Below are 55990 nucleotides of genomic sequence, written 5' to 3'. Positions count from 1 at the left end.
CCGCCTGGGTGAAGCGGAAGATATTGTCCACGAAGAAGAGCACGTCCTGGCCTTGGTCGCGGAAATGCTCGGCAACCGTCAGACCCGACAGCGCCACACGGGCACGCGCTCCGGGCGGCTCGTTCATCTGGCCGTAGATCAGCGCGCATTTGGAACCCGTAGTCGAACCGCTGTTCTCCTTGGGGTCCTTGTTCACGCCGGACTCGATCATCTCGTAATAGAGATCGTTGCCCTCGCGCGTACGCTCGCCCACGCCGGCGAACACGGAATAACCGCCATGCGCCTTCGCGATGTTGTTGATGAGCTCCTGAATGAGCACCGTCTTGCCCACGCCGGCGCCGCCGAACAGGCCGATCTTACCGCCGCGCGAATAGGGCGCGAGGAGGTCCACCACCTTGATGCCGGTGATCAGCATCTCGGCTTCCGTGGACTGCTCCACGAATTCAGGGGCTTCCTGGTGAATTTCGCGCAGGGCTTCGCCTTCGATGGGGCCGGCTTCGTCCACCGGCTCGCCGATCACATTCATGATGCGCCCAAGCGTCGCTTCGCCGACCGGCACCTGGATCGAGTGGCCCGTATCGGTCACTTCCTGACCGCGGGTCAGCCCTTCGGTGGAGTCCATGGCGATGGTGCGTACCGTGTTTTCACCCAGATGCTGCGCCACTTCGAGCACCAGCCGGGTACCGTTATTATCGGTCTCCAGCGCGTTCATGATGGCCGGCAGGTGATCGTCGAATTCGACGTCCACGACGGCGCCAATCACCTGACTGATCTTGCCGACAACATTGCTCATACTGTCTATCCCTGCTTCGCATGCCGGAAAGCGCTCAACCGCTTCCCCGTTATCGTCATCCGGCGCGGCCGGAACCGCATCCATTGTTTCCGCAACCGCTTCCGCCTGCTCCGTCGCAGTCGCGCCCGCAATCGGAGCGTCTTCCTGCCTGGCAGGCGCCGGTAGCGCCTTCGGCCCGGACGCGCTCCCCGGAAGGATACGCGCCAGAAGCCTTCTTACATTCGCAAGCAGCCGGCTGCGCCAGCCTTGCCTGTTACCTAACTCGGACATCGTGCCCCTTCGGAAACATCCGGCCTTTCGGCCCTCACATCCTCACGGGGCATTTTCGCCCTTCTCGTTTCCGGCACCGCCCGTCAGAGCGCTTCCGCACCGGAAATAATTTCGATCAGTTCCTTCGTGATCTGCGCCTGGCGCGTGCGGTTGTAGGTGATCGTCAGCTTGTCGATCATCTCGCCCGCATTGCGCGTCGCATTGTCCATCGCGGTCATGCGCGCGCCTTCCTCGCTGGCCCCGTTCTCGAGCAGCGCCCGGAAGATCTGGACCGACAGATTGCGCGGCAGCAAATCCTTCAGGATTTCGGTTTCGTCCGGCTCATATTCGTAGATCGCCCCGCCGAGACGGGCCACGATTTCCTCTTCGGCTTCCGCGCCGCCCACCGAAGCGGGGATCAGCGACTGCGTCGTCGGGATCTGCGTCACGACATTCTGGAAGCGGGAATAGAACAGCGTACAGACGTCGAACTCGCCATTCTCGAACATGTCGATCACGCGCTGACCGACCTGGTCGGCATGTTCGAAACCGAACTTGCGCACGCCGGAAAACTCGATCGTGTCGATGATGTAGTCGCCGTAAAGCCGCTTGAGCGCATCCCGGCCCTTCTTGCCGACGCACAGGATCTTCACGGTCTTGCCTTCGCCGACGAGTTTGACGATGCGCTCGCGCGCCAGGCGCACGATGGAGGCGTTGAAACCGCCGCACAGACCGCGTTCGGCGGTTGCGACGACAAGCAGATGAACCTGGTCCTTGCCATTGCCGATCAGAAGCTCGGGCGCATCGTCCCGATCCTTCATGCCGGCGGCGAGGTTGGCCATGACGCGGTCCATGCGCTCGGCATAGGGACGCGCCGCCTCGGCCGCTTCCTGCGCACGGCGCAGCTTCGCGGCGGCGACCATCTGCATCGCCTTGGTGATCTTCTGCGTCGACTGGACGCTGGAGATCCGGTTTCTAAGTTCCTTCAGGCTTGCCATGCGGCGCTATCCCGTGACTGCTTCTTCCATTCCGCCGATCAGGCAAACGCGCTGGCGAAAGCCTCGACCGCGCTCTGAAGCTTCGCTTCCGTGTCGGAAGAAAGCTGCTTTTCGGTCCGGATGGTCTCGAGAATGTCGGCATGCTTGGAGCGGAAGCTGCGCAGCAGCTCTTCCTCGAAGCGGCCGACTTCGGCGAGGGCGAGCTTGTCGAGATAGCCGTTCACGCCGGCATAGATCACGACGACCTGTTCTTCCACCTTGAGCGGCGAGAACTGGCCCTGCTTCAGAAGTTCCGTCAGGCGCGAACCGCGGTTCAGCAGGCGCTGCGTGGAAGCGTCGAGGTCGGAACCGAACTGCGCGAAGGCAGCCATTTCGCGGTACTGGGCGAGCTCGCCCTTGATCTTGCCCGCGACCTGCTTCATCGCCTTGATCTGGGCGGAAGAGCCCACGCGGCTCACCGACAGACCCACATTCACCGCCGGACGCACGCCCTGATGGAACAGGTCCGTTTCCAGGAAGATCTGACCGTCCGTGATCGAGATCACATTGGTCGGAATGTAGGCGGACACGTCGTTCGCCTGGGTTTCGATGATCGGCAGGGCCGTCATGGACCCCGAACCATGCTCTTCGTTGAGCTTGGCGGCGCGCTCCAGCAGACGGGAGTGCAGGAAGAACACGTCGCCCGGATAGGCTTCGCGTCCGGGCGGACGGCGAAGCAGGAGCGACATCTGACGATAGGCGACGGCCTGCTTGGACAGATCGTCATAGATCGTCAGGGCATGCATGCCGTTGTCGCGGAAGAACTCGGCCATGGCGCAACCGGCAAACGGTGCCAGGAACTGCAGCGGGGCCGGCTCGGAGGCCGTCGCGGCGACCACGATCGAATATTCGAGCGCGCCGTTTTCTTCCAGCGTCTTCACGATCTGGGCGACCGTGGAGCGCTTCTGGCCGATGGCGACATAAACGCAATAGAGCTTCTGATTCTCGTCGTCGCCCTGGTTCAGCGGCTTCTGGTTGAGAATCGCGTCGATGGCGATGGCGGTCTTGCCGGTCTGGCGGTCGCCAATGATCAGCTCACGCTGACCACGGCCGATCGGGATCAGCGCATCGATCGCCTTGAGGCCCGTCTGCATCGGCTCATGCACCGATTTGCGGGGGATGATGCCCGGCGCCTTCACGTCCACGCGGCGGCGCTCGGCGCCCTCGATCGGGCCCTTGCCGTCGATCGGATTGCCAAGCGGGTCCACGACGCGGCCCAGCAGGCCCTTGCCGACGGGAACGTCCACGATGGCGCCCGTGCGCTTGACCGTGTCGCCTTCCTTGATCTTCCGGTCGGAACCGAAAATCACGACGCCGACATTGTCGTCTTCGAGGTTGAGCGCCATGCCCCGGATACCGCCCGGGAACTCTACCATTTCACCGGCTTCGACATTGTCGAGGCCGTAAACGCGGGCGATACCGTCACCGACGGAAAGAACCTGGCCGACCTCGGAAACCTGCGCCTCGGCGCCGAAACCCTTGATCTGCTGTTTGAGGATCGCGGAGATCTCCGCAGCCTGAATGTCCATCAGGAAGCCTCTTTCATGGCAATCTTGAGAGAATTGAGTTTGGTCCGCAGCGAGGAATCGATCATCCGGCTGCCGACCTTGACGATGAGACCGCCAAGCAGCGACTCATCGACGGTGGTTTCGATATTCACATCGCGCCCGGTAGCCGATTTGAGCGCGGTTTTGAGCCCATCGACCTGGGCATCGGAAAGCGCGTGGGCGGATGCCACGCTGGCAGTGATCTCGCCGCGCTTGACCGCGAGCAGCTGGCGAAACGCCGACATCATGCCCGGCAGCGCGAAAAGCCTGCGATTCTTGACGACAAGACCGATGAACTGCGCGGTCAAACCGGCGATTCCGGCCTTTTCCAGCACGGCGGCGATGGCCTTGCCCTGCACGTCGGCGCCGAAAACGGGGCTGCGCACAAGCCGGCGCAGATCTTCGCTCTCGTCCAGCATCCGGCCGATAGAGGCCAGATCATCGGCCACCGCGTCGAGCGACCCCTCGCTTTCCGCCAGTTCGAAAAGGGCAGTCGCATAGCGACCAGCCACACCAGTTACGGGTTGTTCAGATGACACGTCCGGCGCTCGCCTGTCTTTGTCATGGAAGCTGGCACGCGAAATTTTCAGATGCGAACCAAGCTATTGAAATAACTCGAAAAATTCGGCCAAGTAAGACCGCTGGCAACCCGGTGCCCCCGAGGCCGCGCGTTAGGTAACACAAGCTCCGCGCAGGTGCAACAAGAGCCGGACCGAATAGGGCCCATACGGGACGATTGGAAGCAAGTTCAGCCATGCATGAGCAGGCCTTCCGCAGGGGAAAGCTGCTCATCGATACATGTCGGACGGACCCCGGCAGGCCCCGGCGAGGGGCGGCCCTTCACGCCGATCTTTTCAGGGCCTTCGCATGGCGCTTGGCAATGGCCATCACGTCGCGCGCCTTGGAGGGATCCTGGGCGCAGAGCTTGTCGCAAATCTGGAGAATCTGCTCGGGCGACAGCGTGATCTGGGAGCGTTGCACCGGGGGCGGAGACGGCAAGCGCCTGCGCTCCTCTTTCGCCCGCGCGCCCAGCGAAAGAAGCTCCTCGCTGAGCGGTGCCTTGAAGTCGAAATCCCGCTCCTTCGTGAAAAACCAGGAGGGATAGCGCGACTGGTTGGTCGTCTCCCTGCGCCCGGTCACGTGCAACTGGACGCCCAGCTCGTTTGCAAAGCTGTTGACCGCCCATTTCACCAGCGGCCAGTCGTCGTGATAGTCGTCGCCCGCCACGACGCCGCCGGTCTTTACCTTCCGGAACCAGTCGACAAAGGACTTGCCTCCTTCTTCGCCAGTATGGGCGTAACCGTCGAAATAGACGAAGTCGAAATAATTGTCGTCGAACAGCGCCAGCGCATCGTCGAACGACATGCGAAGCAGCTTGTAATTCTCCGAAATGCCGACATGCTTCAGCGCGTGGACATATTCGGCCGTATCGTGATGGTCGGCATACAGATCAACGCCGAAGAAAGCCTTGAACTTGCCGCTTTCGACCATGCGCCGGGAAAACACGCCTCCGGCAACGCCCAGCTCTATGCCGATATTGTCGTGGCCCTTCAGCGAACGGATAACGTCATGACGGTGGAAGTCCTCTTCCACCCGCACCGGAATGTCGGGCGCCCTTTGGGCCGCCAGGCGGTTGATCTCCTGAAGATTCATGATGGAACGCCCCCGCTTGCCCGAATCCAGTCATACGGAGGGCCATTTCGCAGCCACGCAATTTCCACCCTGCGCGTGACCTTGAACGGCAGCCCCCGCTCACCGCATTGTTGGGGGAACATGATTTCCAACTTCTTAACGGGCCGATATGCGCGCCTGCCCACCACCCGCTCTCACAGGAAACTGTAGGGGTCTATATCGACGCTGATGCGCGCGGCATTGGGCACTTTGAAATCGGCGAGCCAGGCATTCATGAAGGCCTGCACATTAACGCCACGGCCCGCCTTCACCAGGAAGCGCAGCCTCGTCCGTCCCCGGAGCAACGCGATCGGCGCGGGCGCGGGCCCTAAAACGGAAACATGATCGGCGGCGGGTACACGCCTTGCCATCTCGCGGGCCACACGCTGGGCAAGCCCGCCATCGTGAGAGGACACGACCACCCCGACCAGGCGCCCATAGGGCGGCAGTTCCATGCGCTCGCGCATTTCCGCCTCGCGCTCGAGAAACGCATCCCGGTCACCGGAAACCAGCGCTCGCATCACGCCATGTTCGGGCATATAGGATTGGAGGAAGACGCGGCCTGCCCGCTCCGCCCGGCCTGCGCGCCCCGCCACCTGCTGGAGGAGCTGGAAGGTCCGTTCGCCCGCGCGCAGATCGCCGTTTTCGAGCCCCAGATCGGCATCGACCACGCCCACCAGCGTCAGCCAGGGGAAATGATGCCCCTTCGCCATGACCTGCGTGCCGATGACGATGTCGATCTCGCGTTCCTCGATGGCGGAAAATACATCCACATGGCTTTGCGGCCCGCGCAGATTGTCGCTCGAAACGAGCGCCACGCGCGCATCCGGAAAACGCTCGGACACCTCCTCCGCGATACGCTCCACACCCGGTCCGCAGGCGACGAGCGAGTCTTCCGCGCCGCAGGACGGACAGGCCTTCGGCACCGGTGCCGTATAACCGCAATGATGACAGCGAAGCTCGCGCCGGAACCGATGTTCGACGAGCCAGGCCGAACAATCCGGGCACTGGATGCGATGACCGCAGCTCCGGCAGAGCGTCAACGGCGCGTAGCCCCGGCGATTGAGAAACAGCATGGATTGCTCGCCCGCCTCGAGCGTCCGGACCATTTCCTGCACCAGCACGGGCGAGAGCCAGCGTCCCCGCTCCGGCGGATGGGTGCGCATGTCGATGGCGGCGATCCGCGGCAATTGCGCATCGCCATGCCGGCCGGTCAGCACCAGCCTTTCATACCGGCCCTGTTCCGCGTTCACGGCGCTTTCGAGCGAGGGCGTGGCGGAACTGAGGATGACCGGAAAGCTGCCGAGAGAGGCGCGTACGACGCCCATGTCGCGGGCATGATAGGTTACGCCTTCTTCCTGCTTGAAGGCGCTTTCATGCTCTTCATCGATCACGATGAGGCCGAGATCGGGAAAAGGCAGGAAAAGCGCCGAGCGCGCACCGATGACCGCCTTCACGCGTCCCTCCGCCACGCCGCGCCAGACCCGCCGGCGCTCGCGGGTGGACAGCTCCGAATGCCATTCCGCCGGGCGGCAGCCGAAACGCCGCTCGAACCGGTCGAGAAATTGCGCGGTGAGGGCGATTTCCGGCACCAGGACGAGCGCCTGATGGCCCTGCCGCATCGCCTCCGCCACGGCCTCGAAATAGACTTCCGTCTTGCCCGAACCCGTCACCCCGTCAAGCAGCAATGGCGCGAACCGTCCTTCCCGGACGCGCTCGACAAGGCAGCCCGCCGCTTCGGCCTGTTCCGGCGACAGCTCGAGCCCTTGCGCATCCGGGTCCGGATCCTCGAACGGCGCATCCGCCGGCAGTTCCACCGGCACCAGCGTCTCCGCCTCCACGAGCCCGCGCACCACCCCGTCGGAAACGCCGGCTTCTTCCGCCAGTTCCCTGACGGTCCGCAGGAACCCGTCCGAGGCCGTCGCAACCACCCGCTCGCGCGCCGAGGTCATTCGGGCGGGCCTCGTATTGGTCAATTGATAGGCGATGCGGGTACGCGCCGGTTCCAGCGCGCCCGGCGCCCTTATCGCGAGCCTCAGAACCGAGCCGCGCGGATTGAGCGTGTAACCCGCCACCCAGTCGATGAAACGGCGCAGCACCGCGGGCATGGGCGGCACATCCTCGATGACTTCCGAGACGGGTTTCAGCCGCCTGGCGTCGATCTCGCCGGTCGCCTCGCCCCAGATCACGCCCAGCACCTCGCGGGGCCCGAGCGGCACGACCACGAAACTGCCCTCCTCCGCCGCCATGCCGGGCGGCAGGTCGTAATCATAGGGGCCGGGCAGCGCCAGCGGGATCAGCACGCTGACGGTGCGGCCCCCCTCATGCGGAGGGGCGGACATGCCTCAATTCAGTAGGGCCGAATGCGAGTCGCGGCAAGGGAGAGCAACACAAAACAAAAAAGGCGCCTCCGTTAACCTCTTTAGCAGGCACACGCTCTTGCGCATGGGGAACCGACGCGGCACAACAGAAATCCTTTCGCAGACCTTCCGCCAACGGGACCAGACGATGAAATTCTTTGTGGATACGGCCGATATCGACGCCATTCGGGAACTTTCCGAAACCGGGCTTCTGGACGGCGTGACGACCAACCCCTCGCTGATCGCGAAATCGGGGCGCGATTTCATCGAGGTGGTGACGGAAATCTGCGACATGGTGGAAGGCCCCGTCAGCGCGGAAGTCACCGCGCTCGACGCGCCCGCCATGATCGAGGAAGGCCGCAAGCTCGCCGCGATCGCGGAAAATATCGCGGTAAAGGTGCCGCTGACCTGGGACGGCCTCAAAGCCTGCAAGGCGCTGACCGATGAAGGCCATATGGTCAATGTGACGCTCTGCTTCTCCGCCAACCAGGCGCTTCTGGCGGCCAAGGCCGGAGCCACTTTCATTTCGCCCTTTATCGGCCGCCTCGACGACGTGCATCTCGACGGCATGGAGCTCATCCAGGACATCCGCACCATCTATGACAACTATCCCGAATTCGGGACGGAGATTCTGGCGGCTTCGATTCGCAATCCGAACCATGTGAAGGACGCCGCCCTGGCCGGCGCCGATGTGGCAACCGTTCCTCCCGCGGTGCTCAAAAGCCTTGTGGCGCACCCCCTTACGGATAAGGGCCTGGAACAATTTCTGGCCGATTGGGCAAAGACGGGACAAAAAATTCTTTGATCGGGTAACCTGTCGGTAGGGTTGTGGGGAGATGCTGTCGTCATGAGCCAATACAGCGACCAGCCAGAAGCGGAATTGATCGGCGCCTCGACGTTGAACGTGGACGAGGTGAAGACCTATCTGCGCCAGCATCCGGAACTTCTCGCCAACGATCCCGACCTGATCGAGACCCTTGTGCCGCCGTCCCAGTCGACGGGGCGCAACGTCCTCGACATGCAGCATTTCATGATCGCACGGCTTCAGCACCAGATCCGCACGCTGCGCGAGATCCAGGCGGAGCTGATCGAAGCCTCGTCGCTGAACAGCCTTGCCCGCGACCAGGTTCATCAGGTCGCGCTGACGCTGCTCGACACGAAAAGTTTCGAGCATCTGATCGAGTTCGTCACCGACGAGAACGGTCTGGCCCGCATGCTCGGCGTGCGCGCGGCCGCGCTCTGCATCGAAACCACGAACGGCGTCGCCGGAATAGGCATTCGCGGCGTGCGCGTGCTGGAAGCCGATGGCGTGGATCGCATTCTGGGCGAGGGCTGCACCCACCGCTTGGCAGGCCATGTTACCGGCAGCCGCAGTCTTTACGGCCACCTCGCCGAGGAAGTGCAGTCCGAAGCGCTGGTGCGCCTCGACTTCTCGCCCGCGACGCCGCCCGGCCTGCTGGCGCTTGGCGGTTTCGGTCAGGACCAGTTTCACCCCGACCAGGGCACGGATCTGCTTGAATTCCTTGCCCGTATCGTGGAGCGCTGCGTGCGCCAATGGCTCGACCTGCCGCCGCAACGCTGACCGGCGGCTCAGCGCCCGCCCTCTCCCCTGACGATGCCGCCAGAGCTATCCCCGCGTCGGAAGACGCCCGCCGCGCCTTGCGTGATTGGTATGCGCATCTTGCCTCGGAGCGGCGCGCAAGCAGCGCCACGTTGGCAAACTACCATCGGGACGTGACCCGTTTCTTCGAATTCCTTTGCGAACATCTGGGCGGTACGCCCGGCCTCACAGAGCTTGAAAACCTGCAAACGCGCGACCTGCGCGCCTTCCTCACGAAACGCCGCAATGACGGCCTGAAACCGCGCAGCCTGGCCCGCACACTTTCGAGCCTGAAATCGCTTTTCCGCTTTCTGGCGCGCGCCGGCATCCTGACCAACACCCCCGTCATGGCGATGCGGGGGCCGAAACTCCCCCATTCGCTTCCCAAACCCCTGAGCGAAAACGATGCCCGCGCGCTTATCGACGAAGCCCAGGATGCCGGACGCCTGCCATGGCAGGGCGCGCGCGACACGGCGGTGCTGATCCTTCTTTATGGTTGCGGCCTGCGCATTGCCGAGGCGCTGTCGCTGAAACGCGGCGACGTGCCTTTCGGCAGCACACTGCGCGTCATCGGCAAGGGCAACAAGGAACGCATCGTGCCGATCCTGCCCGTCGCGCGCGACGCGGTGGACACCTATCTGGCGCTTTGTCCGCATGCGCTGAGCGCGGAAGACCCGCTCTTCGTGGGCACACGCGGCGGCGCGCTCGGCCAGCGGCAGATACGTGCCTCGATCGAAAATTTGCGATTGCGGCTCGGCCTGCCCGACAGCGTAACGCCGCATGCGCTGCGCCACTCCTTCGCCACGCATCTGCTGTCGGCAGGCGGCGACCTGCGCGCCATCCAGGAACTGCTCGGCCATGCGAGCCTGTCCACGACGCAGATCTATACGGAAGTGGAAAGCCAGCGCCTGCTCGACATCTACGACAAGGCGCATCCCAAGGCGAAGGGCTGACACCCCTCACATGTGAATCGGCGACCCCGTCACGGCGAGCGCGGCTTCCTTGACCGCTTCCGACATGGTGGGATGCGCGAAACAGGTGCGCGCGATATCTTCCGACGAGCCGCCGAACTCCATCGCGATCACGGCTTCCGCGATCATCTCGCCCGCATTGGCGCCGATGATGTGAACGCCCAGCACGCGGTCGGTTTTCTTGTCGGCGATGATCTTCACGAAACCGTCCGTCACCTTGTTCGCCTTGGCGCGGCCATTCGCCGTGAAGGGGAATTTGCCGACATTGTACTCGACGCCATCCGATTTCAGCTGCTCTTCGGTTTTGCCCACGCTCGCCACTTCCGGCGCGGTATAGACCACGCTCGGAATGGTGCCGTAGTTCACATGGCCGCTCTTGCCCGAAAGCATCTCCGCGAGCGCGGATCCTTCATCCATCGCCTTGTGCGCCAGCATCGGACCGGCAATCGCATCGCCGATCGCATAGATGCCGTCGACATTGGTCTTGAACCGGCCGTCGACCTTCACCCGTCCGCGCTCGTCGGTCTCGACGCCCGCATCCTCGAGCCCGAGCCCGTCGGTGTAGGGCACGCGGCCGATACAGACGAGTACGGCATCCGCATCGAGCGTCTCGCCGTCGCCGCCCCCCTTTTCGTCGGATTTCGCCGGCTCCACGCTCACCTTGTAGCCGGAGCGCTGCTTGGCCACACCCGTCACCTTGGTGCCGAGCTTGAAGGTAAAGCCCTGCTTCTTGAGCGTCCGCTGGAAGGTCTTGCAGACTTCGCCATCCATGCCCGGCAGGATCGCATCCATGAACTCGACGACCGTCACCTCCGCGCCGAGGCGCGACCAGACGGAACCGAGTTCGAGGCCGATCACGCCGCCGCCGATGACGACGAGCTTGCCCGGCACCTTGGCAAGGGAAAGCGCGCCGGTGGAAGACACCACGCCCTTTTCGTCGATCTCGACGCCCGGCAGCTTCGCCACGTCCGAGCCCGTCGCAATGACGATGTTCTTCGCCTCGACCGTCTGCTTGCCGTCCTTGTCGGCAACTTCGACCTTGCCCGGCGCAACGATCTTGCCCGCGCCTTTCAGCCAGTCGATCTTGTTCTTCTTGAAGAGGAATTCGATGCCCTTGGTGTTGCCGTCGATCGCCTCGTCCTTGAAGGCGAGCATCTTTTTCAGGTCGAGCTTGGGCGTCCCGACATTGATGCCCATATCGGCGAACTTGTGGCCGGCTTCCTCGAAAAGCTCGGAAGCATGCAGCAGCGCCTTGGAAGGAATGCAGCCGATATTGAGGCATGTGCCGCCCAGCGCGTCGCGCTTTTCGACCACCCCGACCTTCATCCCCAGCTGCGCGGCCTTGATCGCGCATTCATAGCCGCCGGGGCCCGCACCGATCACGACGAGATCATACGCATCAGCCATGGTCATTCCTTCTCAAGCTTCTTGCACACATCTTCCGGCGCTTCTCTGACGAAGATACCGCTGAGATCTCCGCCGCCATCCGACGCCGCAAAGCAGATGACGGTATGTCCACCGATGCCCGATTTCACATAGGCGACCATCTGCGGATTTACCCAGACGGGTTCGCCGGAAGAGACCTCGGTGAACTGGATCATGCGGGCCGCCCTTAAAGGTCGAGCAGCAGGCGCTGCGGGTCTTCGAGACTTTCCTTCACGCGCACCAGGAAGGTCACGGCTTCCTTGCCGTCCACGATCCGGTGGTCATAGGACAGTGCCAGATACATCATCGGGCGGATCCTGATTTCGCCGTCGACCACCATCGGGCGTTCCTGGATCTTGTGCATGCCGAGAATGCCCGACTGCGGCGCATTCAGGATCGGCGTGGACATGAGCGAGCCATAGACGCCGCCATTGGAGATGGTGAAGGTGCCGCCCTGAAGTTCGTCGAGCTTCAGATCGCCGTCGCGCGCGCGGCGCCCGAAATCGTTGATCGTCTTTTCGATGCCCGCGATGGAAAGCTCCTGCGCTTCGCGGACGACGGGGACGACGAGACCCTTCTCGGTGCCGACCGCCACGCCGATATTGTAATAATTCTTGTAGATCAGCTCGTCGCCGTCGATCTCGGCATTCACGGCGGGAATTTCCTGCAACGCATGAATGCAGGCCTTCACGAAGAAGCCCATGAAGCCGAGCCGCACGCCGTGCTTCTTCTCGAAAAGTTCCTTGTGCTGGCTCCGGAGCGACATGACAGCGCCCATATCCACCTCGTTGAAGGTGGTGAGCATCGCCGCGGTGTTCTGCGCTTCCTTGAGACGTGAAGCGATGGTTTTCCTGAGCCGCGTCATCCGTACGCGCTCCTCGCGCGCGCTCTGATCGGCAGGCGCGGACACGGAAGAGGCATCGGCGGGCTTTGCCGCCGGCTTGGCTTCCGGCTTCGTTTCCTGCCCGGCCGAGGCACCGCCTTCGGCCGCGCGCATCGCGTCTTCCTTGGTGATGCGCCCGCCCGGTCCGGTGCCTTCGATCGTCGATACGTCGAGATTGTTTTCATCGACGATGCGGCGAACCGCGGGCGACAACGCCTCTTCGCCCGCATCGGCCTTGGCGGGCGCGGCTTCTTCCTTCTTGGGCTCTTCTTTCTTGGGTTCTTCCTTTTTCGGCTCTTCCTTGGCCGCGGCCTTTTTCGGCTCTTCCTTCTTCTCGTCCTTCTTGGGCTGAGCCTTCGCCTCCGATCCGGCTTCGCCCAGCATGCCGAGAAGCGCGCCGACCTCCACCGTCTCGCCATCGGCAACGGCGATCTCGGACAACACGCCGGCCGACGGCGCGGGCACTTCCACGCTTACCTTGTCGGTCTCCAGCTCGACCAGCGGCTCATCCACTTCCACGCTGTCGCCGGGCTTTTTGTACCATTGGGCGACGGTGGCTTCGGTAACGGATTCGCCCAGCGTGGGCACGCGAATTTCGGTCGACATCTGACTGCCTTTCTCGGACGGCCGTTCCCGCTTCAACCAGAGAAGCGGCGGGCGGCATCAATCGATCTTGAGCGCTTCTGACAGAAGCTGGTTGAGTTCCTGATTATGTCTGGACATGAGCCCGCTCGCCGTGGAGGCGGATGCCGGACGTCCGGCATATTCCGCGCGGCGATAGCGCGCCCCCACATGGTCGAGCACCCATTCGATGTTCGGCTCCATGAAGGCCCAGGCGCCCATATTCTTGGGCTCTTCCTGACACCACACGATTTCCGCCTGCGGGAAGCGAGACAGTTCCGTAATCAGCGACTTGGCCGGGAACGGATAGAGCTGTTCCACACGCAACAGGTAGATATCGTTGATCTCGCGCCGCTCGCGCTCCTCGTAAAGGTCGTAATAGACCTTGCCGGTGCACATGACGACGCGCTTGATTTCCTTGTCGGCCGCGAGCTTGATCTTCTGGTCCGGCAGCATCTCCGCATCGTCCCAGAGAACGCGATGGAAGGACGAGCCGGGACCGAATTCATCGAGACGCGAAATGCAGCGCTTGTGGCGCAGAAGCGACTTCGGCGTCATGACGATGAGCGGCTTGCGGAAATTGCGATGCACCTGACGCCGCAACGCATGGAAATAGTTCATCGGCGTGGTGATGTTCACCACCTGCATATTATCTTCCGCGCACATCTGCAGGTAACGCTCCAGACGCGCGGAGGAATGCTCCGGCCCCTGGCCTTCATAGCCATGCGGCAGAAGCATCACCAGACCCGACATGCGCAGCCATTTGCGCTCGGCCGACGAGATGAACTGGTCGATCACCACCTGCGCGCCATTGGCGAAATCGCCGAACTGCGCTTCCCAGAGCACGAGCGCATTGGGCTCGGCCAGGCTGTAGCCATATTCGAAGCCCAGCACTGCGTTTTCCGACAGCATGGAGTTGACGACTTCATACTCCGCCTGGTTCTCGGAAATATTGTTCAGCGGCACGTAATGGTCTTCGTTCTCCTGATCGATCAGCACCGAATGCCGGTGCGCGAAGGTGCCGCGCTCGGAATCCTGACCGACGAGGCGCACCTTGATGCCCTCATCCACCAGCGTGCCATAGGCAAGCTGCTCGGCCATACCCCAGTCGACCCCTTCGCCGGTCTCCATCATCTTGTTGCGATGATCGAAGAGCCGACCGATGGTCTTGTGGATATTGAAACCGTCCGGCACGGAGGCGATGCGCTTGCCGACACGCTTCAGCGTCTCGATATCCACCGCCGTGTCGCCGCGCCGCGCTTCGCCTTCCGCCTTGCTGAGACCCGACCAGCGTCCGTCCAGCCAGTCCGCCTTGTTGGGACGGAAGCCGGTGACCGCTTCATATTCCTCGTCGAGCTTGGCGCGGAACGCCTTGCGCCTTTCATCGACCTCTTCCTCGGTCATCAGGCCTTCTTCGACCAGACGCCGGGAATAGATTTCATAGGTCGTCGGATGGTCCTTGATCTTCTTGTACATCAAGGGCTGCGTCATGCTCGGATCGTCGCCTTCGTTATGGCCGAAGCGGCGATAGCAGAACATGTCGAGGACGACGGGCTTGTTGAAGCGCTGGCGGAACTCGGTCGCGATCTTGGCGGCATGCACCACCGCTTCCGGATCGTCGCCGTTCACATGGAAGATCGGCGCGCCCACCATCTTCGCCACATCCGAGGGATAGGGCGACGACCGGCTGTTGATCGGGCTCGTGGTGAAACCGATCTGGTTGTTGATGATGATATGGATCGACCCGCCCGTGCGATGGCCCTTGAGGCCCGAAAGGCCGAGGCACTCCGCCACCACGCCCTGGCCCGCAAAGGCCGCATCGCCATGGATGAGCAGCGGGATCACCGTCGTGCGGTCGCGATCGTAAAGCTGGTCCTGCTTGGCGCGCGCCTTGCCGAGCACCACCGGATCGACGATTTCCAGATGCGACGGATTGGCCGTCAGCGACAGATGTACCTTGTTGCCGTCGAACTCGCGATCCGACGAGGCGCCGAGGTGATATTTCACATCGCCCGAGCCATCGATGTCTTCCGGCGTCGAGGACCCGCCCTTGAACTCGTGGAACACCGCGCGATAGGGCTTCGACATCACGCCGGTCAGCACATTCAGGCGGCCGCGATGCGCCATGCCGAACACGACCTCTCGCGCGCCCAGCGCGCCGCCGCGCTTGATGACCTGTTCGAGCGCGGGAATGATCGCCTCCGCGCCGTCGAGGCCGAACCGCTTCGTGCCGGTATATTTCACCGAGCAGAAACGCTCGAAACCTTCCGCCTCGATCAGCTTTTCGAGGATCGCGCTCCGGCCCATCTCGGTGAAGGTGACTTCCTTGTCGGGGCCTTCGATGCGCTCCTGGATCCAGGCCTTTTCTTCCGGATCGACGATATGCATGAATTCGACGGCCAGCGTCCCGCAATAGGTCCGCTGCAGAATGTCGAGCATTTCGCGCACGGTCGCCGTTTCCAGACCCAGCACGTAGTCGATGAAGATCGGCCGGTCCATGTCCTCCGGACCGAAACCATAGGTCTCGGGCTGAAGTTCCGGATGAAGCGACTGCGGCCTCAGATTCAACGGATCGACATTCGCGTCCAGATGACCGCGGATACGATAGGCGCGGATCATCATGATGGCGCGGATGGAATCGAGCGTGGCCTTGCGCACGCTTTCCTCGCTCGTACCGGCGGGCGCGCGGGCGGCCACTTTCTCGGCGAGTTTTTTCTGTTCGGCGGCGGGCCAGTTGCCGTCCAGCGCGCTCACCAGCTCGCCATTGGCGGAGACCGGCCAGTCGTCGCGCTTCCATGAGGCGCCGCGAACTTCCTTCAGGACGTTCTCACGCTCATCGTCCAGCTCGTCGAAGAATTTCTTCCATTCCGCATCGACCGACGCCGGGTCGTTCAGGTAACGCGCATAAAGCTCCTCAACGAAGCCGGCATTCGTTCCGTAGAGAAAGGAAGTGCGTTCCAAGCGCGCCCTGGCGCTTTCATTGCTCATGGTCTGGGCCCGTTTCTGTCATGGGGACGGGGAGAACCCGCACCCCAGAAGCAGTCATTTTGCGTGTCCGTTAACCCTAAAATTGTGACACGCGAAGTCTGAACAAGCCATTGATAACGACCCCTATTCGGTCAACAGCCTGTGAGATCGATATCCGGCAGCGACATATTTGCCGGTTGCCGGGAGCGGAGGCGGCGCATGGAGCGCCGCCGCCATATTCGTCGGACGGGCTCTGCCTTGAGGCAGAGCTCAGCCCTTGAGCACCTCGACGAGCGTCTTGCCGAGACGCGCCGGGGAGGGCGACACCTTGATGCCGGCCGCTTCCATGGCCGCGATCTTGTCTTCTGCGCCGCCCTTGCCGCCCGAAATCACGGCGCCGGCATGGCCCATGGTACGTCCGGGAGGCGCGGTGCGACCCGCGATGAAACCGGCCATCGGCTTCTTGCGGCCCTTCTTGGCCTGCTCGATCAGCCAGGCGGCGGCATCTTCCTCGGCTGAACCGCCGATCTCGCCGATCATGATGATGGATTCCGTTTCCGGGTCGTCCAGGAACAGATCCAGCATGTCGATGAACTCGGTCCCCTTGACCGGATCGCCGCCGATGCCGACCGCCGTCGACTGGCCCAGACCCTCATTGGTGGTCTGGAAGACCGCCTCATAGGTCAGCGTGCCCGAGCGCGACAGAATGCCCACGGAGCCCTTCTTGAAGATCGAGCCCGGCATGATGCCGATCTTGCACTCGTCCGGCGTCAGCACGCCGGGGCAGTTCGGACCGATCAACCGCGACTTCGAGGCGTCGAGCCTGGCCTTCACCTTGACCATGTCCTGCACCGGAATACCTTCGGTGATGCAGACGATGAGCGGGATTTCCGCCTCGATCGCCTCGATGATCGCAGCGCCGGCGCCCGCCGGCGGCACATAGACCACGGAGGCGTTGGCGCCGGTGGCCTTCTTGCCCTCGGCGACGGTCGCGAAGATCGGCAGCTTTTCGCCGTTCGCGCCTTCCCAGGTCTCGCCGCCCTTCTTCGGATGAATACCGCCGACCATCTGCGTGCCGTGATAGGCCAGCGCCTGCTCGGTGTGGAAGGTACCTGTCTTGCCGGTGAGGCCCTGCACGAGAACCTTGGTGTCTTTGTTGACGAGAATGGACATCTGTCAGGCTCCCTTCACGGCGGCGACGATCTTCTGCGCCGCATCGTCGAGGTCGTCGGCCGCGATCACGTTGAGGCCGCTCTCGTTGATGATTTTCTTGCCAAGTTCGACATTGGTGCCTTCAAGCCGAACGACAAGGGGAACCCTGAGCCCGACCTCCTTGACGGCCGCGACCACACCCTCGGCGATGACATCGCATTTCATGATGCCGCCGAAGATGTTGACGAGGATGCCTTCGACCGCCGGATCCGCGGTGATGATCTTGAAGGCGGCCGTCACCTTCTCCGTGGTGGCGCCGCCGCCGACGTCGAGGAAGTTGGCGGGCTCGGCACCGTAAAGCTTGATGATGTCCATCGTCGCCATGGCGAGACCGGCACCATTGACCATGCAGCCGATATTGCCGTCGAGCGCGACATAGGCGAGATCGTATTTCGACGCCTCGATTTCCTTTTCGTCCTCTTCGGACTTGTCGCGCAGCGCCATGATGTCGTCATGACGGAACAGCGCGTTGCCGTCGAAGGAGACCTTGGCGTCGAGCACGCGAAGGCGCCCGTTGGTCATGACGATGAGCGGGTTGATCTCAAGAAGGCTCATGTCCTTTTCGACATAGGCCTTGTAGAGGATCGGAAAGAGCTTCTTGCCGTCTTCCGCCGCTTCGCCTTCGAGCTCAAGGGCTTCGCAGAGCTTCTTCGCATCGGCGTCGGTCACGCCGGCGGTCGGATCGATCGGCAGGGTAAGAATTTTCTCGGGCGTTTCCTCGGCGACGGCCTCGATGTCCATGCCGCCCTCGGTCGATACCACGAAGGCGTTCTGGCCGACGGTGCGGTCGACGAGAATGGAGAGGTAGAGTTCGCGGTCGATATCGGCGCCGTCCTCGATATAGAGGCGGCCGACCTGCTTGCCGGCCGGGCCGGTCTGCTTGGTCACAAGGGTATGGCCGAGCATTTCATTGGCGAAGGCAACGACCTCGTCCACGCTCTTGGCAAGGCGAACGCCGCCCTTGGCGTCGGGCCCGAGTTCCTTGAACTTGCCCTTGCCGCGGCCGCCGGCGTGAATCTGGCTCTTGACCACATAGAGCGGACCGGGGAGCTGTTCCGCCGCCGCCTTGGCCTCCTCGGCCTTGAAGATCGGCACACCCTCGGCGACCGGAGCGCCGTACCCCTTCAGAAGGGCCTTGGCCTGATACTCGTGAATATTCATGGAAAGCCTGTCCAGCTTGGACCGGCGGGAGGGACCCCTCGCCGGGAGTGGGTTGCACGTGAAGCAATGAATCCGGCTTCACGAAATGCTTTGTCATTGACTTATAGCACTGGCATATGACAGCGCAACCGGAAGCACGCGGATTTCCAGCCTTTTTAGGACCGGAAAATCCGCTCGAAACCGCAAAAAATCATGACGGAGGAGTCATCTCTCAGTCACGAAGGGGAGAGACGCTGCGTCAGCGCAGATCGTGCCGGACGATCTCGTCGGAACCGACCGGCAGCTCGAGATAGAGCTGGTCATAGCCAAGCATCGTCCCTTCCGGGCGAACATCGCCCACCCCGCGCAGGAAAACATGCTCCGCCATGCTGTTGGGCAGCGCCGGCACGATATGGGAATAGACGAGCAGCTTCGCCCCCGCTTCATTGGCAATCCCGGCCGCCTCCACCGGCGTCGTGTGATAGTCGGGAATGTCGCCCATGATCCTGGCGCGGCGGTCCCCGGCCTTGGCGAGGACCCGGCCGATCGTATTGACCATATGCCCGGCCAGCGCCTCATGGACCATCACATCGGCGCCTTTGCCGAAGCGCGCCACATTCTCTTCCCGTTTCGTATCGCCCGAGAAGACGACGGCGCGGCCCTCATAGTCCACCCGGTAGCCATAGGCGGGTTTCACCGGCAGATGGTTCACCTGGAAAGCGCTGATCTTGAGGCCGTCCCTGTCAAAGACGGTGACGGCCTTGTCGCGATCGGGCACGTCGACGATAACCGCATCCATACGCGCCGCTTCGGGCGGCAGCAGCGCCGCCCCGTGATGCGCGATCCGATAGCCATTGTCGATCGCATAGGCCTCGTCGAGACCCTCGACCACCTTCTCGGTCCCGCGGGGACCGTAGACCTTCAGGGGCGCCTTGCGGCCCGCAGCCCATGTGTTGAGCGCAATGTCAGGCAGGCCGCCGATATGGTCGGAATGGAGATGGGTCAGCAAGACGCCGTCTATGCCGCCCACCGGCACACGCATCCGCGCAAGCCTGGACCAGCCCCCCGTCCCGGCATCCAGCAGGAAGAAATGCCCGCCCGCATAAATGCCATAGCAGGAACTCGCCCGGTCGGGATCCGGCAGGGGCGAGCCCGTGCCGCAAAAGACGATATGGAGCGCATCCTTGGAGAGGACCTCGGTGTCGGGTGTCGCCATGGCGGTGGCCACGCGCTCCATCGCGGCATCCTGCAAAGAGGGCGAGAACCACAAAGTGGCCAAGGCGATGCCACCCGCCAGCGCGACAAGCCCGGCAAGGCCTGCCAGCGCAATTCCGATCTTCCGCCCCATCCCGCTTCCTCCCGAAAAGTCATATTAATGGTTTTCATTAAAATAGGGCGTCAGGGAAGATGCGGCAAGGACAAAAGAAAAAGGGCGGCCCGAAGGACCGCCCTCAATTCGCCCGAAATGCGAAAAAGGCTTATTTGCCCTTGGCCACTTCCGGGTTGATCTTCTTGCAGGCGTCCACGAGGCCCTGAACGGAGTCCACAGACTTCTGGAACTGGGCCTTCTCGTCCGCATCCATTTCGATTTCGACGATACGCTCGATGCCGCCCTCGCCGATCACGGTCGGCACGCCGACATACATGTCCTTCACGCCATACTGGCCGTCGAGATAGGCCGCGCAGGGCAGAACGCGCTTCTTGTCCTTCAGATAGGCTTCGGCCATCGAAATGGCGGAGGAGGCCGGCGCATAGAAGGCGGAACCGGTCTTCAGCAGACCGACGATCTCCGCGCCGCCGTCACGGGTGCGCTGGATGATCTGGTCGAGCTTCTCCTGCGTGGTCCAGCCCATCTTGACGAGATCGGGAAGCGGGATGCCCGCAACGGTGGAGTAGCGCGGCAGCGGCACCATCGTGTCGCCATGGCCGCCCAGCACGAAGGCCGTCACATCTTCCACGGAGACGTTGAACTCCTCGGCGAGGAAGTAGCGGAAGCGCGCGCTGTCGAGCACGCCCGCCATGCCCACAACCTTGTTGTGCGGCAGGCCGGAGAACTGGCGCAGCGCCCAGACCATCGCATCCAGCGGATTGGTGATGCAGATCACGAATGCGTTCGGCGCGTTCTTGGCAATGCCCTCGCCCACCTGAGACATGACCTTGAGGTTGATTTCGAGCAGGTCGTCGCGGCTCATGCCGGGCTTGCGCGGCACGCCGGCGGTGACGATCACCACATCGGCGCCCTTGATGTCCTCATAGGTGTTGGTACCGGACATCGCCGCGTCGAACCCTTCAACGGGCGAGGCTTCGGCCAGGTCCAGCGCCTTGCCCTGGGGCAAGCCTTCCGCAATGTCGAACACGACGACGTCGCCAAGTTCCTTCAGGCCCGAAAGAAGGGCGAGTGTGCCACCGATCTGGCCGCCGCCGATAAGAGCGATCTTGTTACGCGCCATGTTGCTGCCTCCGAAGATGCTGCCGGGCGGGAATGTCCTGAAGACGGACGGCCCGGCGTTCTGAAAGGGAAATTCTGGCAGCCTACTAGCCTGAATCCGCCCATTCCGCAACGCATCAGGCCGAAAACGCGCTTTTACGGGACATTAAGGGCCCGGAACGATACTTGCAGCGGACATGAGCACCGTCCCCGAACGAACAGGTTGCCGCCTTGTCGCCCATTAACCAAACCCGCGATAGCAGATTGACTCTGTCTCAAAATGGGGCGCACACTTTCGTCTGCGTGGGGGCGCATCCTTTGAAAACGAGACACCGGGTGTTTCGACAGGCGGGATGCAATGCGACCGACGCCCGAAGGGGCGAAAGGGCCGCAACCGGTTCGAGACCGCAGGGGGCGGTCTCCGCCTCGCGCAAGTGGGGTGCGTGACATGGCTGGGCAATTCGCAAATGGCTTTTCAGGTCTGACATCCGGCAGGAAGCTGCTGCGGCTGGGCGCCGTCGCAGCCCTCTCGGTCACGCTTTCCGGCTGCGCCGCCCCGCTTATCGGCGCCATCACGGTCGGGCAGGCCTGGAGCATCGCCGGCCTCGTCTCCACCGTCTTTACCGGCCGCGACCTCACCGAACATGCGCTGTCGGAAGTCACCGGCAAGGATTGCCGCATCCTGGAATCCCTGCTCAACGACACCCGCGATTTCTGCGAGACGCCGGGCACCCTTGCCACGCAGGACGACTTTCATGGCGTGATCGCGCTGCTGGAAGACGGCGAGGGAACCAATGAAGGCGAGCCGGTTCAGCTTGCCTCCGCCGAGGATCTCGACCCGCAGCTTCTGGGCTTCATGCCGGTGAACCGCGACGCCGCCAGGGAGTTCTCGCTGGAAATCGCCCGCGATGCCCGCTCCGAGGACCAGTCTCTGTCTTTCGGCATGCTCTCTGCGAGCTTCGGCCAGTCCTTCGCCTACGAACTTCGCTATGAAGGCAAGCGCGTCGCCGAGGCCACCCCGGTGAACGAGTACGGGCTGCGCTCCAGCACCCGCTGATTTCTCCCCTTTTTTGGCCGTTTCCTATGCTGGCTACATTCCGGCTTGAATTTAGATATATCTAAACATATCTTCTTTTCCGATATATCGAAACAGTATCGGAGAACATCTAATGCGAAACAGGAAAATGTTCGGCCATGCCCACAGGCATCGCCATGGACGGGGCCGTGGAGACGGCTTCGAAGGCTTCGAGGAGATGGGCGGCGGCCGCGGCTGGGGCCGCCGGCACAGGCGACGCCGGGGCCGGATTTTCGAGCAGGGCGATTTGCGCTTCCTGATCCTGGGCCTCATCGCGGAAAAGCCGCGCCATGGATACGACATCATCAAAGCCATCGAAGAGGAAACTGGCGGTGCCTATACGCCAAGCCCGGGCGTGATCTACCCGTCCCTCACCCTGCTGGAAGAGATGGGCCTGATCGCGACCGCCGACGGCGACGGCAATCGCAAGCAGTTCGCCATCACCGGCGGAGGCGACGCCTATCTCGCGGAAAACCGCAGCGCCGCCGAGGCTGTAAAGGCGCGGATGCGCGAGGTCGCATCCGAACAGGCAGACAGACCCGCGCCGGAGATACAGCGCGCCGTCGAAAATCTGCGCAACGTGCTCTACATGCGTTGGGAACGCGGTCCCATCGACCGCGACGAAGCCAAGCGCATCGCCGAAACGCTCGACCGCGCCGCGCGCGACATCGAGAACGGCTGACCCGTGCAAGGCAGACGAAGGAAAGGAACCCGACCATGACCGTGCGCGGCTTTTTCCCCGACGACCTCGGAACCTTTATCGGATCCGTCACGACCGCCGAACCGGAAGCCGTGATCCGGCTTCGCGAGGAGACCTCGAAACTTCCCGCGGCCGGCATGCAGATCGGGGAGGACCAGACGGCCTTCATGACGCTGATGGCGAAACTCATCGGCGCAAGGCGCGCCATCGAGATCGGCACCTTTACCGGCATGAGCGCCATCGCCGTTGCGCAGGCATTGCCGCCCGACGGTGAACTCATCTGCTGCGACGTCAACGAGGAATGGACTTCCATCGCGAAGCGCTACTGGACGGAACTCGGCCTTGCCGACCGCATCACGCTGCGCCTCGCGCCCGCGGCGCTGACGCTCGACGCGCTGATCGACAATGGCGATGGAGGCACGTTCGACCTCGCCTTCATCGATGCCGACAAGACCGGCTACGACACCTATTACGAGAAATGCCTGACCCTGATGCGGCCGGGCGGCCTCATCCTGCTCGACAACATGCTCTGGCACGGGCGCGTCGCCGACTCCTTGGACAGGGACGAGGACACGGTTGCGCTGCGCACCCTGAGTGAAAAGATCGGCGAAGACGATCGCGTCGATAGCTGTCTCGCCTCCATCGGCGACGGCGTAATGATAGCGCGCAAGAAATGAAACCGGCCGGCCGCCCGACGCTTTATGGCCGTCAGGCATCCTCGCGAAGCGCCAGATATTCCGTGCTCTGCATTTCCATCAGGCGGGAAACGGTGCGTTCGAACTCGAACGCGCCGTCGCCTTTCGGATAGAGATCATTGGGTTCCGCCTCCGCCGACATGAAGAGCCGCGTCTTCGCCTCGTAAAGCGCATCGATCAGCGTGACGAAACGCTTGGCTTCGTTGCGCTTGTCCGGCGTCAGCCTCGGCACATCGCGCAGAATGACCGTATGGAAGGTGTCCGCGATCTTGATGTAGTCGGCAGCGCCCAGCGCTTTCGCGCAGAGATCGTTGAAGTGAAAACGCGCCACGCCATGCGCCGCTTCGGGCACGTCCACCGCGCGCGCCTTCACCTCCAGCACCATGGGGTCGCCCTGCCTCCGGTCGGTGAGCTTTTCGAAGGCATCGGCAAGCGCGGCATCGGCTTTCGCATCGAGCGGCGCATAATAGACCGGCATCCCCTTGATCCGATCCATCCGGTAATCTGTGTCAGAGTCGAGCTTCAGCACGTCCATGCGCTGCTTCACGAGATCGATGAAAGGCAGGAAGCGGTGCCGGTTGAGACCGTTCTTGTAAAGCTCGTCCGGTTCGCGATTGGAAGTTGCGACGACGACCACGCCGAGATCGAAAAGCCGGGTGAAAAGCCGGCCGAGGATGGAGGCATCGGCAATGTCATGCACCTGGAACTCGTCGAAACAGAGAAGCGCCGCCTCCTCCGCGATCTGTTTCGCAACAGGCGGGATCGGATCGCTCCCCTTCACCTTCCCTTCCTTTTCGAGCTGACGCCATTTGAAGATGCGCTCATGCGTCTCCGCCATGAAGGCGTGGAAATGAATGCGTCGCTTGGGCGAAACCTGCGCATGTTCGTAGAAGAGATCCATCAGCATGGACTTGCCGCGACCGACCGCGCCCCAGATGTACAGCCCCTCGGGCGGGGTGACGGGCCTGCCGATACCGATAACGGAAAGCGGCCCGGCCTTCTTGCCGGGCGTCCAGTTTTTCAGTTCGTCGGCCAGATGCTGCAAACGCTGCGCGACATGCGCCTGCGCCCGGTCCTCGGCCAGCTCGCCCGACGCGACCAGTTGCTTGTAAGCCTTGAGAGGACCTGAACTCATGGAATCTCGTCAGAACGGGAACATTGTGTGAACAAACAGAATCGACCAATCTCGAGGCCCGCAAATCGGGAGCCCCATCAATGCCTCCTCTCCTTAAACTCGCAGATCGCTTCGAACAAGCATCCCGGACCTATGCATCCTCCAACGGCATCGCGCGCGACGAGGACTGGTTCGTCCTGAAATTGCAGGAGGAACTGGGCGAACTCACCCAGGTCTGGATGAAACTGACGGCGCGCGGGAGGCGGCGCGGCCTCGACGATACCGCATTGCGGGAAGAATTGGCCAATGAAACGGCGGACCTGCTCGGCCATATCCTGCTATTCGCACGGCGCAACGATATCGACCTACCGGCCGCCATCGTCCGCAAGTGGCGGTTCGACCCGGGTGTGGACGACATCGCCTGACGCCTGAACCTCCCCCTCGCCGGCGGCCGTCCACAGCGCCATCCATCCGGCAAGCGCGGCGCGATCCTCCGCGCCGACCTCGATCAGGAAGAGATCGCGCAAGGCCGAGACAAGCTCATCCACATCGCCAAGCCGCCGCGTCTCGGCCTCCCCTCCCAACGGCCTTACCGTCAGCCGGTCGTTCATCAGCGCATAGCGCACACCCTCGTCCGGGCGGCAAACGACGAGATGATTGGTGAAGATCGAGTGCGGATGGGTGGCCGTGTACCAGTTGGCCGCTTCGTAATCGACCGGCGCCTGCGGCTCCATGGTGAAGCGGTAAAGCGGCACCCAATCCTCATCGAGCAGCGCCTGCATCTCATAGCCGTCGTTTCTGCTTGCAAGACGAAACGACTCGAGCGGTGTTTCCTGCACCTCCTCGCCGACGAACCTGAGCGGCACGGGCAGCGTCACCGCGCCGAAGCCGGTGTCGGCGATATGAGGACCTTCCCCGGTTTCGACCTTGAGCAGCATATGGCTACGCGGCGTGGCATCTTCCGGTGCCGCCATCCAGCGCACCCGGGCCATGAGCCCCGTCACCTCGAACCCCAGCGCGCGAAGCGCCTCGGCCAGCAGCGCATTGTGCTCGAAGCAATAACCGCCCCTCATCGCCCCGACGAGCTTTGCATTCCGCGACGCCGGGTCGAGCGGCACATGCCGCCTCAGAAGCGCATCGAGATTTTCAAAGGGAATGCGCGTCGCCTGCGCTCGATGGAGCGCCCGCAACGTCTCCACGGACGTATCGCGCGGCCCGGCATAGCCGATCCGCGCAAAATAGGCATCGAGATCGAAGGCGATGCAATCAGCGCTCAAACTATTCTCCCATCCCGTTTTCCCGCCGGGGCTGCCTGCGCGGATCACGAAACCGACACGCCCTGCTTCACCCTGTCTATCCATTCGCCGAGAACGTCCCGCGCGCTACCCGACATGCGCTTGCCGTCTACATAGGCACGCCCGCCCGAATAGGGAATGACGAATTTGTTGCGATGGCGCGGCCATACGGCAAACAGTCTGATTTCCACCGGACGCTTCATCTGCAGCTCCACCCAGCGCCGCGAGAGCGAAAGGGAGGTCACTTCCGCCCATGGCACGAAAACGGAGCTTCCCTGATGGAACGAGATGCCGTTCCGATCGAGACACAGGGCCGGGACCGCCCTCAACACCCTGTAGAGAATAACGGTTGCACCAAACAGGAAGAAGAGACCGGACGCGGCCCAGAAAACAATCCGTCCCGTTTCCGGCAGGTTGAGCAGCAGTTCGCAGAACCATGCATTGCGGCCATGGCACTCCATACGGGCAAGTCCCGGCGCCCCGGCGATTGCCCCTATCCCCATGGCGATTCCGAGCAGTCCCAGCAGAGCGCTTTTCCAGCCATAACGGATTTCGAGTTTGCTCCCCGGCATCATCCCCTCTGACATGTAAAGTGATCCCATGGTCAGAATACGAAAATGGCGCCTCCCGGGGGAAGCGCCATTCGTTCATTCCAAAAATTCCGAAAGAGCTTATTCCATTGTCGGAATGACGAAGGATGCGTTCTCCTTCACTCCGCTCGGCCAGCGGGAAGTGACTGTCTTGACCTTGGTCCAGAACTTCACGCCTTCCGTACCGTGCTGGTTGGTGTCGCCGAAGGCGGACCGCTTCCAGCCGCCGAATGTATGGTAGGCGAGCGGAACCGGGATCGGCACATTGATGCCGACCATGCCGACCTGAACCTGGCTGGCAAAGCTGCGCGCCGCATCGCCGTCTCGCGTGTAGATCGCCACGCCGTTGCCATACTGATGCCTGGTCGGCAATTCGGCAGCCTCCTCGAAGGTCTTGGCACGAACGACCGAGAGGACGGGACCGAAGATTTCATCATTATAAATCTTCATGTCGGGCGTCACCTTGTCGAAGAGCGAGCCACCCATGAAGTAGCCGTCTTCATAGCCCTGCAGCGAGAAGCCGCGCCCGTCGACCACCAGCTCCGCACCTTCCTTGAGGCCGAGATCGATATAGCCCTGCACCTTTTCCAGATGCGCCCTGGAAACGACCGGCCCGTAGTCGCTGTCCGGCTCCGTCGACAGGCCGACTTTCAGGCCTTCCACGCGGGGCTTCAGCGCGGCAACGAGACGATCCGCCGTTTCCTCGCCCACCGGCACCGCCACCGAGATTGCCATGCAGCGCTCGCCCGCCGAGCCGTAGCCCGCGCCGATGAGGTCGTTCACGACCTGGTCCATGTCGGCGTCCGGCATGATGATGGCGTGGTTCTTCGCGCCGCCCATGGCCTGCACGCGCTTGCCATGCGCCGCGCCCGTTGCATAAACATACTGCGCGATGTCGGACGAGCCGACGAAGCTCACCGCCGGGATCTGCGGATGGGTCAGGATCGCGTCCACCGCTTCCTTGTCGCCATTGACGACATTGAGAACGCCTGCCGGCGCGCCGGCCTCCATGAAAAGTTCGGCCAGCCGGATCGGCACGGAGGGGTCCTTCTCGGACGGCTTGCAGATGAAGCTGTTGCCGCAGGCAATGGCGACGCCGAACATCCACATCGGGATCATCGCGGGGAAGTTGAACGGCGTAATGCCCGCCACCACGCCGAGCGGCTGGCGCATGGAATACATGTCGATGCCGGGGCCCGCGCCTTCCGTGAACTCGCCCTTCTGGAGATGCGGAATGCCGCAGGCAAACTCGATGACTTCCAGGCCGCGCTGCACGTCGCCCTTGGAATCGGCAATCACCTTGCCATGCTCCGCGGACAGAAGTTCCGCAAGCTCATCCATATTGTCTTCGAGCAGACGCTTGAAATTGAACATGACGCGGGCGCGGCGCTGCGGATTGGTCGCCGCCCATGCCGGGAAAGCGGCGGCCGCGGCCTGCACCGCCTTGTCCATCTCCGCAGCGCTGGCCAACGGCGTCCTGGCCGTCACTTCGCCCGTATTGGGGTTCGTCACATCGCTGAAGCGGCCGCTCGCGCCCGCCACATGCTCGCCATTGATGAAATGCGTCAGTTCTTTTGCCATGCGCGCCTCATATGCGGGATGCCTTACGGCTCCGGCCTCCCTTATTGTTTTGATACTGCCTTTGTTTAGCCCGCCCCCTTACCGGCTCACAAGGGGGCGGGTGGCTTCGCTGCACTGCAGCGTCGAATATTTTCAACAGCCATATCAAGCTGTTGCATCGCCTCGCGACAGGATCGAGCCGCCACCCCGCAATGCCCCTGCGGCAACACAGGCTATATGTTTTTCCGGAATTCATCGTTTACCGGTGGCAATCCACTGCAAATCATTACTAAGATTTCGGTTCTGACGCCCGAACGGCCCCCTGGAGCGGGGAACAGGGCCTTGAGTGGTTGCGAGGGAGAGTCCGCAACCGGGGGATAACCAACGGGCGGCGCCGCCGCCGAGAGGAACGCAATATGTCGAATTTCACAAAGACCGCACTCGCGATCATTGTGATCGCCATCATTCTCGTCATCGGCTACCAGATGATGAACCCGTCCGACGACGTGATGACGGAAGACCAGGGCACGAGCGAAATGGCCCCGGCCGATGAAGGTGCCGCACCGGCGGAAGACGCCGCACCCGCAGCCGAGGAAGCCGCGCCCGCGGCAGAGGAAAGCACGTCCGGCGACAGCATGATGGACCAGGCCGGTGAAGCCGCAGAGGCGACCGGAGAAGCCATCCAGGACGGGGCCGAGGCAACCATGGATGCCGCCGAGGACGCCGCCGAAGCCACGGGCGACGCGATGGAAGACGCCGCCCAGGATGCCAATGACGCCATGAACGCCGAAGGCATGGGCGAAAGCGAAGAGCCGGCCGACACGGAAGCGCCGAAGCCGGAGAGCCAGCCGGCCGAGTAAGGCCCGCCGAAACTTCCGCTTGAAACGAAACGACCCGCGCCCCTTTATCGGGGCGCGGGTTTTTCATTGCCCGGCGATACGCTTGCCCGTCACTCGGCGGGTTGCGTGGCACCTGCCGGAAACCAGCGCTCCTTCAGCCGGAGCGCAACGCCCACCAGCGCGATCAGCACCGGCACTTCCACCAGCGGACCGATGACGGTCGCAAAGGCGACAGGCGAGGCGATACCGAAAGCGGCAATGGCAACCGCGATCGCCAGCTCGAAATTGTTGCTGGCCGCCGTGAAGGACAGCGAGACGGTACGTGGATAGTCCGCGCCCAACGCCCGGCTCATCGCAAAACTTACCAGGAACATGACGACGAAGTAGATCGCCAGCGGGATTGCTATCCGGATCGCATCAAGGGGCAGCGACAACACGGCGTCGCCCTTCATCGCAAACATGACGAGGATGGTGAAGAGCAGCGCCACCAGCGTCAGCGGTGCAACCTTCGGCACGAAACCATTGTCGTAAGCATCGGCCCCGATGGCCGGACGCAGGAACCGCCGCGTGAGGTAGCCCGCCGCGAAAGGTACGCCGAGATAAAGCGCCACGGCGCCCGCCACCACCCAGAAGCTGACATCGACGACCTGCCCTTCGAGCCCGAAGAGGGGCGGCAGCACCGACAGGAAGAACCACGCATACAGGCTGAAAAAGACGAGCTGGAACACACTGTTGAAAGCCACCAGCCCTGCGACATATTCATTGCTGCCGCGTGCAAGCTGGTTCCAGACGATCACCATGGCGATACAACGCGCCAGACCGATAAGAATGAGGCCAGTCATATAGGCCGGTTCGTCATGGAGAAAGATCACCGCCAGCGCGAACATGAGAACCGGGCCGATCAGCCAGTTCTGCACGAGCGACAGGGTCAGCACCTTCCGGTCCTCGAAAATGCGATGCAGCTCCTCATACCGCACGCGCGCCAGCGGCGGATACATCATGAGCAACAGGCCGATCGCGATCGGAATATTGGTGGTACCGATGGATATCCCGTCGATGGCCGCGGGCAGGCCGGGCACGAAGCTCCCCAATGCCGCGCCCAGCGCCATGGCGGCGAAAATCCACACCGTGAGATAGCGGTCGAGAAAGCCGAGCCGCGCCTTCTTGTCGCCGGCCGCCATTATTCGGCCTCCGCCGGAGAGCGTCCCATATCGTCGAGCTTCTTCTTGAGTGCCAGCCTGTCGAGCGAGGTGATAGGCAGCGCGACCAGAAGATCGATCCGGGTACGGATCTGCCGGAAAACTTCAAGAAAGTGAGCCCGTGTCTCGGTTTCCGTTCCCTCGAACCTGGCCGGATCCGGAAAGGGCCAATGCGCGGTCATGGGCTGACCGGGCCAGATCGGACAAACCTCACCCGCCGCATTGTCGCAGACGGTGAAGACGAAATTCATCTGCGGGGCGCCGGGTTCCGCGAACTCGTCCCAGCTTTTGGAGCGAAGCCCCTCGGTGGAAACCTTTGCATATTGCAGCGTTTCGATGGCGTAGGGGTTCACCTCGCCGGTCGGCATGCTGCCCGCGCTGTAAGCGTGGAAAGGCGTGCCGGGCAGCGAGTTCATATAGGCTTCCGCCATCACCGAACGGCAGGAATTGCCCGTGCAGAGAAACAGGACATTGTATTTTTCTTGGGGGTCTTGCGGGGTCATCTCGACCTCTCCTTTACGAACAGCATACGCCGCGCGGCGCAGCGGGAAGGGGCGCATCGCCCTGTTCGAGTTTCGCGAGATCCGGCCCGGTGCCGAATTCCTCCATCTGGCGGTGCGTGTGAAACGCCTCCCAGGCCACACCGTCGGGATCCGCCGTCCAGCTCTTTTCCGACTTGGCATAGCAGCAGGTGGTCACGCCTTCCGGCAGGTAAGGCGCTTCAGCCTGCTTCATGCGTTCGAAGATTTGATGAAGCTCTTCCTGCTCTTCCACCTGAATGCCCGCATGGTTGAAACCCGGCGTTTCCGATCCGGTCTCCACGACGAAATTGACGCGGGGATCGTCCAGCATCCATTTGGCGTAACCCGGCCGCACCACGCTCGGCGCCTCGCCGAACAGCGTGGTATAAAAAGCGATCGACTTGTCGAGATCGGCAACGCCGAAACTCACATGCAGTCTTTTCACGAAACGCACTCCTCTTGCGGGGCGCAGGCAGCGACCGTGCCGCAGGCGCCGTTGCAGCAATCTTCCAGCAGAAACCCCATCACAGCGCTCATCCGGCCAAGATCGGCCTTGTAGATGATCGAACGCCCTTCGCGCCGCGAGACGACGAGCCCCGCATGGGCCAGCTCCTTCAGGTGGAAGGAAAGCGTGGCGGGCGCTACGCCCAGCCGCTCCGCAATCTCGCCCGCCGCAAGCCCGCCTCTCCCCTCATCCGGAGAATGGGCGCGCACCAGCGCGCGAAAGATGGCGAGCCGGGTCTCCTGGGCCAGCGCGGATAGCGCGTCTATGGTCAGCTTCATTTTCATATTTTGATAATTATAGAAATATAGAAAAAATTCAAGCCTGAAATTCGAAATCGCCGGAACATTCCATAATGAAGGGATCGTTAAGCCGGCTCATGCAATCCGAACGGTTCCGCTGACCCGATCTTCAGACCTCCACCCTAGTCTTGCGACGGAACATCGAAATTCCTACGTGGAATTATTGAGCCCTCGCCCGGCCGGTCAGCATCCCTCAAGATCGCCAAAGGCCGTTCGCGAAAGCTCGAAACTGCGAGCGGTCCGCCTGGCCCATGTGTGGAAGCGAGGGCAAGGCGGGCCGCACATCTCCCCTCAAGATAGATACGTGACCGAGCCATGCGCCCTGTGTAATTCTGGGCACACAATTTCAGGCGCTTGAGGGTAAGGGCATCAGGTGACGCAGGCTCCGTCCACAGTGGAAATGATCCGCCGGGATCGTCGGCATGACGATATGGGCGAAATTCCGCGCGCCTGGTATGCGGACGATCCGGGCCTGACGGCCTTCTTCAACGCCATGTCGCTGGCGATCGAAGAGCTTGAGCATTACCTGCTGCGTTCCGTGCGCCGCTTTGCAGAGACGGCGAAGGACACCCCGCTCGAACCGCAGGTGAAGGATTTCCTCTTCCAGGAGTCGGTCCATTCCCGCGAGCACCGTCGCTACAACGACCAATTGCAGGAACAGGGCTTTCCCGCCGACGAGGTGACGCAGGTACTGCGCGAGCGGGTAAAGCGGATGGAGGCGCGGCGCACCGACCTTCAGAATCTTGCGCTCACCGCGGCCATCGAACACTTCACGGCGATCCTCGCGCACCAGCTGCTCGACCGGCCGGAACATATCCGCGCCAACGGCTACCCGCCGCTCGTTCGCATGTGGATCTGGCATGGCGCGGAAGAGGTCGAGCACAAATCCGTGACCTACGATCTCTTCTGCATGCAGGTGAGCGGCTTCCGCCGCTACCGGATGCGCATCGCGGGGATCCTTTCTGCGACGCGGCTCATGCTGCCTTTCCTTTACTGGGTGACATGGCGTTTCCTGAAGACGGACGGCATCCAGTGGCACTGGAAAAGCTGGCGCGTCATGCTGCGCGTCACGCTGGTCTATCCCGGCTTCATGCGGCGCATGCTGCGCGACTATGTGCGCTGGTATCGCCCCGGCTTTCACCCCTGGGATCAGGACGACCGCGCCCTCCTCTTCCGCTGGCGCGATAGCGACCCCGGCAAGGGTTTGAGCTGATTGAGGATCAGTCGGTCATCTCCGACAGGAAACGCCTGTTCTTGACCCAGAGCGGCGCCGGCGCGCCGAAATAGTAGAGAAAGAAAAGGGCAATAAGCGCACTGAGCGGTGATCGCTTGAGAGCGGAAGCCTCGGACTCAAGGCCTCCCCAATAACCATCGACCGGTTCGGCAAGGTCCTTCGCCGCATCCGCGTCGCTCTCGAACACCTGCACCTCGATACCGCCCAACCCGACGAGCACCATCCAATTGTTCCGGGCATGCCAAAATGCATTCGCCGCCGACGGTATCCCGTAGGCGGCGAGCATAGCGCGGAGGCAAAGTGCCTCGGGTATGGAATAGCAGACGCGAAGCGGAACGAGCCGCATCACGACAGGCCGTCAGACCTGACGCTCCACCATCATCTTCTTGATCTCCGCGATGGCTTTGGCCGGGTTCAGGCTCTTCGGACAGGCCTGCGCGCAGTTCATGATGGTGTGGCAGCGATAGAGGCGGAAAGGGTCTTCCAGATCGTCGAGACGCTTGCCGGTTGCCTCGTCGCGGCTGTCCACCAGCCAGCGATAGGCCTGTAAGAGCGCGGCCGGGCCGAGATAGCGGTCGCCGTTCCACCAATAGCTCGGGCAGGAGGTGGAGCAGCAGGCGCAGAGAATGCACTCATAAAGCCCGTCGAGCTTTTCGCGATCCTCATGGCTCTGGCGCCATTCCTTGGCCGGCTCGGTCGTTTCCGTCTGCAGCCAGGGCTCGATGGACGCATGCTGCGCATAGAAATTCGTCAGGTCCGGCACGAGATCCTTCACCACCGGCATATGCGGCAGCGGATAGACGCGCACCTCGCCGGAAACCTCGTCGATACCCTTGGTGCAGGCCAGCGTGTTTTGCCCGTCGATATTCATCGCACAGGACCCGCAAATGCCTTCGCGGCAGGAGCGGCGGAAGGTCAGCGTCTGGTCGATCTCGTTCTTGATCTTGATGAGCGCGTCCAGAACCATCGGCCCGCAGTCGGACATGTCCACTTCGTAGGTATCCATGCGCGGATTGGCGCCGTCATCCGGGCTCCAGCGATAGATGCGGAACTTCTTGACCTTCTTGGCGCCCTGCGGGGCCTTGAAGGTCTTGCCCTTCTTGACGACGGAGTTTTTCGGCAGGCTGAGCTGAACCATCTTTTCGATCCTTTCCCGCGATCAGTAAACGCGGGCCTTCGGCTTGATGTATTCGATGTCGTTGGAAAGCGTGTAGGTGTGCACGGGGCGATAATCGATCGTCGCCTGGCCGTTCTCGTCCACCCAGCACATCGTATGCTTCATCCAGGTCTCGTCATCGCGATCCGGGAAGTCCTCGCGCGCATGCGCGCCGCGGCTTTCCTGACGGTTGGCCGCGCCTTCCACGGTGGCGACCGCCTGGATGATGAGATTGTCGAATTCCAGCGTCTCGATGAGATCGGAGTTCCACACGAGCGAGCGGTCGCTGACGCGCAGATCGCCGCGCTTGCCCACCGTCTCCTGAATGCGCTTGCGGCCTTGCTCCAGCGTCTCGCCGGTGCGGAACACGGCCACGTCTTCCTGCATGGCGCGCTGCATTTCGTCGCGCAGTTCGGCGGTCGGCGTGGAGCCGCTCGCATTGCGGAACTTGTCGAGACGCGCGATCGAGTTGTCGCCAGCGCCTGCCGGCAGTTCCGGCTGCGAGGCGCCCTTCTCCACGAGTTCGGCGGCGCGGATGCCCGCGGCGCGGCCGAACACGACAAGGTCGATCAGCGAGTTGGAACCCAGACGGTTCGCGCCATGAACCGACACGCAGGCCGCTTCGCCCACCGCCATCAGGCCGGGCACGACGCTGTCCGGATTGCCGTCCTTCAGCGTCAGCACCTCGCCATGGAAGTTTGTCGGAATGCCGCCCATGTTGTAATGCACGGTCGGCAGCACCGGGATCGGCTCCTTCGTCACATCGACACCGGCGAAGATGCGCGCCGATTCGGAGATGCCCGGCAAACGCTCTTTCAGCACCGCCGGATCGAGATGATCGAGGTGCAGGAAGATGTGGTCCTTGTTCTTGCCCACGCCGCGGCCTTCGCGGATTTCGATGGTCATGGACCGCGACACCACGTCGCGCGAGGCAAGGTCCTTGGCGCTCGGCGCATAGCGCTCCATGAAGCGCTCGCCTTCCGAATTGGTGAGATAACCGCCCTCGCCGCGTGAGCCTTCGGTGATGAGGCAGCCCGCGCCGTAAATACCGGTCGGATGGAACTGCACGAATTCCATATCCTGCAGCGGCAGGCCGGCACGCAGCACCATGGCATTGCCGTCGCCTGTGCAGGTATGCGCGGAGGTGCAGGAGAAATAGGCGCGGCCATAACCGCCCGTCGCCAGGATGACGAGCTGGGCGCGGAAGCGGTGAATTTCACCCGTCGCCATGTCGAGCGCGACGACGCCACGGCAGGCGCCATCTTCGTCCATGATGAGGTCGATGGCGAAATATTCGATGTAGAAGTCCGCCTTGTGGCGCACCGACTGGCCGTAAAGCGTATGCAGCATGGCGTGACCGGTACGGTCGGCCGCTGCGCAGGTACGCTGGGCGATGCCTTCGCCGAAATTGGTGGTCATGCCGCCGAAGGGACGCTGATAGATCTTGCCGTCTTCGGTACGGCTGAAGGGCACACCGAAATGTTCCAGCTCATACACCGCGTCCGGCGCGTGACGGCAGAGATATTCGATCGCGTCCTGGTCGCCCAGCCAGTCCGACCCCTTCACGGTGTCGTACATATGCCAGCGCCAGTTGTCTTCGCCCATATTGCCGAGCGAGGCGGCCACGCCGCCCTGCGCCGCCACGGTGTGGCTGCGGGTCGGGAAAACCTTCGAGATGCAGGCCGTCGAAAGGCCGCGCTCCACGCAACCCAGCGTCGCGCGAAGGCCGGCGCCGCCGGCGCCCACCACCACGACGTCGAACGTATGGTCGTTGAATGTGTAGTCGTTGGATGCTGCCGCCATGAGCCCGATCTCTCGTTTACGCCCCGAAACCGATCTTCAGCGCCGCGAAAACGCAGGCGAGACCGACCAGGAAGGAAAAGAACGTGTTGCCGATCAGCGCGAGGAACTTCGCGCTTTCGCCGTGAACATAGTCCTCGATGACGACCTGCATACCCGCCTTCATGTGCAGGATGCCGGAAAGTACGAGGGCCAGCATGAGGATGACCACCAGCGGATTGGCCAGATAGGCGCGGACCGTCTCGTAGTCGCTGCCCGTCAGCGCCACAACCGAGGCGATGAGGAAGATGGCGAGGAAGACGTTCGCCACCGCCGTGACGCGCTGGAGAATGAAATGGCCGGAGCCCGAGCGGGCCGAACCGAGGCCGTGAACGCGGCTATAGGGTGTGCGCATATCGCTCATCACATGGCTCCCATCATGCGGTAACCGATCCACCAGACGAAGATAGTCAGCACGAAGCCGCCGACCAGCGTTCCCCAGGCCATGGCATTTGCCACGCCAAGCGAGAAGCCCTTGCCCATGTCCCAGATGAAGTGGCGGATACCGCCCAGCATGTGGTGCATCAGCGCCCAGGTGAAGCCGAACAGGACCAGTTGGCCGACCCAGGTCGAAATGCAGCTCTCGAAGAACGAGTAAGCCTCGGGTCCCGCCGCAACGGAAAGCAGCCACCAGGCCAGAATCAGCGTGCCCAGGTAAAGGGCCGCGCCGCTGATACGGTGCGCGATCGACATCATCATGGTCATCGTGCGGCGGTAAATCTGCAGATGCGGGGAAAGTGGCCGTGAAACCGGTTGCGTATCAGCCATCTTCTCGTCCTCGTTAGAACTCCCTGGCCGAAGCGCGGCGGGCGCCGCGCACTGTCCGGCCCCGGGCAAGGCGTGGAGTCGTGTATCGAGGCTGTTGTTTACCGCGCGATATGTCGCAACGCAAACATCACGTGATGCCGTAACTCATTCTTTTTGCGAATGATTCTCACATAAGCCGCGTGCCGCAGCGACAATCCCGCCGCCCGAATGAACCGTTCAAAAGAAAGGCGACGTCAGCGGCGGGATGCCATGCCCGACATCGATCCAGCGCCAGACGGCGGCGCCTTCGAACATCCGCACCTCGGGCGTCGCATCCGCGGGCGTCAGCTCGATATGCACATAGATGAGGATCTGGTCCGCCTCTCCCTCGTCTCTGGCGAGGGGAAAGATCGTATATTCGTAGTCGGTCCGGCGGCCGTTCGTTTCCACCACCGGCGTGAACTGCCAGAGGCCGCAGGGCTTCGCCATCAGCGCCCGCACGCTGTCATAGGCATCGCAGGCTATCGCCGGATCGACAAGCGACAGGTAGTCCATGCCCGTCAGGTCCGCGCCGAAGAAATCGAAAAACCCCGAACCGACAAGCCGGTAGGGCAGCGCGGGCTTTTGCTTGTCCGGCTCGATGATCGCCATCCAGGGGGCAAACCGCGCGAAGGGCTTGAGGCCGATATCCTTGCGCAAGGGGACGGCCCGGCCATGACAGGCTTCGCGCCACGCCGCCTCGAAATCCGAGCTCGCCCCGGAGCGAAGCGCGGGATTTCCCATCCCGTCGCCGAACGGGTTCGGCCCGGCCGCATTGATCTCCGCCATCCAAACCTCACTAACCTGCGATCAGCGCCGCGGCATGAACACCCAATAGTCCAGATCGAGAATGACGCCTTCCGCATAACCCTTCTCGAGCGGACCGGGAAAATTCGTGCACGGGGCGTCCTTGGTGGCCAGGGTACGAAGCCTGAGCGCACCGAGATCGGTACGGCGGTCGAGCTCAGATTTCTCCAGCACTTCCGTCCAGGCGAACACGGTATTGCCGGCAAAACAGGGCGCAACATGACGCCCGCCATTGATGGCACCGAACAGCACCGCATTGCCGAGCCCGTTGAAGGAGAGCGAGCGGGCCAGCGAAATCACATGACCGCCATAGATCAGGCGGCGACCGAACCGGCCCTGACCCTCCGTGAACTGATTGAAATGCACCTTCGCCGTGTTCTGGTAAAGGCGCGTGGCCATCATGTGCTCGGCTTCCTCGATGGTGATGCCGTCCACATGGTCGATTTTCTCGCCCACTTCATAGTCGTCCCAGAGATGCCGCGAGCCGGAAGCCGTGAGATCGAATTTACGAAAATCGGTTTCCGATGGCGGGATCAGGTGATGCGGGTCCACCACGTCGGGAAGCGAGGGAACGTCCGGCGTCGGCGCAGGCGATGCCTTGTCGCGCTTGCGCACCATCACCCAGCGCACGTAATCGATCACGATATCGCCGCGCTGGTTGCGGCCCGTCGAGCGGACATAGACGACGCCGGTTTCGCCGCTGGAGTTTTCCTTGAGACCGATGACCTTGCTGTCGGCACTCAGCGTATCGCCCGGAAACACCGGCCGGTGGAACTTGCAGTCGGCATAGCCGAGATTGGCGACGGCGTTGAGCGAGATATCGGGCACCGTCTTGCCGAAGACGATATGGAAGGCGAGAAGATCGTCGACCGGCGCTGTCGCATAGCCCGAAAGCCGCGCCACCTCCGCGGAGGATTGCAGCGAGAAACGCGAGCCGAACAGCGCCTGATAAAGCGCAACATCGCCCTCCGTCACCGTGCGCGGCGTCGCATGGTGGATGACCTGCCCGATCGAGAAGTCCTCGAAATAATTGCCTTCATTCGTCTTGGTCATCGCCATCCTCTTGGTTCCGTCGCTTCCTGTTGAACGCAGCGGCGAACACGATACCGATTGCGATACCCATCGCAATGCCCACCGCGGTGTCATTCAGGGCCGCGCCGATACCGACGCCGACCGCGGCGCCGCAGGCAAGTCCCGTCGCGAGCGAAGAGCTTTGCATGCTATGCCCCCTTTTCCAGTTCCGCGATCTGGTCGGCCACATTCACGACGCGCCGCGCGATCTCCGCGTGCAGTATCTCGACCATCTTGCCGTCAACCTTGAGCACACCCTTGCCCTGATTTTCCGGCTGGTCGAAGGCCTCGATCACCTTGCGGGAAAACTCGACCGTTTCGGAATCCGGCGAGAAAACCTTGTTGCAGGGGCCCACCTGGCTTGGATGAATCAGCGTCTTGCCGTCCATACCGAGATCGCGGCCCTGTTCGCAAATGGCGAGGAAACCCTCCTCGTCCTTGATGTCGTTATACACGCCATCGAGAATGACGAGGCCGTAAGCCCGCGCAGCCAGCATCGCAAGGCCCAGAGAGGTCATCATCGGCATGCGCTCCGGCGTATGCTGGCAACGCAACTCCTTGGCGATGTCGTTCGTGCCCATCACCCAGACATTCATGCGCAGCGAGGTCTCGGCCTTGGCCGCGATCTCCTTAATGTTGAGCATGGCAAGCGGCGTCTCGATCATGCACCAGAGCTGCATGGTCACCGGCGCGCCGGCGGCCGCCATCTGGCTCTCGGCCAGCGTCACATCGTCCGGCGTGTTGATCTTGGGCACCAGAATGGCGTCCGGCCCGGCCGCGACGGCGGCGGCGATATCGTCCTTGCCCCAGGCCGTATCGAGCGCGTTCACGCGAATGGCGATTTCGCGTTTGCCATAACCGCCCGCTTTCACGGCGTCGCAGACCTGCTGGCGCGCCTCTTCCTTGGCATCGGGCGCCACGGCATCCTCCAGGTCGAGGATCAGCGCATCGGCGGGAATTTCCTTCGCCTTTTCCAGCGCCCGGGCGTTCGAGCCGGGCATATAGAGGACGGAACGGCGGGGTCGGGCGGTGAAATCGGCCATGGGGAACTTCCATTTGATAGCGCGTGAAGAATGCGGCGACACTATAAAGACTGTCGGCACGTGTGAAGCCGCATTTGGCCTCGCACATGGCGGAACGGGGGATCGAGAGGAGCGCGTGGCCCGTATTCTCAGCATATCGAGCCAGGTCGTATATGGCGCGGTCGGTAATTCGGCGGGTGTCTTCGCCCTGCAAAGGCTGGGACACGAGGTCTGGCCGGTGCCGACCACCCTCCTTTCCCATCATCCGGGCTACGGGGCGCCGGCGGGCGGCCCGCTCTCCGCAGAGGAGATTTTCGCGCTCATCCGCTCGCTGGACGAAAAAGGCTGGCTTGGCCACTGCGACGCCATGGCGTCAGGCTATCTCGCCGCGCCGGATCAGGCCGAGGCGGTTCTGGAAGCGCATGATCGGCTGAAACGGGCAAATCCACAGGCACTCTATCTCTGCGACCCCGTTTTGGGCGACGAAGAAACCGGGCTCTACGCCGCCCCCGGCGTGGCGGATGCCATGCCCGCGCTCGTCGCACGGGCCGATATCGCAACGCCTAACCTTTTCGAACTCGCCCTTCTGACCGGCCGCGCACCCGGCAAGGCGACGCCGGAAGAGATGTTGCGCGACGCCGCCCCCGCCCGGCTGTGCCTGACCTCCGCCCCGGCTCCGACCGGCCGCATCGGCATCCTCATCAGGGAAGGCGAAAGGATCCATGCCGTCGAAACGCTGCGCTTCGAGCCGGCCCCCAAAGGCACGGGCGACCTTTTCAGTGCGCTCGTGCTGGGCCGGCTGCTTCACCACGGCGAATTTGTCGAGGCTGCGCGCGAGGCCGCAGCATCCACCGCCGCCATCGTGCGCGAAAGTGTGACACGGGAAAGAACCGACCTGGTGCTGGCGGAAGCGCAGCAATTCATTGCCCGCCCCGACGAAGAGGCCCGCCTCACCTCACTGCGCTAGGGCTCAGGCGGTGGCCCGCAGCGCGTTTTCCTCCACGGTGCGCGTATAGGGCATGCGGACCGTGATGGTGGTGCCCCGGCTCGGCTCCGATTCGATGACGAGCGAGGCGCCATGCAGACGGGCCAGAGCGCGGGTAAGTGGCAGGCCGAGACCCGTGCCCTCCGCGGCATAGACTGTGCTGTCCAGATTGATCTGACGGAAGGGCTCAAGCGCGAGCGGAATATCTTCCTTCGCGATGCCCACGCCCGTATCGCTGATCCGGAAGGCGATACGCCGGTCGGGCTCGAGGAAGGCGGCAAGTTCCACCTTGCCGCCATGCGGCGTGAACTTCACCGCATTGGAGACGAGATTGAGAATGATCTGGCGCATGGCGCGCTTGTCGGCGAACAGCATCGGCAGGTTTTCTTCCACCTGCACATCGAGCGAGACGCCGGCATCCGCCGCGCGGTGATGGATCATCCGGCTGCAGCTCTCCACGACCCGGTCGACCGCGAGCTCTTCTTCGTACAGCTCGTAGCGATCGGCCTCAACCTTGGAAAGGTCGAGAATATCGTTGATGAGCGAAAGCAGATGGTTCGAGGATTTGTGAATGTCGTCGACATATTCCTTGTAGCGCTCATTACCCATCGGCCCGAAAAGCTCGCCATTCATAAGTTCGGAAAAGCCGATAATGGCATTGAGCGGCGTGCGGAGTTCATGGCTCATATTCGCGAGAAACTGGCTCTTGGTCGAATTGGCAAGCTCCGCCGCGTCGCGCGCATCGCGCAGCTCGCCCGCCGTGCGCTCGCGTTCCGTCACCTCGTGATTGAATTTCTCGAGTACCTGATTGTAACGCACGGCAATCTCGCCCGCTTCGGTAAAGGGCTCCACATGCACGGGCCGCGAGAAATCGCTGCGCTTGGCCTGCGCTTCCATCGCGCCCAGCACGTCGAGCAGCGAGGAAGAGGCGCCATGCTCCGCCACATTGAGGCCGATCCGTTCCGCCTCCTCGCTGACGCGGAGCGGCAGGAAGCGATTGATGATCTTCAGCACGGTGAACCCCGCGCCGAAGGCAAAAATGCCGGCAACCGAAACACCCAGAAGTTGAATGCCGAACTGCTCCAGCCGCGTATGTCCGTCGATGAATTGCGCCGGATCGCCGAAAATCGCCACGGCCAGCGTTCCCCAGACGCCCGCCGCCAGATGCACGGGCACCGCATCCACCGCGTCGTCGATCTTGCGCGCCTCGAGAACCCCCGAGGCGACATAGGAGACGATGCCGCCAATGGCGCCGATCACAACGGCGGACGGCGTGTTCACCAGATGACAATTGGCGGTGATGGCGACAAGACCCGCCAGCACGCCATTGATGGTCTGATCGACCGGGGGAAGCCCGTTGCGCCACCACGTCATCAGCACCACGGCAAAACCGCCCGCGGCCGCGGCCAGCATCGTATGCACGAGAATGAACGGCACGCTCGCATTGAGTGCCAGCGTGGAACCGCCGTTGAAGCCGAACCAGCCGATCCAGAGCAGGAACATGCCCAGCGTCGCAATCGGCATATCATGCGGCTCGATAGGCCGTCCGTCCTTGCCGAAGCGGCCGATACGCGGCCCCATCACGATGATCGCGGCAAGCGCGATCCATCCGCCGACGGAGTGAACGACCGTCGAGCCGGCAAAGTCGATGAAGCCGAGTTTCTCGAGCCAGCCGGCGCTTTCGCCGAACAGCAATCCGCCCCACGCCCAATGGCCGAAGACCGGATAGATAAGCGTGGAGAGAATGGCCGCCGTGATGATGTAGCCGCGGAAATTCATGCGCTCCGCCACCGCGCCGGACACGATGGTGGTGGAAGTGGAGCAGAAGGCGAGCTGGAAAAAGAAGAACACCATGGTCCAGGGCAGCACATCGGCGCCGCCGGCCTGCCCCACCATCGCAAATTCGCTCGCGCCGATGATCCCGCTCTGGCTCGCCCCGAACATCAGCCCGAAACCGATCGCCCAGAACCCCAGCCCCGATACGCAGAAATCGACGACGTTCTTGACCGCCACATTGATCGAGTTCTTGGCCCGGACGAGCCCCGATTCAAGACAGGTAAAACCCGCCTGCATCAGCAGCACAAGCACGGTGCACACCAGCACCCATGTCGTGTCGATCGATTGAGATAAGCTTTCCAACGCAGCGCCCCCGACTGTCCCAACAGACGAAGCGTCGCAGAGAAGCGTTAAGTTTCCGCTTATAGGAAACTTCGCAACTCACCCGTAAAGTGCTGTTTCTAAAGCAGTTTGCACAGTTTGTGTGCAGACTATGCCCCGCGCGGCGAAGAAGGTGGGGGCTCAGCCCGCCTTCTTCAGATAGCGCGCACCGAGAATTTCCGCGATCTGCACGGCGTTGAGCGCCGCGCCTTTTCGCAGATTGTCGGAGACGACCCACAGGTTGAGACCGTTCTCGATGGTCGGATCCACACGCAGACGGCTGATATAGGTCGCATACTCGCCGACGCATTCGACCGGCGTGACGTAACCGCCATCCTCGCGCTTGTCGACGACGAGACATCCCGGCGCCTCGCGCAGAATGTCGCGCGCTTCATCGTCGGAGATTTCCCGCTCGAATTCGAGATTGAGCGCCTCCGAATGACCGACAAAGACCGGCACACGCACACAGGTCGCCGTGACCTTGATCTTCGGATCGAGAATCTTCTTCGTCTCGACCACCATCTTCCACTCTTCCTTGGTCGAGCCGTCTTCCATGAAGACGTCGATATGGGGAATGACGTTGAAGGCAATCTGCTTGGTGAACTGCTCCGGTTCCTTCGGATCGTTCACGAAGATGGAGCGCGTCTGGGTGAAGAGCTCGTCCATCGCCTCCCGGCCTGCGCCGGAAACGGACTGATAGGTCGAGACGACGCAGCGCGTGATCTTCGCCGCATCGTGCAGCGGCTTCATCGCCACCACCATCTGCGCCGTGGAGCAGTTCGGGTTGGCGATGATGTTCTTCTTGGTGTAGCCCGCGATCGCATCGGCATTCACTTCCGGCACGACGAGCGGCACATCCGGATCCATCCGCCACTTCGACGAATTGTCGATGACAACGCAGCCCTTCGCCGCGATCTTCGGCGCCCATTCCGCCGACATCTCGCCCGACGTTGCCATCAGACAGATGTCGGTGCCGGCGAAATCATAGGTATCGAGCGCCTTCACCTTGAGCGTGCTTTCGCCATAGGAGACTTCTGTCCCCTGGCTGCGGCGCGAGGCGAGCGCCACCACCTCGTCGGCGGGAAACTCGCGCTCCGCGAGGATGTTGAGCATCTCCTGGCCCACATTGCCTGTGGCACCGAGGACGGCGACCTTGTAGCCCATGATGTTTCTCTCTGTCCGGCGCCAAATGGCGCCTCTATGAACCGTCATGCTCCGCTTCATGCGGGGCATCCACGTCTTCGCACGCGCCGAAAGTCGTGGATGGCCCGGACAGGCCGGGCCATGACGTCATTAGATTGTGACCGATAACGGCCCTTGCAACAGGCCTCAGCCGTTCAGCTTGTCGAGCGCGGCGAGGATCGCATCGCCCATTTCCGTGGTGCCGACTTTTTTCATGCCGTCCTGCATGATGTCGCCGGTGCGCAGGCCATCGGCCAGCACGGTGTCGACCGCTTTCTCCAACAAGTCGGCATCCGCACCGAGTTCGAAGGTGTAGCGCAGCGCCATCGCGAAAGAGAGGATCGAGGCGATGGGGTTCGCAGCACCCGTGCCCGCAATATCCGGCGCGGACCCGTGGACGGGTTCATACATCGCGCAGGCCTTGCCGTTCGCATCCTTTGCGCCGAGCGAAGCCGACGGCAACATGCCGAGCGAGCCGGTGAGCATGGACGCGATATCGGAAAGCACGTCGCCGAAGAGATTGTCGGTGACGATGACGTCGAACTGCTTCGGGTTGCGCACGAGCTGCATGGCGCAATTGTCGGCCAGCATGTTTTCGAGCGTCACATCGGAGAACTTCTCCTTGTGCAGCTTCGCAACCTCTTCGTACCAGAGCACGCCCGACTTCATGACGTTGCGCTTCTCGACCGACATGACGCGATTGTCGCGCTTGCGGGCAAGATCGAAGGCGACTTCCGCGATACGGCGGATTTCGCCCGTCGTATAGACCTGCGTATCGACGCCGCGCCGCTCGCCATTGCCGAGGTCGGTGATTTCCTTCGGCTCGCCGAAATAGACGCCGCCTGTCAGCTCGCGAACGATCATGATGTCGAGACCTTCGACGATCTCGCGCTTCAGCGACGAGGCATCGGCAAGCGCGGAAAAGCAGAGCGCCGGACGCAGATTGGCGAAAAGTTCGAGATCCTTGCGCAGGCGCAGGAGACCGGCTTCCGGACGCCCCTCATAAGGCACGTTATCCCATTTGGGGCCGCCCACCGCGCCGAGCAGCACGGCGTCCGCCACCTTTGCCTTCTCGACCGTCTCGTCGGTCACCGCCACGCCATGCGCGTCGTAGCAGCAGCCACCGACAAGCTCGTTCTCGATTTCGGCACCGAAACCGCGCTTGTCGTTGTACCAGGCGATGACGCGCTCGACTTCGCCCATCACTTCCGGGCCGATGCCGTCACCGGCGACGATCAGGATCTTCTTGCTCATACTCGGTCTTTCGTTTTCTTGTCGTGGTGCGGACGGCGCCTGGCAGGATCAGACCCAGGGCTGAACTTCCTTCTGCTTCGTCTCGTAATCGGCGATTTCGTCTTCCTTCTGGAGCGTCAGGCCGACATCGTCGAGGCCTTCCATCAGGCAGTGCTTGCGGAAGGGGTCCACGTCGAACTTGATGACGCCGCCATCCGGCCCGCGAATTTCCTGCGCTTCGAGATCGACGGTAACGACGGCGTTGGAACCGCGCTCGGCATCGTCCATCAGCTTATCGACTTCTTCCTGCGGCAACACGATCGGCAGAATGCCGTTCTTGAAGCAGTTGTTATAGAAAATGTCGGCAAAGCTCGGCGCGATGATGCAGCGGATACCGAAGTCGAGCAGCGCCCAGGGCGCATGTTCGCGCGACGAGCCGCAGCCGAAATTGTCGCCGGTCACGAGGATCTGCGCATTCCGGTAGGCCGGCTTGTTCAGCACGAAGTCCGGGATTTCCTTCTTGTCGTCGTCATAGCGCATTTCGTCGAACAGGTTCTTGCCGAGCCCGGTGCGCTTGATCGTCTTCAGGAACTGCTTGGGGATGATCATGTCGGTATCGACATTGATCATGTCCAGCGGCGCCGCGACGCCTTCGAGTTTGGTGAATTTTTCCATCTTCTGCTGTTCCCGTTCAATCAGTCGAAATCGCGCACATCGACGAAATGGCCGGCGATCGCCGCCGCCGCCGCCATGGCGGGCGAGACGAGATGCGTGCGCCCGCCGCGGCCCTGACGGCCCTCGAAGTTGCGGTTGGAGGTAGAAGCGCAACGCTCGCCCGGCTCCAGCTTGTCGGCATTCATCGCCAGGCACATGGAACAGCCCGGCTCGCGCCATTCGAAACCCGCTTCGATGAAGATCTTGTCGAGACCTTCCTTCTCCGCCTGCTCCTTCACGAGGCCGGATCCCGGCACCACCATCGCGCCGACGGTGGAAGCCACCTTCAGGCCCTTGTCCAGCGCCTTCTGGGCAATGACAGCGGCGGCGCGCAGGTCTTCGATACGGCCATTGGTGCACGACCCGATAAAGGCGCGGTCGATCTTGACCTCGGTCATCGGCGTACCCGCCGTGAGGCCCATATAGTCGAGCGAGCGCTGCATCGCGCGGGCGCGATGCTCGTCCGGCTGGTCCTTCGGGTCCGGCACCTTGTCCGTCACCTTGACGACGTCCTGAGGCGAGGTGCCCCAGGTGACGAGCGGCGGCAAATCGGCGATGTCGATGGTGATTTCCTTGTCGAACACCGCGCCTTCGTCGCTCGGCAGCGTCTTCCAGTACTCGACCGCCATTTCCCACGCCTTCCCCTTGGGCGCGCGCGGGCGGCCTTCCAGATAGGCATAGGTCTTTTCGTCCGGCGCAATCATGCCGGCGCGTGCACCGCCTTCGATCGTCATGTTGCAGACGGTCATGCGGCCTTCCATGGAAAGGTCGCGGATCGCCTCGCCCGCGAACTCGATCACATAGCCGGTGCCGCCCGCCGTGCCGATCTCGCCGATGATCGCGAGCACGATGTCCTTGGCCGTGAAGCCCTCAGGCGCCTTGCCCACCACATTGATGCGCATGTTCTTGGCCTTGGACTGGATCAGCGTCTGGGTGGCGAGCACATGCTCCACCTCCGACGTGCCGATGCCATGCGCCAGCGCGCCGAAAGCGCCATGCGTGGAGGTGTGGCTGTCGCCGCACACGATGGTCGTGCCCGGCAGCGTGAAGCCCTGTTCCGGCCCGACGATATGCACGATGCCTTGGCGGATATCGGCCATCTCCAGATATTCGACGCCGAAATCCTTGGCATTGTGTTCCAGCGTCTCGACCTGGAGCTTGGATTCCGGGTCGGCAATGCCCTTGGAGCGGTCGGTGGTCGGCACATTATGGTCGGCAACCGCGAGCGTGCGCTCGGGCCGGTGCACCTGGCGATGCGCCATGCGCAGGCCCTCGAAAGCCTGCGGGCTGGTGACTTCATGCACCAGATGCCGGTCGATATAGAGGAGGCACGTTCCGTCCTCCTGCTCTTCCACCAGATGGGCATCCCAGATCTTGTCGTACATGGTGCGGGGCGCCATGGCTCCAATCCTCTCTGTCGTCTCCGGCGCGGTCTGTTTACGCGCCGATATTTTCAAAGGCATGTCGGAATGCGCTGGATATGGGGCGCATCCCGGAACGAAAAAAGCGGGCCCGGGCGCTCCGGCGCCCTGCCCGCTTTTCGAAGATGGTTTTCTGCTCTGTGAGAGCGGCCGAAATCAGGCGGCGCCGTTCTTGTCTTCGCGACGGGCTTTATTGTCCTGTTTCTCGGTAATTCGGGCCGCCTTGCCGCGCAGGCCACGAAGGTAATAGAGCTTCGCACGACGGACGCGGCCGCGGCGCAGCACCTTGATCGAGGCGACAAGCGGGCTGTAGACCGGGAAGACGCGCTCCACGCCTTCGCCATAGGAAATCTTGCGGACGGTGAAGTTTTCCTGCAGGCCCGAGCCGGAACGCGCAATGCACACGCCCTCGAATGCCTGAAGGCGCTCGCGCGAGCCTTCCACCACCTTCACATTGACCTGCAGCGTGTCGCCCGGCGCGAAATCCGGAACGTCCTTGCTCGCTGCCAGCGACGCCATCTGCTCCTGCTCGAGCTGCTGGATGATATTCATAACGATCAACCTCGAATGTGAAGGCCTTCCGGGCAAAATGCCTCCGGAAGCGCGGTTCACTATCACGTTTTAATCCGTATGGCGACCACCTTTGGGCGATTCCGTGAGGAATTTTTCCCAAAGGTCCGGTCGCCGCGTTCTTGTCAGCTCCTCGGCCCGCTCTCTGCGCCACGCGTTAACCTTTGCATGGTCGCCGGAGGTCAGAACCGCCGGAATCTCCCGTCCTTCGAAAACCGAAGGCCGGGTGTAGTGCGGATATTCAAGCAACCCGCTCTCGAAACTCTCGTCCTCGCCCGAAAGCCCGCTGCCCATCACGCCGGGCAACAGCCTTACACAGGCATCGATCAGCGCCATCGCGGCCGGTTCGCCGCCGGAGAGCACGAAATCCCCGAGGCTCACCTCTTCCATGGACCGCGCCTCGATCACGCGCTGATCCACCCCTTCGAAACGCCCGCACAGAAGCGTCACACCGGGCCCGGCGGCCAGCTCCCGGACCCGTTTCTGGGTCAGCGGCTTACCCCGAGGGCTCAAATAAATCAAGGGCTTGGCGCTTTCCGGCCGATGCACCGCATCCACCGCCGCCGCCACCACGTCGGCCCGCATCACCATGCCCGGACCGCCGCCTGCCGGCGTATCGTCAACGCTGCGGTGTTTATCGCTCGCGAACCCGCGAATGTCCACAGCCCTGAGCCGCCATGTGCCCTCTTCGAGCGCCCGCCCCGCCAGCGAAATGCCGAGCGGGCCGGGAAACATGGACGGAAAGAGGGTCAGCACGTCGGCTTCCCATATTCTTTCCGGATCGGAGACGCCGGCCTCATTCATCCGCCGCCTCCTCTTCTTCGTCGCCACCCTCTTCGTCGCCAAAGGTGCCGATCGGCGGGTCGATCACGATCTTCCCGCCTTCGATATCCACCTCCGGCGCATTCTCCGCCGTGAAGGGCATCAGCACCGTGGCGCCGCCGCCTTCCGGCGAAATTTCCAGCAGGTCGCCCGCGCCGAAGTTCTGGATCGCAGCGACCCTGCCATAACGCGTCCCGTCGACACCGATGACCGCCAGGCCGACCAGGTCGGCGTAATACCAGCCGTCTTCATCCTCATCCGGCTCGGGCAGCCGCTCCCGGGACACGTAAAGCTCCGTGCCCCTGAGCGCTTCCGCCTCGTCGCGGTCGGTGACGCCCTCCAGCGCGCAAAGGGCAAGGCCCTTGGCGACGCCCTTGAAGACGATCCCGAAGCTGCGGCTGCCGTCTTTCGTCTCCACCGGCCCATAGGCCGCAACGCCGTCGGGCGCCTCCGTGAAGAACTTCACCCGGACCTGGCCGCGCACGCCGTGTGCGCCGGCGACGACGCCGAGACAGACTTTTTTGTCCGTACTCATGAGGCGATCTCCGCGCAGCGCTCACATGGCAAGAGATCAGGCCTCGGCCTGCTCTTCGCCGGCGGCCTCTTCCGCGGGAGCTTCCTCGGCAGGCGCCTCTTCGGCGGGCGCTGCCGCGGCGGCGGCCGCTTCCTCTTCGGCCATCCGGGCGGCTTCGAGGCGTTCCTGCGCCTTCGCCTTCGGCTTGGCCTTCTGCGGATTGTTGCTGGGCTTGCGCTCCCAGAGGCCGGCATCCGTCAGGAAGCGCGCGACGCGGTCGGTCGGCAGGGCGCCATTGGAGAGCCAGTGCTTGGCGCGCTCGGCATCGAGCACGATGCGCTGCTCATTGTCCTTGGCGAGCATCGGATTGTAGGTGCCGATCTTCTCGATGAAGCGGCCATCGCGCGGGAACCGGGTATCGGCCACGACGATGCGATAGATGGGGCGCTTCTTGGTGCCACCACGGGAAAGCCTGATCTTGAGTGCCATAGTTCTACTTCCTTCGTTGAACCTTGCCGCTGCCTTGTTGTGCTTGCAGCGGATAATCTGTTGATCCTGAAAGGCCCGGTATAGGCGGGCCCGAAACACGAAAATCTATTTACGCCGCTTCTTCTTGGGGCTCTTGGTCGCCTTGCGCCCGCCGCCCGGTGCGCCGAAGCCGCCGCCGGGAAGGCCCGGAAGGCCGCCAGATCCCATGCCGCCCGGCATACCGCCGGGAAGACCCGGCAAGCCCCCACCCGTCGCGCCGCCGCCCTGATCCATGAGCTTTTTCATCGCGTCCGGATCCTGCGCGGCCTCGGGCGGAAGCTCGGGCATCCCGCCGCCGCCGAACATCTTGCCCAGCATGCCGCCGCCCTTCTGCTTGCCCATCTGCTTCATCAGATCGGCCATCTGGCGGTGCATTTTCAGAAGCTTGTTGATCTCCGAAACATCCGTGCCCGACCCCTTCGCCACGCGCTTCTTGCGGCTGGCATTGAGGAGCTTGGGGTTGCGGCGCTCCGCCTTGGTCATGGAGGAGATGATCGCGCCCTGACGCTTGAAGACGTTGTCGTCCATATTGGCGCCGGCCATCTGCTTCGGCGACAGACCGGGGAGCATGCCGAGCACGCCCTTGATGCCGCCCATGCGGCCCATCTGCTTGAGCTGTTCGGCCATGTCGTCCAGGTCGAACTGCCCCTTCCGCATCTTCTCGGCGATCTTGTTCGCCTTGTCGGCGTCGATCGTCTCCGCGGCCTTCTCCACCAGCGACACGACATCGCCCATGCCGAGAATGCGGCCCGCCACGCGGTCGGCCTTGAAATCCTCGACGGCATCGAGCTTTTCGCCCGTGCCCAGCACCTTGATCGGCACGCCCGTGACGGCGCGCATGGAAAGCGCCGCGCCGCCGCGCCCGTCGCCGTCGACACGGGTCAGGACGATGCCGGTAACGCCGATCCGGTCCTTGAAGTTCTCCGCTACATTGACCGCGTCCTGCCCGGTCAGGCTGTCGGCGACGAGCAGCGTCTCGTGCGGATGGGTCGCATCGCGCACCTGCGCGACCTCGGCCATCAGCTCTTCGTCGATATGGATACGGCCCGCCGTATCGAGCATGACGACGTCGTAGCCGCCGAGTCTGGCCGCCTCCATGGCGCGCCTGGCGATGGCGACGGGCTGCTGGCCCTCGACGATGGGCAGCGTCGCCACCCCCGTCTGCTCGCCCAGCACTTTCAGCTGTTCCTGCGCGGCGGGGCGGCGCGTATCGAGCGAGGCCATCAGCACCTTGCGCTTGTCGCGCTCGGTCAGGCGCTTGGCGATCTTGCCCGTAGAGGTCGTCTTACCGGACCCCTGCAGGCCCACCATCATGATGCAGACCGGCGGCGCTGCCGCGAGCGAGATCGAGGTATCGACACCCTCGCCACCCAGCATCTCCACCAGTTCGTCATGGACGATCTTGATGACCTGCTGGCCGGGCGTCACGGAGCGCAGCACTTCCGCGCCCACCGCGCGCGCCTTCACCTTGTCGATGAAGGAGCGGGCGACCGGCAGCGCGACATCGGCCTCCAGCAGGGCCCGGCGCACCTCGCGCATCGCCTCGTCGACATCCTTCTCGCTCAGCGAGCCGCGGCCCTTGAGTTTGGTGAAGACGTCGCCCAGACGGCCTGACAGGTTTTCGAACATGGGGCCCTTTCAGCCTTCAAGTTCCGGTATCACAAAGCAAAATCGCCTCCGCGAACGAATATCGTCGGCGGAGGGGGACCCCGGCAAAACGCCTGGGGCGGGTCGGGAAAACGGCAATGTCCCGAAAAACGTGGGCGGAAACTAGGGTTTGGGGGCGATCAAGTCAAGTTTCAGCACTCGACCTCTCCCCGCGGCGGATATTCGCTTGCCCTTACCCGCAGTAGGGCCGATTTTACGCTCCCTCAACCCACCCGCCAGTTTAAGGAATACGGCATTGACCGACGACATCATCGTGCGCGACAGCAACGGCACCGAACTCAATGACGGAGATTCCGTCACCCTCATCAAGGATCTGAAGGTCAAGGGCACCTCCCAGACCCTCAAGCGCGGCACGCTGGTGAAGAATATCCGCCTGACGGCCAATCCCGGCGAGGTCGATTGCAGCACCAAGCAGGTCAAGGGGCTGGTGCTGAAGACCGAGTTTCTGAAGAAGGCCTGACCCCTCCCCCGACCCGAACAAAAAAGAGCCCGGTGCTTGCGCACCGGGCCCGCATCGTCTCGTGGAACAGCCGGATTATTTCTTCTTCGCGGCTTTTCTGGCGGCCGGCTTCGCCGCCGGAGCCGCGGCGGCGGCCTTTTTCGCGGCGGGCTTGGCAGCCGGTTTCGCGGCCTTGGCGGCAGCGGGTTTGGAAGCCTTGGCAGTTTTCGTCGCCATGTCGATCATCCATGCGGTCTGGTTGCGCATGGGTCCGTCACCGGAAGGTTCCGGCCGGTAGAGGAAGCCCGGGCCGACCGCGAACCGATGCGGGCTCTCTCGACGGCCACGGAGGCATCCTTGCCTTAGTCTTGGAATCACCTCCGGGCGACCCGGGGAAAACTCTATGGAAGGTTCGAAATTCCGGCAAATGAAATCCATCCGATAACGGAGGATCATGACCCCGACGAGCCCGTCGAACCTCACCCCGGCCCGCTTCCCCGCCCGGCACCGCCGATTCCTCATTCCTCTGGCAATTTCGGGCCAAAAGCGCCATATATCCCCTCATTATGGCAGCTTTGACCGCAACACCCCGTCCCATGCCGTTCCGCAAGATGAACGGCCTCGGCAACGACTTCGTCGTGCTGGACCTGCGCGCGCATCCGCTCGCGCTGACGGAGGAGCTTGTGCGCCGCATCGCCGACCGGGAAAACGGCGTGGGCTGCGACCAGTTCATCACCATCGAACCGGCCCGCGAGGGCGGCGACGCCTTTATGGGCATCCGCAATAATGACGGCGGCACGGTGGAGGCCTGCGGCAACGCGGCCCGCTGTATCGGCCAGATCCTGCTCGACGAGACGGACAAGGACAGCGTCACCATCGAAACGCTGGGCGGCGACACGGTCGCCATGCACGGCCCCGACGGTACCATCACGGTGGATATGGGCGAACCGCGCCTCAACTGGGACGAGATCCCGCTTTCCGAAGAATTTCGCGACACCCGCGCCATCGAGCTCGAAGTGGGTCCGCTGGGCGATCCCATCATGCATTCGCCCGCCGTGGTGAATGTCGGCAACCCGCATGCCATCTTCTTCGTCGACGATGTGGACGCCATCGACCTTGGCCGCATCGGTCCGATGCTGGAACATCACCCGCTCTTTCCCGAGCGCGTGAACATTTCCGTCGCGCAGGTGCTTTCGCCGACCCATATCCGCATTCGCACCTGGGAGCGTGGCGCAGGCCTCACCAAGGCCTGCGGCACGGCGGCCTGCGCCAGCGCCGTCGCCGCGATCCGCCGCCGCAAGACGGAACGGATCATGACGGTAAGCCTGCCCGGCGGCGACCTGACGCTCGAATGGCGCGAGGCCGACAACCACATCTACATGACCGGCCCCGCGACGCTCGATTATGAAAGCGAACTCGATCCCGCACTTCTTTCAGGGGGAGCGGCATGAGCGAGAAGAAGCCCACCGAAATCGTCACCTTCGGCTGCCGCCTCAACACCTATGAGTCGGAAGTCATGCGCGGCCACGCCGCCGAGGCAGGGCTCGAAGGCGCCATCGTCTTCAACACCTGCGCCGTGACGGGCGAGGCCGTGCGCCAGGCCAAGCAGGCGATCCGCAAGGCGCGCCGCGAAAACCCCGAGGCCCGTATCATCGTGACCGGCTGCGCCGCGCAGGTGGATCCGGAAAGCTTCGGCGATATGGGCGAGGTCGATCTCGTCATCGGCAATGCCGAAAAGATGGAAGCGTCAAGCTGGACGCCCGCCCGCGCGCTCCACGCCAATGAAAAGATCCGCGTCAACGACATCATGTCGGTACGCGAAACCGCCGGCCATCTCGTGCAGGGGCTGGAAGGCCGCGCCCGCGCCTTCGTACAGGTGCAGAACGGCTGCGACCATCGCTGCACCTTCTGCATCATTCCCTATGGCCGGGGCAATTCCCGCTCCGTGCCCGCGGGCGAGGTCGTCTCCGAAGTGCGCAACCTCGTCGAGAACGGCTATCGCGAAATCGTACTGACGGGCGTCGACATCACCTCCTATGGCGCAGACCTGCCGGGCCGGCCCTCTCTCGGCAATCTGGCAACCCGTATCCTGAAGCTGGTGCCGGAGCTGGAACGCCTGCGGCTTTCCTCTATCGATAGCATCGAGGCGGACGATGCGCTGATGCGTCTCATCGCGGAAGAGGAACGGCTGATGCCGCATCTCCATCTTTCGCTGCAGGCCGGCGACAACATGATCCTGAAGCGCATGAAGCGCCGCCACTCGCGCGAGGACGCCATCGCCTTTTGCGAGGAAGCCCGCCGCCTGCGCCCCGACATCGTGTTCGGCGCGGACATCATTGCCGGTTTCCCGACCGAAACCGACGAAATGTTCGAGAACTCGCTGCGCCATGTCGATGAATGCGGCCTCACCTGGCTGCATGTCTTTCCCTATTCGCCGCGCCCCGGCACGCCCGCCGCGCGCATGCCGCAGGTGGAACGCGCCCTCATAAAGGAACGCGCGGCCCGCCTTCGCCAGAAGGGCGTCGAGCGCCTGCGCGCCCACCTGGAATCGGGTCTCGGCGCCACTTGCCCGGTGCTGATGGAAACCGGCACGATGGGCCGCACTCACCAGTTCACGCCGGTCAGGCTCGAAGGCGGCAAGGCACAGGCGGGCGACATCCTGCCCGTCCAGCTCGCCGGGCATGACGGCAAGCGTTTCAAGGGATTATTGGCGGCATGAGCGACAGCAAGACCCAGACCGAGACCGGGTCGGAAGAAAAGAAGAAGGGCCTCTTTCGCCGCATGAAGGAGGGGCTCTCCCGCTCCGCGAAGAACATCTCCGAAGGCGTCACCGGCATCTTCACCAAGCGAAAGCTTGACGACGAGACGCTGGAAGAGTTGGAGGACCTCCTGATCTCCGCCGATCTGGGCCTCGATGCGGCCGCGAAGATCGCCGGCGAAATCCGCAAGGACCGCTTCAACAAGGAAGTGAGCCCGGAGGAAATCCGCGAGGCGCTGGCCGCCGAAATCGCCGCCATCCTGAAGCCCGTGGAAAAACCCTTCGAGATCGATACCGCGAAAAAGCCCTATGTGCTCCTCATGGTCGGGGTGAACGGCGCGGGCAAGACCACCACCATCGGCAAGATCGGCGCAAAGCTGATCGCGGAAGGAAAGTCGGTCATTCTGGCAGCCGGCGACACGTTCCGCGCCGCCGCCGTGGAACAGCTCAAGGTCTGGGGCGAACGCATCGGCGCGCCGGTGGTCACCACCAAGCTCGGCGGCGACGCGGCGGGGCTTGCCTATGAGGCGATTGCGCGCGCCAAGGAGGAAGGCGCCGACGTCGTGCTGATCGACACGGCGGGCCGTCTCCAGAACAAGGCCGATCTGATGGCGGAGCTGGAAAAGCTAATCCGCGTCGTGAAGAAGATAGAGCCCGAAGCGCCGCATGCGACGCTGCTGGTACTCGATGCCACCACCGGTCAGAATGCGGTGAATCAGGTAGAGATTTTCGGCAATACCGCAGACGTCACGGGCCTTGTCATGACCAAGCTGGACGGTACGGCGCGGGGCGGCATCCTGGTTGCCATTGCCGAGAAATTCGGCATGCCGGTCCATATGATCGGCGTCGGCGAAAGCGTGGAAGACCTGCAAAGCTTCTCGGCGGACGCTTATGCAAAGGCGATTGCCGGAGCGAACTGAACGCGCGACCTGACGGGCGGAACTGATCCAGCCGGAGGGCGCCGCGCGTAGAAAGAAACAGGCGGCCGATATTCATGAATGCGGAGTCCGGAATGACCGAGACGAAAGCCGATACGACACATGCGGGCATGACCGGCTCCCAATGGGGCCGCATGGCCATCGAGCTCGGTCCGCTGGCCGTGTTCTTCATCATGAATGCCCAGGCCGACAATTTGTTCGGTGTCCCGGAAAAACAGACGATTTTCTGGGCCACCGGCGCCTTCATGATCGCGACGGTCGTTTCGCTCGGCGTCTCCTATGCGAAATACCGCCATGTTCCCACCATGCCGCTCGTCACCGGCGTCTTTGTGATGGTCTTTGGCGGACTGACGCTCTGGCTGCATGACGACGAGTTCATCAAGCTGAAGCCTACGATCGTGAACCTGCTGTTCGCCACCGCGCTGCTGGGCGCCGCGATGATGGGCAAGCCGCTGATGAAGAAGCTCTTCGACAGCGCATTCGACCTCACCGATACGGGCTGGATGATCCTCACCGTGCGCTGGGGCCTCTTCTTCGTCTTTCTCGCCATCGTGAACGAAGTCGTCTGGCGCAACTTCTCGACCGATTTCTGGGTCAGCTTCAAGCTCTTCGGCGTCACGCCCATCACCCTCGTTTTCGGCATGGCGCAGCTTGGCGTGCTCACAAAGCACGCCCCACAAAAACCCGACGACGAAGCGACGGATGCGGTCCGACCGGCGGAGTAAGCCCTACTCTCCTTCTGGATGCAGTTCCCTGTCTTTTGTCTCCGGCAGGAACAGAAGCCCGATCACGAAGGTCATCGAAGCGATGATGACCGGATACCACAGCCCCGAATAGACATTGCCCGTCG

The 55990-nt window shown here is 62.8% G+C and carries 58 protein-coding genes (2 of these 58 cut by a window edge); 16 read left to right on the top strand and 42 right to left on the bottom strand.

The annotated features are described in order from the left end of the window. The 6 genes from atpD to FHS78_RS08025 all read right to left on the bottom strand — a co-directional run. Positions 1-793, bottom strand: partial view of a F0F1 ATP synthase subunit beta gene (gene atpD / locus FHS78_RS08050; RefSeq protein WP_167092985.1) — the 5' portion only. 644 nt of this gene lie to the left of the window's left edge; the window shows 793 of its 1437 coding nt (coding positions 1-793); its start codon is at positions 791-793; its stop codon lies beyond the left edge, outside the window. A gap of 353 nt (positions 794-1146) precedes the next feature. Then, positions 1147-2040, bottom strand: a complete 894-nt coding sequence (locus FHS78_RS08045) for a F0F1 ATP synthase subunit gamma (RefSeq protein WP_167092983.1) — start codon at positions 2038-2040, stop codon at positions 1147-1149. 38 nt (positions 2041-2078) lie between these two features. After that, positions 2079-3608 carry a F0F1 ATP synthase subunit alpha gene (atpA, locus tag FHS78_RS08040; RefSeq protein ID WP_167092981.1) on the bottom strand — a complete coding sequence of 510 codons (1530 nt, stop codon included), beginning with the start codon at positions 3606-3608 and terminating at the stop codon, positions 2079-2081. Continuing rightward, the gene (locus FHS78_RS08035; RefSeq protein ID WP_167092979.1) at positions 3608-4165 is read right to left on the bottom strand and encodes a F0F1 ATP synthase subunit delta; all 558 of its coding nucleotides are present in this window, start codon (positions 4163-4165) and stop codon (positions 3608-3610) included. Before FHS78_RS08035 ends, atpA begins: the two co-directional genes overlap by 1 nt. A gap of 301 nt (positions 4166-4466) precedes the next feature. Beyond that, positions 4467-5279 (bottom strand): class I SAM-dependent methyltransferase, encoded by an 813-nt coding sequence (locus tag FHS78_RS08030; RefSeq protein WP_167092977.1) that lies wholly within the window; start codon positions 5277-5279, stop codon positions 4467-4469. Between the two features lie 173 nt (positions 5280-5452). Then, a complete protein-coding gene (locus FHS78_RS08025; protein ID WP_167092975.1) occupies positions 5453-7639 on the bottom strand; it encodes a primosomal protein N' in 2187 nt (728 codons plus the stop codon). 166 nt (positions 7640-7805) lie between these two features. On the opposite strand from FHS78_RS08025, the gene fsa reads away from it, so the two are divergent. The 3 genes from fsa to FHS78_RS08010 are packed head-to-tail and all read left to right on the top strand — an operon-like array spanning position 7806 to position 10210. Further along, entirely contained in the window at positions 7806-8462 is a 657-nt protein-coding gene (fsa, locus tag FHS78_RS08020) for a fructose-6-phosphate aldolase (RefSeq protein WP_167092972.1), read from the top strand. Positions 8463-8504: 42 nt separating this feature from the next. After that, a complete protein-coding gene (locus FHS78_RS08015; RefSeq protein WP_167092969.1) occupies positions 8505-9239 on the top strand; it encodes a DUF484 family protein in 735 nt (244 codons plus the stop codon). Beyond that, entirely contained in the window at positions 9212-10210 is a 999-nt protein-coding gene (locus FHS78_RS08010) for a tyrosine recombinase XerC (RefSeq protein ID WP_167092967.1), read from the top strand. The genes FHS78_RS08015 and FHS78_RS08010 overlap by 28 nt, the downstream gene beginning before the upstream one ends. A 6-nt stretch (positions 10211-10216) precedes the next feature. Here the strand turns inward: FHS78_RS08010 and lpdA are convergent, their stop codons facing one another. The 8 genes from lpdA to mdh form a co-directional block, all read right to left on the bottom strand. Beyond that, the gene (lpdA, locus tag FHS78_RS08005) at positions 10217-11635 is read right to left on the bottom strand and encodes a dihydrolipoyl dehydrogenase (RefSeq protein ID WP_167092965.1); all 1419 of its coding nucleotides are present in this window, start codon (positions 11633-11635) and stop codon (positions 10217-10219) included. Positions 11636-11637: 2 nt separating this feature from the next. After that, positions 11638-11829 carry a hypothetical protein gene (locus tag FHS78_RS08000; RefSeq protein WP_167092962.1) on the bottom strand — a complete coding sequence of 64 codons (192 nt, stop codon included), beginning with the start codon at positions 11827-11829 and terminating at the stop codon, positions 11638-11640. 11 nt (positions 11830-11840) lie between these two features. Next, positions 11841-13142, bottom strand: coding sequence for a 2-oxoglutarate dehydrogenase complex dihydrolipoyllysine-residue succinyltransferase (gene odhB, locus FHS78_RS07995; RefSeq protein ID WP_167092959.1), 1302 nt, complete (start codon positions 13140-13142; stop codon positions 11841-11843). A 57-nt stretch (positions 13143-13199) separates the two neighbouring features. Continuing rightward, positions 13200-16145 (bottom strand): 2-oxoglutarate dehydrogenase E1 component, encoded by a 2946-nt coding sequence (locus FHS78_RS07990; RefSeq protein WP_167092956.1) that lies wholly within the window; start codon positions 16143-16145, stop codon positions 13200-13202. 249 nt (positions 16146-16394) lie between these two features. Further along, positions 16395-17297, bottom strand: coding sequence for a succinate--CoA ligase subunit alpha (gene sucD, locus FHS78_RS07985; RefSeq protein WP_167092953.1), 903 nt, complete (start codon positions 17295-17297; stop codon positions 16395-16397). 3 nt (positions 17298-17300) lie between these two features. Beyond that, the gene (sucC, locus tag FHS78_RS07980) at positions 17301-18497 is read right to left on the bottom strand and encodes an ADP-forming succinate--CoA ligase subunit beta (protein ID WP_167092950.1); all 1197 of its coding nucleotides are present in this window, start codon (positions 18495-18497) and stop codon (positions 17301-17303) included. Positions 18498-18735: 238 nt separating this feature from the next. After that, the gene (locus FHS78_RS07975) at positions 18736-19824 is read right to left on the bottom strand and encodes an MBL fold metallo-hydrolase (protein ID WP_167092947.1); all 1089 of its coding nucleotides are present in this window, start codon (positions 19822-19824) and stop codon (positions 18736-18738) included. Between the two features lie 130 nt (positions 19825-19954). Next, positions 19955-20926: a malate dehydrogenase gene (gene mdh / locus FHS78_RS07970; protein ID WP_167092944.1), complete on the bottom strand. Its 972-nt coding sequence runs from the start codon at positions 20924-20926 to the stop codon at positions 19955-19957. Between the two features lie 426 nt (positions 20927-21352). On the opposite strand from mdh, the gene FHS78_RS07965 reads away from it, so the two are divergent. From FHS78_RS07965 to FHS78_RS07955, 3 genes are all read left to right on the top strand, one after another. Then, positions 21353-21961 (top strand): hypothetical protein, encoded by a 609-nt coding sequence (locus FHS78_RS07965; protein WP_167092941.1) that lies wholly within the window; start codon positions 21353-21355, stop codon positions 21959-21961. A 112-nt stretch (positions 21962-22073) separates the two neighbouring features. Beyond that, positions 22074-22661, top strand: coding sequence for a PadR family transcriptional regulator (locus tag FHS78_RS07960; protein ID WP_167092938.1), 588 nt, complete (start codon positions 22074-22076; stop codon positions 22659-22661). Positions 22662-22696: 35 nt separating this feature from the next. Beyond that, positions 22697-23356, top strand: coding sequence for an O-methyltransferase (locus tag FHS78_RS07955; protein WP_167092935.1), 660 nt, complete (start codon positions 22697-22699; stop codon positions 23354-23356). Positions 23357-23387: 31 nt separating this feature from the next. On the opposite strand, the gene zapE is transcribed toward FHS78_RS07955, so the two are convergent. Next, a complete protein-coding gene (zapE, locus tag FHS78_RS07950) occupies positions 23388-24509 on the bottom strand; it encodes a cell division protein ZapE (protein ID WP_167092932.1) in 1122 nt (373 codons plus the stop codon). Positions 24510-24589: 80 nt separating this feature from the next. Here zapE and FHS78_RS07945 point away from each other — a divergent pair, with 80 nt between their 5' ends. After that, positions 24590-24913: a nucleoside triphosphate pyrophosphohydrolase family protein gene (locus FHS78_RS07945; protein ID WP_167092929.1), complete on the top strand. Its 324-nt coding sequence runs from the start codon at positions 24590-24592 to the stop codon at positions 24911-24913. Here the strand turns inward: FHS78_RS07945 and FHS78_RS07940 are convergent. The 3 genes from FHS78_RS07940 to FHS78_RS07930 all read right to left on the bottom strand — a co-directional run bounded on the left by FHS78_RS07940 (position 24854) and on the right by FHS78_RS07930 (position 27954). Next, positions 24854-25765 (bottom strand): arylamine N-acetyltransferase family protein, encoded by a 912-nt coding sequence (locus FHS78_RS07940; protein ID WP_167092926.1) that lies wholly within the window; start codon positions 25763-25765, stop codon positions 24854-24856. The genes FHS78_RS07945 and FHS78_RS07940 overlap by 60 nt on opposite strands. 44 nt (positions 25766-25809) lie before the next feature. Then, positions 25810-26370, bottom strand: coding sequence for a hypothetical protein (locus tag FHS78_RS07935; RefSeq protein ID WP_167092923.1), 561 nt, complete (start codon positions 26368-26370; stop codon positions 25810-25812). Positions 26371-26454: 84 nt separating this feature from the next. Further along, positions 26455-27954: a CoA-acylating methylmalonate-semialdehyde dehydrogenase gene (locus FHS78_RS07930; RefSeq protein WP_167092920.1), complete on the bottom strand. Its 1500-nt coding sequence runs from the start codon at positions 27952-27954 to the stop codon at positions 26455-26457. A 395-nt stretch (positions 27955-28349) separates the two neighbouring features. Between FHS78_RS07930 and FHS78_RS07925 the strand changes: the two genes are divergently transcribed. Next, positions 28350-28793 carry a hypothetical protein gene (locus tag FHS78_RS07925; protein ID WP_167092917.1) on the top strand — a complete coding sequence of 148 codons (444 nt, stop codon included), beginning with the start codon at positions 28350-28352 and terminating at the stop codon, positions 28791-28793. 89 nt (positions 28794-28882) lie between these two features. On the opposite strand, the gene arsB is transcribed toward FHS78_RS07925, so the two are convergent. Genes arsB through FHS78_RS07905 form a run of 4 tightly spaced genes read right to left on the bottom strand, consistent with a single transcriptional unit; the run spans position 28883 to position 31281 of the window. Next, the gene (arsB, locus tag FHS78_RS07920) at positions 28883-29953 is read right to left on the bottom strand and encodes an ACR3 family arsenite efflux transporter (RefSeq protein ID WP_167092915.1); all 1071 of its coding nucleotides are present in this window, start codon (positions 29951-29953) and stop codon (positions 28883-28885) included. Beyond that, positions 29953-30474, bottom strand: coding sequence for an arsenate reductase ArsC (locus FHS78_RS07915; RefSeq protein WP_167092912.1), 522 nt, complete (start codon positions 30472-30474; stop codon positions 29953-29955). The genes arsB and FHS78_RS07915 overlap by 1 nt, the downstream gene beginning before the upstream one ends. Positions 30475-30487: 13 nt before the next feature. Further along, the gene (locus FHS78_RS07910; RefSeq protein WP_167092909.1) at positions 30488-30937 is read right to left on the bottom strand and encodes an ArsI/CadI family heavy metal resistance metalloenzyme; all 450 of its coding nucleotides are present in this window, start codon (positions 30935-30937) and stop codon (positions 30488-30490) included. Then, positions 30934-31281 (bottom strand): ArsR/SmtB family transcription factor, encoded by a 348-nt coding sequence (locus FHS78_RS07905; protein WP_167092907.1) that lies wholly within the window; start codon positions 31279-31281, stop codon positions 30934-30936. The genes FHS78_RS07910 and FHS78_RS07905 overlap by 4 nt, the downstream gene beginning before the upstream one ends. A 388-nt stretch (positions 31282-31669) precedes the next feature. On the opposite strand from FHS78_RS07905, the gene FHS78_RS07900 reads away from it, so the two are divergent. Further along, positions 31670-32509, top strand: coding sequence for a metal-dependent hydrolase (locus tag FHS78_RS07900; RefSeq protein ID WP_167092904.1), 840 nt, complete (start codon positions 31670-31672; stop codon positions 32507-32509). Positions 32510-32516: 7 nt separating this feature from the next. Here FHS78_RS07900 and FHS78_RS07895 read toward each other — a convergent pair whose 3' ends face one another. The 9 genes from FHS78_RS07895 to FHS78_RS07855 form a co-directional block, all read right to left on the bottom strand. Beyond that, entirely contained in the window at positions 32517-32753 is a 237-nt protein-coding gene (locus tag FHS78_RS07895) for a hypothetical protein (RefSeq protein ID WP_167092901.1), read from the bottom strand. A gap of 135 nt (positions 32754-32888) precedes the next feature. Beyond that, positions 32889-33668 (bottom strand): succinate dehydrogenase iron-sulfur subunit, encoded by a 780-nt coding sequence (locus FHS78_RS07890; protein WP_167092898.1) that lies wholly within the window; start codon positions 33666-33668, stop codon positions 32889-32891. Between the two features lie 21 nt (positions 33669-33689). Then, complete coding sequence (gene sdhA / locus FHS78_RS07885) at positions 33690-35489, bottom strand: succinate dehydrogenase flavoprotein subunit (protein WP_167092896.1); 1800 nt, start codon at positions 35487-35489, stop codon at positions 33690-33692. 16 nt (positions 35490-35505) lie between these two features. Next, the gene (gene sdhD / locus FHS78_RS07880) at positions 35506-35889 is read right to left on the bottom strand and encodes a succinate dehydrogenase, hydrophobic membrane anchor protein (RefSeq protein WP_167092893.1); all 384 of its coding nucleotides are present in this window, start codon (positions 35887-35889) and stop codon (positions 35506-35508) included. Beyond that, positions 35889-36293, bottom strand: coding sequence for a succinate dehydrogenase, cytochrome b556 subunit (sdhC, locus tag FHS78_RS07875; protein ID WP_167092890.1), 405 nt, complete (start codon positions 36291-36293; stop codon positions 35889-35891). The genes sdhD and sdhC overlap by 1 nt, the downstream gene beginning before the upstream one ends. A gap of 216 nt (positions 36294-36509) precedes the next feature. Then, on the bottom strand, positions 36510-37100 hold the full coding sequence (locus FHS78_RS07870) for a PAS domain-containing protein (protein ID WP_167092887.1): 591 nt from the start codon (positions 37098-37100) through the stop codon (positions 36510-36512). Between the two features lie 21 nt (positions 37101-37121). Beyond that, the gene (locus FHS78_RS07865; RefSeq protein WP_167092884.1) at positions 37122-38171 is read right to left on the bottom strand and encodes a MaoC family dehydratase; all 1050 of its coding nucleotides are present in this window, start codon (positions 38169-38171) and stop codon (positions 37122-37124) included. Continuing rightward, positions 38155-38337, bottom strand: a complete 183-nt coding sequence (locus tag FHS78_RS07860; RefSeq protein WP_167092881.1) for a MotA/TolQ/ExbB proton channel family protein — start codon at positions 38335-38337, stop codon at positions 38155-38157. The genes FHS78_RS07865 and FHS78_RS07860 overlap by 17 nt, the downstream gene beginning before the upstream one ends. Before the next feature lies 1 nt (position 38338). Then, positions 38339-39232, bottom strand: a complete 894-nt coding sequence (locus tag FHS78_RS07855) for an HpcH/HpaI aldolase/citrate lyase family protein (protein ID WP_167092878.1) — start codon at positions 39230-39232, stop codon at positions 38339-38341. Positions 39233-39347: 115 nt separating this feature from the next. On the opposite strand from FHS78_RS07855, the gene pdxY reads away from it, so the two are divergent. Beyond that, positions 39348-40178, top strand: coding sequence for a pyridoxal kinase (gene pdxY, locus FHS78_RS07850; protein WP_167092875.1), 831 nt, complete (start codon positions 39348-39350; stop codon positions 40176-40178). A 3-nt stretch (positions 40179-40181) separates the two neighbouring features. Here pdxY and amt read toward each other — a convergent pair whose 3' ends face one another. From amt to ffh, 10 genes are all read right to left on the bottom strand, one after another. Further along, entirely contained in the window at positions 40182-42335 is a 2154-nt protein-coding gene (gene amt / locus FHS78_RS07845) for an ammonium transporter (RefSeq protein ID WP_167092872.1), read from the bottom strand. A 159-nt stretch (positions 42336-42494) separates the two neighbouring features. Beyond that, positions 42495-43517 carry an aspartate-semialdehyde dehydrogenase gene (locus FHS78_RS07840; RefSeq protein ID WP_167092869.1) on the bottom strand — a complete coding sequence of 341 codons (1023 nt, stop codon included), beginning with the start codon at positions 43515-43517 and terminating at the stop codon, positions 42495-42497. Positions 43518-43682: 165 nt separating this feature from the next. Further along, a complete protein-coding gene (gene leuB / locus FHS78_RS07835; protein ID WP_167092857.1) occupies positions 43683-44789 on the bottom strand; it encodes a 3-isopropylmalate dehydrogenase in 1107 nt (368 codons plus the stop codon). Positions 44790-44837: 48 nt separating this feature from the next. Next, positions 44838-45443: a 3-isopropylmalate dehydratase small subunit gene (leuD, locus tag FHS78_RS07830; protein ID WP_167092855.1), complete on the bottom strand. Its 606-nt coding sequence runs from the start codon at positions 45441-45443 to the stop codon at positions 44838-44840. Between the two features lie 20 nt (positions 45444-45463). After that, positions 45464-46882 carry a 3-isopropylmalate dehydratase large subunit gene (gene leuC, locus FHS78_RS07825; RefSeq protein ID WP_167092853.1) on the bottom strand — a complete coding sequence of 473 codons (1419 nt, stop codon included), beginning with the start codon at positions 46880-46882 and terminating at the stop codon, positions 45464-45466. 177 nt (positions 46883-47059) lie between these two features. Next, positions 47060-47455, bottom strand: a complete 396-nt coding sequence (gene rplS, locus FHS78_RS07820; protein WP_167092851.1) for a 50S ribosomal protein L19 — start codon at positions 47453-47455, stop codon at positions 47060-47062. Positions 47456-47524: 69 nt separating this feature from the next. Continuing rightward, positions 47525-48277: a tRNA (guanosine(37)-N1)-methyltransferase TrmD gene (gene trmD, locus FHS78_RS07815; RefSeq protein WP_167092849.1), complete on the bottom strand. Its 753-nt coding sequence runs from the start codon at positions 48275-48277 to the stop codon at positions 47525-47527. Then, on the bottom strand, positions 48270-48830 hold the full coding sequence (gene rimM, locus FHS78_RS07810) for a ribosome maturation factor RimM (protein ID WP_167092847.1): 561 nt from the start codon (positions 48828-48830) through the stop codon (positions 48270-48272). The genes trmD and rimM overlap by 8 nt, the downstream gene beginning before the upstream one ends. Positions 48831-48866: 36 nt before the next feature. Next, positions 48867-49298: a 30S ribosomal protein S16 gene (gene rpsP, locus FHS78_RS07805; RefSeq protein ID WP_167092844.1), complete on the bottom strand. Its 432-nt coding sequence runs from the start codon at positions 49296-49298 to the stop codon at positions 48867-48869. Between the two features lie 105 nt (positions 49299-49403). Beyond that, positions 49404-50966 carry a signal recognition particle protein gene (gene ffh, locus FHS78_RS07800; protein WP_167092842.1) on the bottom strand — a complete coding sequence of 521 codons (1563 nt, stop codon included), beginning with the start codon at positions 50964-50966 and terminating at the stop codon, positions 49404-49406. A gap of 274 nt (positions 50967-51240) precedes the next feature. Here ffh and FHS78_RS07795 point away from each other — a divergent pair, with 274 nt between their 5' ends. The 6 genes from FHS78_RS07795 to FHS78_RS07770 all read left to right on the top strand — a co-directional run bounded on the left by FHS78_RS07795 (position 51241) and on the right by FHS78_RS07770 (position 55865). Next, positions 51241-51465: an alkylphosphonate utilization protein gene (locus FHS78_RS07795; RefSeq protein ID WP_167092840.1), complete on the top strand. Its 225-nt coding sequence runs from the start codon at positions 51241-51243 to the stop codon at positions 51463-51465. A gap of 61 nt (positions 51466-51526) precedes the next feature. Further along, the gene (locus tag FHS78_RS07790; RefSeq protein WP_167092698.1) at positions 51527-51742 is read left to right on the top strand and encodes a hypothetical protein; all 216 of its coding nucleotides are present in this window, start codon (positions 51527-51529) and stop codon (positions 51740-51742) included. Positions 51743-52040: 298 nt separating this feature from the next. Continuing rightward, entirely contained in the window at positions 52041-52895 is an 855-nt protein-coding gene (gene dapF, locus FHS78_RS07785; protein WP_205305246.1) for a diaminopimelate epimerase, read from the top strand. Further along, complete coding sequence (gene mtaB / locus FHS78_RS07780; protein WP_167092838.1) at positions 52892-54163, top strand: tRNA (N(6)-L-threonylcarbamoyladenosine(37)-C(2))-methylthiotransferase MtaB; 1272 nt, start codon at positions 52892-52894, stop codon at positions 54161-54163. The genes dapF and mtaB overlap by 4 nt, the downstream gene beginning before the upstream one ends. Beyond that, positions 54160-55122 carry a signal recognition particle-docking protein FtsY gene (gene ftsY, locus FHS78_RS07775; RefSeq protein ID WP_167092836.1) on the top strand — a complete coding sequence of 321 codons (963 nt, stop codon included), beginning with the start codon at positions 54160-54162 and terminating at the stop codon, positions 55120-55122. Before mtaB ends, ftsY begins: the two co-directional genes overlap by 4 nt. A 92-nt stretch (positions 55123-55214) precedes the next feature. Continuing rightward, positions 55215-55865 carry a septation protein A gene (locus tag FHS78_RS07770; protein WP_205305245.1) on the top strand — a complete coding sequence of 217 codons (651 nt, stop codon included), beginning with the start codon at positions 55215-55217 and terminating at the stop codon, positions 55863-55865. Between the two features lie 3 nt (positions 55866-55868). On the opposite strand, the gene FHS78_RS07765 is transcribed toward FHS78_RS07770, so the two are convergent. Next, positions 55869-55990 carry the 3' portion of an MFS transporter gene (locus FHS78_RS07765; RefSeq protein WP_167093232.1) on the bottom strand. The gene runs 1504 nt beyond the window's last position, so the window shows 122 of its 1626 coding nt (coding positions 1505-1626); its start codon lies off the right edge, out of view — the gene reads right to left on this strand; its stop codon occupies positions 55869-55871.

It is taken from the genome of Parvibaculum indicum (assembly GCF_011762095.1).
GTDB lineage: Bacteria > Pseudomonadota > Alphaproteobacteria > Parvibaculales > Parvibaculaceae > Parvibaculum > Parvibaculum indicum.
This window is presented reverse-complemented; position numbering and strand designations above follow the sequence as displayed.

Bases quoted from the DNA above. Each gene is read 5' to 3' on its own strand.
- FHS78_RS08045 (WP_167092983.1), bottom strand. From the start codon at position 2,040: ATGGCAAGCCTGAAGGAACTTAGAAACCGGATCTCCAGCGTCCAGTCG.
- FHS78_RS07840 (WP_167092869.1), bottom strand. From the start codon at position 43,517: ATGGGCTACAAGGTCGCCGTCCTCGGTGCCACAGGCAATGTGGGCCAG.
- FHS78_RS08025 (WP_167092975.1), bottom strand. From the start codon at position 7,639: ATGTCCGCCCCTCCGCATGAGGGGGGCCGCACCGTCAGCGTGCTGATC.
- leuB (WP_167092857.1), bottom strand. From the start codon at position 44,789: ATGAGCAAGAAGATCCTGATCGTCGCCGGTGACGGCATCGGCCCGGAA.
- rimM (WP_167092847.1), bottom strand. From the start codon at position 48,830: ATGAGTACGGACAAAAAAGTCTGTCTCGGCGTCGTCGCCGGCGCACAC.
- rpsP (WP_167092844.1), bottom strand. From the start codon at position 49,298: ATGGCACTCAAGATCAGGCTTTCCCGTGGTGGCACCAAGAAGCGCCCC.
- sdhD (WP_167092893.1), bottom strand. From the start codon at position 35,889: ATGAGCGATATGCGCACACCCTATAGCCGCGTTCACGGCCTCGGTTCG.
- FHS78_RS07895 (WP_167092901.1), bottom strand. From the start codon at position 32,753: ATGGTGCTCGTCGGGTTGGGCGGTATCGAGGTGCAGGTGTTCGAGAGC.
- lpdA (WP_167092965.1), bottom strand. From the start codon at position 11,635: ATGGCTGATGCGTATGATCTCGTCGTGATCGGTGCGGGCCCCGGCGGC.
- FHS78_RS07925 (WP_167092917.1), top strand. From the start codon at position 28,350: ATGTCGAATTTCACAAAGACCGCACTCGCGATCATTGTGATCGCCATC.
- sdhA (WP_167092896.1), bottom strand. From the start codon at position 35,489: ATGGCGGCAGCATCCAACGACTACACATTCAACGACCATACGTTCGAC.
- FHS78_RS07975 (WP_167092947.1), bottom strand. From the start codon at position 19,824: ATGGGGCGGAAGATCGGAATTGCGCTGGCAGGCCTTGCCGGGCTTGTC.
- FHS78_RS07945 (WP_167092929.1), top strand. From the start codon at position 24,590: ATGCCTCCTCTCCTTAAACTCGCAGATCGCTTCGAACAAGCATCCCGG.
- FHS78_RS07865 (WP_167092884.1), bottom strand. From the start codon at position 38,171: ATGACCAAGACGAATGAAGGCAATTATTTCGAGGACTTCTCGATCGGG.
- mdh (WP_167092944.1), bottom strand. From the start codon at position 20,926: ATGGCGCGTAACAAGATCGCTCTTATCGGCGGCGGCCAGATCGGTGGC.
- FHS78_RS08010 (WP_167092967.1), top strand. From the start codon at position 9,212: ATGGCTCGACCTGCCGCCGCAACGCTGACCGGCGGCTCAGCGCCCGCC.
- leuD (WP_167092855.1), bottom strand. From the start codon at position 45,443: ATGGAAAAATTCACCAAACTCGAAGGCGTCGCGGCGCCGCTGGACATG.
- ffh (WP_167092842.1), bottom strand. From the start codon at position 50,966: ATGTTCGAAAACCTGTCAGGCCGTCTGGGCGACGTCTTCACCAAACTC.
- FHS78_RS07905 (WP_167092907.1), bottom strand. From the start codon at position 31,281: ATGAAAATGAAGCTGACCATAGACGCGCTATCCGCGCTGGCCCAGGAG.
- zapE (WP_167092932.1), bottom strand. From the start codon at position 24,509: ATGAGTTCAGGTCCTCTCAAGGCTTACAAGCAACTGGTCGCGTCGGGC.
- leuC (WP_167092853.1), bottom strand. From the start codon at position 46,882: ATGGCGCCCCGCACCATGTACGACAAGATCTGGGATGCCCATCTGGTG.
- trmD (WP_167092849.1), bottom strand. From the start codon at position 48,277: ATGAATGAGGCCGGCGTCTCCGATCCGGAAAGAATATGGGAAGCCGAC.
- mtaB (WP_167092838.1), top strand. From the start codon at position 52,892: ATGAGCGAGAAGAAGCCCACCGAAATCGTCACCTTCGGCTGCCGCCTC.
- FHS78_RS07770 (WP_205305245.1), top strand. From the start codon at position 55,215: ATGACCGAGACGAAAGCCGATACGACACATGCGGGCATGACCGGCTCC.
- odhB (WP_167092959.1), bottom strand. From the start codon at position 13,142: ATGTCGACCGAAATTCGCGTGCCCACGCTGGGCGAATCCGTTACCGAA.
- FHS78_RS07990 (WP_167092956.1), bottom strand. From the start codon at position 16,145: ATGAGCAATGAAAGCGCCAGGGCGCGCTTGGAACGCACTTCCTTTCTC.
- FHS78_RS07860 (WP_167092881.1), bottom strand. From the start codon at position 38,337: ATGCAAAGCTCTTCGCTCGCGACGGGACTTGCCTGCGGCGCCGCGGTC.
- FHS78_RS07855 (WP_167092878.1), bottom strand. From the start codon at position 39,232: ATGGCCGATTTCACCGCCCGACCCCGCCGTTCCGTCCTCTATATGCCC.
- sucD (WP_167092953.1), bottom strand. From the start codon at position 17,297: ATGTCCATTCTCGTCAACAAAGACACCAAGGTTCTCGTGCAGGGCCTC.
- FHS78_RS07955 (WP_167092935.1), top strand. From the start codon at position 22,697: ATGACCGTGCGCGGCTTTTTCCCCGACGACCTCGGAACCTTTATCGGA.
- sucC (WP_167092950.1), bottom strand. From the start codon at position 18,497: ATGAATATTCACGAGTATCAGGCCAAGGCCCTTCTGAAGGGGTACGGC.
- FHS78_RS07890 (WP_167092898.1), bottom strand. From the start codon at position 33,668: ATGGTTCAGCTCAGCCTGCCGAAAAACTCCGTCGTCAAGAAGGGCAAG.
- FHS78_RS07870 (WP_167092887.1), bottom strand. From the start codon at position 37,100: ATGGCGGAGATCAATGCGGCCGGGCCGAACCCGTTCGGCGACGGGATG.
- FHS78_RS07960 (WP_167092938.1), top strand. From the start codon at position 22,074: ATGCGAAACAGGAAAATGTTCGGCCATGCCCACAGGCATCGCCATGGA.
- atpA (WP_167092981.1), bottom strand. From the start codon at position 3,608: ATGGACATTCAGGCTGCGGAGATCTCCGCGATCCTCAAACAGCAGATC.
- dapF (WP_205305246.1), top strand. From the start codon at position 52,041: ATGCCGTTCCGCAAGATGAACGGCCTCGGCAACGACTTCGTCGTGCTG.
- fsa (WP_167092972.1), top strand. From the start codon at position 7,806: ATGAAATTCTTTGTGGATACGGCCGATATCGACGCCATTCGGGAACTT.
- FHS78_RS08000 (WP_167092962.1), bottom strand. From the start codon at position 11,829: ATGATCCAGTTCACCGAGGTCTCTTCCGGCGAACCCGTCTGGGTAAAT.
- FHS78_RS07965 (WP_167092941.1), top strand. From the start codon at position 21,353: ATGGCTGGGCAATTCGCAAATGGCTTTTCAGGTCTGACATCCGGCAGG.
- FHS78_RS07935 (WP_167092923.1), bottom strand. From the start codon at position 26,370: ATGTCAGAGGGGATGATGCCGGGGAGCAAACTCGAAATCCGTTATGGC.
- FHS78_RS07930 (WP_167092920.1), bottom strand. From the start codon at position 27,954: ATGGCAAAAGAACTGACGCATTTCATCAATGGCGAGCATGTGGCGGGC.
- arsB (WP_167092915.1), bottom strand. From the start codon at position 29,953: ATGGCGGCCGGCGACAAGAAGGCGCGGCTCGGCTTTCTCGACCGCTAT.
- FHS78_RS08015 (WP_167092969.1), top strand. From the start codon at position 8,505: ATGAGCCAATACAGCGACCAGCCAGAAGCGGAATTGATCGGCGCCTCG.
- sdhC (WP_167092890.1), bottom strand. From the start codon at position 36,293: ATGGCTGATACGCAACCGGTTTCACGGCCACTTTCCCCGCATCTGCAG.
- rplS (WP_167092851.1), bottom strand. From the start codon at position 47,455: ATGAATATCATCCAGCAGCTCGAGCAGGAGCAGATGGCGTCGCTGGCA.
- FHS78_RS07915 (WP_167092912.1), bottom strand. From the start codon at position 30,474: ATGACCCCGCAAGACCCCCAAGAAAAATACAATGTCCTGTTTCTCTGC.
- ftsY (WP_167092836.1), top strand. From the start codon at position 54,160: ATGAGCGACAGCAAGACCCAGACCGAGACCGGGTCGGAAGAAAAGAAG.
- FHS78_RS08030 (WP_167092977.1), bottom strand. From the start codon at position 5,279: ATGAATCTTCAGGAGATCAACCGCCTGGCGGCCCAAAGGGCGCCCGAC.